The 57,671-nt window shown below is 65.8% G+C and carries 44 protein-coding genes and 4 pseudogenes (2 of these 48 running past the window's edge); 20 read left to right on the top strand and 28 right to left on the bottom strand.

Annotated features, from left to right (window positions below; all coding sequences use genetic code 11):
* The 3 genes in view from B3098_RS15985 to B3098_RS15975 are tightly spaced (at most 25 nt apart) and all read left to right on the top strand, a layout consistent with a single transcriptional unit that may run on beyond the window.
* Positions 1 to 1,228, top strand: partial view of a putative baseplate assembly protein gene (locus tag B3098_RS15985; RefSeq protein WP_286897679.1) — the 3' end only. 1,946 nt of this gene lie to the left of the window's left edge; only the last 1,228 of its 3,174 coding nucleotides appear in the window; its start codon lies off the left edge, out of view; its stop codon occupies positions 1,226 to 1,228.
* Positions 1,225 to 3,327, top strand: coding sequence for a phage tail protein (locus tag B3098_RS15980; protein ID WP_286897677.1), 2,103 nt, complete (start codon positions 1,225 to 1,227; stop codon positions 3,325 to 3,327). The genes B3098_RS15985 and B3098_RS15980 overlap by 4 nt, the downstream gene beginning before the upstream one ends.
* A gap of 25 nt (positions 3,328 to 3,352) precedes the next feature.
* The gene (locus B3098_RS15975; protein WP_286897675.1) at positions 3,353 to 6,478 is read left to right on the top strand and encodes a DUF6519 domain-containing protein; all 3,126 of its coding nucleotides are present in this window, start codon (positions 3,353 to 3,355) and stop codon (positions 6,476 to 6,478) included.
* 11 nt (positions 6,479 to 6,489) lie between these two features.
* Here B3098_RS15975 and B3098_RS29175 read toward each other — a convergent pair.
* The 3 pseudogenes from B3098_RS29175 to B3098_RS29165 form a co-directional block, all read right to left on the bottom strand.
* Positions 6,490 to 6,729 (bottom strand): annotated as a pseudogene (locus B3098_RS29175) (YadA C-terminal domain-containing protein); the annotation flags it as partial.
* Between the two features lie 210 nt (positions 6,730 to 6,939).
* Positions 6,940 to 7,524, bottom strand: a pseudogene (locus B3098_RS29170) (adhesin); the annotation flags it as partial.
* Positions 7,521 to 7,608, bottom strand: a pseudogene (locus B3098_RS29165) (hypothetical protein); the annotation flags it as partial. The pseudogenes B3098_RS29165 and B3098_RS29170, both read right to left, overlap by 4 nt.
* 739 nt (positions 7,609 to 8,347) lie before the next feature.
* On the opposite strand from B3098_RS29165, the gene B3098_RS15965 reads away from it, so the two are divergent.
* The 3 genes from B3098_RS15965 (at position 8,348) to B3098_RS15955 (ending at position 12,095) form a co-directional block, all read left to right on the top strand.
* The gene (locus B3098_RS15965) at positions 8,348 to 9,568 is read left to right on the top strand and encodes an MFS transporter (RefSeq protein WP_286897671.1); all 1,221 of its coding nucleotides are present in this window, start codon (positions 8,348 to 8,350) and stop codon (positions 9,566 to 9,568) included.
* Positions 9,569 to 9,765: 197 nt separating this feature from the next.
* Positions 9,766 to 11,847 (top strand): PIG-L family deacetylase, encoded by a 2,082-nt coding sequence (locus tag B3098_RS15960; RefSeq protein WP_175122701.1) that lies wholly within the window; start codon positions 9,766 to 9,768, stop codon positions 11,845 to 11,847.
* Positions 11,848 to 11,918: 71 nt separating this feature from the next.
* Positions 11,919 to 12,095, top strand: a complete 177-nt coding sequence (locus B3098_RS15955) for a DUF3606 domain-containing protein (RefSeq protein ID WP_286897668.1) — start codon at positions 11,919 to 11,921, stop codon at positions 12,093 to 12,095.
* A gap of 56 nt (positions 12,096 to 12,151) precedes the next feature.
* Here the strand turns inward: B3098_RS15955 and B3098_RS15950 are convergent, their stop codons facing one another.
* Entirely contained in the window at positions 12,152 to 12,484 is a 333-nt protein-coding gene (locus tag B3098_RS15950) for a four-helix bundle copper-binding protein (protein ID WP_286897665.1), read from the bottom strand.
* Between the two features lie 130 nt (positions 12,485 to 12,614).
* A complete protein-coding gene (locus B3098_RS15945) occupies positions 12,615 to 13,400 on the bottom strand; it encodes an enoyl-CoA hydratase (protein WP_286897663.1) in 786 nt (261 codons plus the stop codon).
* 143 nt (positions 13,401 to 13,543) lie between these two features.
* Here B3098_RS15945 and B3098_RS15940 point away from each other — a divergent pair, with 143 nt between their 5' ends.
* Positions 13,544 to 14,158: an ABC transporter ATP-binding protein gene (locus B3098_RS15940; RefSeq protein ID WP_286897661.1), complete on the top strand. Its 615-nt coding sequence runs from the start codon at positions 13,544 to 13,546 to the stop codon at positions 14,156 to 14,158.
* A gap of 21 nt (positions 14,159 to 14,179) precedes the next feature.
* Here B3098_RS15940 and B3098_RS15935 read toward each other — a convergent pair whose 3' ends face one another.
* Together B3098_RS15935 and B3098_RS15930 are read right to left on the bottom strand one after the other, a co-directional pair.
* The gene (locus tag B3098_RS15935) at positions 14,180 to 14,956 is read right to left on the bottom strand and encodes a hypothetical protein (RefSeq protein WP_286897660.1); all 777 of its coding nucleotides are present in this window, start codon (positions 14,954 to 14,956) and stop codon (positions 14,180 to 14,182) included.
* An 86-nt stretch (positions 14,957 to 15,042) separates the two neighbouring features.
* Positions 15,043 to 16,497, bottom strand: a complete 1,455-nt coding sequence (locus tag B3098_RS15930; RefSeq protein WP_286897658.1) for a DUF1254 domain-containing protein — start codon at positions 16,495 to 16,497, stop codon at positions 15,043 to 15,045.
* 546 nt (positions 16,498 to 17,043) lie between these two features.
* On the opposite strand from B3098_RS15930, the gene B3098_RS15925 reads away from it, so the two are divergent.
* Complete coding sequence (locus B3098_RS15925) at positions 17,044 to 17,289, top strand: hypothetical protein (protein ID WP_175184515.1); 246 nt, start codon at positions 17,044 to 17,046, stop codon at positions 17,287 to 17,289.
* A 17-nt stretch (positions 17,290 to 17,306) separates the two neighbouring features.
* On the opposite strand, the gene B3098_RS15920 is transcribed toward B3098_RS15925, so the two are convergent.
* The 4 genes and pseudogenes from B3098_RS15920 to B3098_RS15905 all read right to left on the bottom strand — a co-directional run bounded on the left by B3098_RS15920 (position 17,307) and on the right by B3098_RS15905 (position 21,664).
* The gene (locus tag B3098_RS15920; protein WP_286897655.1) at positions 17,307 to 17,543 is read right to left on the bottom strand and encodes a PepSY domain-containing protein; all 237 of its coding nucleotides are present in this window, start codon (positions 17,541 to 17,543) and stop codon (positions 17,307 to 17,309) included.
* A gap of 33 nt (positions 17,544 to 17,576) precedes the next feature.
* Positions 17,577 to 18,087: pseudogene (locus B3098_RS15915) on the bottom strand (PepSY-associated TM helix domain-containing protein); the annotation flags it as partial.
* Entirely contained in the window at positions 18,087 to 20,249 is a 2,163-nt protein-coding gene (locus B3098_RS15910; protein ID WP_286897653.1) for a TonB-dependent receptor, read from the bottom strand. The pseudogene B3098_RS15915 and the gene B3098_RS15910, both read right to left, overlap by 1 nt.
* Positions 20,250 to 20,614: 365 nt before the next feature.
* Positions 20,615 to 21,664 carry a hypothetical protein gene (locus B3098_RS15905; RefSeq protein ID WP_286897651.1) on the bottom strand — a complete coding sequence of 350 codons (1,050 nt, stop codon included), beginning with the start codon at positions 21,662 to 21,664 and terminating at the stop codon, positions 20,615 to 20,617.
* A gap of 330 nt (positions 21,665 to 21,994) precedes the next feature.
* Here B3098_RS15905 and B3098_RS15900 point away from each other — a divergent pair, with 330 nt between their 5' ends.
* Entirely contained in the window at positions 21,995 to 22,666 is a 672-nt protein-coding gene (locus B3098_RS15900; RefSeq protein WP_286897649.1) for a hypothetical protein, read from the top strand.
* Here the strand turns inward: B3098_RS15900 and B3098_RS15895 are convergent.
* From B3098_RS15895 to paoA, 5 genes are all read right to left on the bottom strand, one after another.
* Positions 22,663 to 23,709 carry a hypothetical protein gene (locus tag B3098_RS15895; protein WP_286897646.1) on the bottom strand — a complete coding sequence of 349 codons (1,047 nt, stop codon included), beginning with the start codon at positions 23,707 to 23,709 and terminating at the stop codon, positions 22,663 to 22,665. The genes B3098_RS15900 and B3098_RS15895 overlap by 4 nt on opposite strands.
* A 143-nt stretch (positions 23,710 to 23,852) precedes the next feature.
* On the bottom strand, positions 23,853 to 24,302 hold the full coding sequence (locus B3098_RS15890; protein WP_286897644.1) for a DUF6389 family protein: 450 nt from the start codon (positions 24,300 to 24,302) through the stop codon (positions 23,853 to 23,855).
* 30 nt (positions 24,303 to 24,332) lie between these two features.
* On the bottom strand, positions 24,333 to 26,534 hold the full coding sequence (paoC, locus tag B3098_RS15885) for an aldehyde oxidoreductase molybdenum-binding subunit PaoC (protein ID WP_286897642.1): 2,202 nt from the start codon (positions 26,532 to 26,534) through the stop codon (positions 24,333 to 24,335).
* A gap of 4 nt (positions 26,535 to 26,538) precedes the next feature.
* On the bottom strand, positions 26,539 to 27,489 hold the full coding sequence (locus B3098_RS15880; protein ID WP_286897641.1) for an FAD binding domain-containing protein: 951 nt from the start codon (positions 27,487 to 27,489) through the stop codon (positions 26,539 to 26,541).
* The gene (gene paoA / locus B3098_RS15875) at positions 27,486 to 28,142 is read right to left on the bottom strand and encodes an aldehyde dehydrogenase iron-sulfur subunit PaoA (protein WP_414631286.1); all 657 of its coding nucleotides are present in this window, start codon (positions 28,140 to 28,142) and stop codon (positions 27,486 to 27,488) included. Before paoA ends, B3098_RS15880 begins: the two co-directional genes overlap by 4 nt.
* 186 nt (positions 28,143 to 28,328) lie before the next feature.
* On the opposite strand from paoA, the gene B3098_RS15870 reads away from it, so the two are divergent.
* Positions 28,329 to 28,997 carry a nucleotidyltransferase family protein gene (locus B3098_RS15870; RefSeq protein WP_286897637.1) on the top strand — a complete coding sequence of 223 codons (669 nt, stop codon included), beginning with the start codon at positions 28,329 to 28,331 and terminating at the stop codon, positions 28,995 to 28,997.
* Here the strand turns inward: B3098_RS15870 and B3098_RS15865 are convergent.
* From B3098_RS15865 to B3098_RS15850, 4 genes are read right to left on the bottom strand one after another with little or no spacing between them, the layout of a single operon-like run.
* Positions 28,994 to 30,169, bottom strand: a complete 1,176-nt coding sequence (locus B3098_RS15865; protein WP_286897636.1) for a hybrid sensor histidine kinase/response regulator — start codon at positions 30,167 to 30,169, stop codon at positions 28,994 to 28,996. The two genes, B3098_RS15870 and B3098_RS15865, sit on opposite strands and share 4 nt — an antisense overlap.
* A 20-nt stretch (positions 30,170 to 30,189) precedes the next feature.
* A complete protein-coding gene (locus tag B3098_RS15860; RefSeq protein WP_286897634.1) occupies positions 30,190 to 30,777 on the bottom strand; it encodes a chemotaxis protein CheB in 588 nt (195 codons plus the stop codon).
* A 23-nt stretch (positions 30,778 to 30,800) separates the two neighbouring features.
* Positions 30,801 to 31,640 carry a CheR family methyltransferase gene (locus B3098_RS15855; protein ID WP_286897632.1) on the bottom strand — a complete coding sequence of 280 codons (840 nt, stop codon included), beginning with the start codon at positions 31,638 to 31,640 and terminating at the stop codon, positions 30,801 to 30,803.
* 33 nt (positions 31,641 to 31,673) lie between these two features.
* A complete protein-coding gene (locus tag B3098_RS15850; protein WP_286897631.1) occupies positions 31,674 to 35,105 on the bottom strand; it encodes a response regulator in 3,432 nt (1,143 codons plus the stop codon).
* 319 nt (positions 35,106 to 35,424) lie between these two features.
* On the opposite strand from B3098_RS15850, the gene B3098_RS15845 reads away from it, so the two are divergent.
* Complete coding sequence (locus B3098_RS15845) at positions 35,425 to 35,883, top strand: response regulator (protein ID WP_286897629.1); 459 nt, start codon at positions 35,425 to 35,427, stop codon at positions 35,881 to 35,883.
* Positions 35,884 to 35,943: 60 nt separating this feature from the next.
* Here B3098_RS15845 and B3098_RS15840 read toward each other — a convergent pair whose 3' ends face one another.
* Positions 35,944 to 36,468 (bottom strand): nucleotidyltransferase family protein, encoded by a 525-nt coding sequence (locus tag B3098_RS15840; RefSeq protein ID WP_286897628.1) that lies wholly within the window; start codon positions 36,466 to 36,468, stop codon positions 35,944 to 35,946.
* Positions 36,469 to 36,809: 341 nt separating this feature from the next.
* On the opposite strand from B3098_RS15840, the gene B3098_RS15835 reads away from it, so the two are divergent.
* Both B3098_RS15835 and B3098_RS15830 read left to right on the top strand, forming a co-directional pair.
* Positions 36,810 to 39,815, top strand: a complete 3,006-nt coding sequence (locus B3098_RS15835) for a T6SS effector BTH_I2691 family protein (RefSeq protein WP_286897626.1) — start codon at positions 36,810 to 36,812, stop codon at positions 39,813 to 39,815.
* A 9-nt stretch (positions 39,816 to 39,824) separates the two neighbouring features.
* Positions 39,825 to 40,700, top strand: coding sequence for a hypothetical protein (locus tag B3098_RS15830; protein ID WP_286897625.1), 876 nt, complete (start codon positions 39,825 to 39,827; stop codon positions 40,698 to 40,700).
* Positions 40,701 to 40,702: 2 nt separating this feature from the next.
* On the opposite strand, the gene B3098_RS15825 is transcribed toward B3098_RS15830, so the two are convergent.
* From B3098_RS15825 to B3098_RS15795, 7 genes are all read right to left on the bottom strand, one after another.
* Complete coding sequence (locus B3098_RS15825; RefSeq protein ID WP_286897623.1) at positions 40,703 to 41,482, bottom strand: 1,6-dihydroxycyclohexa-2,4-diene-1-carboxylate dehydrogenase; 780 nt, start codon at positions 41,480 to 41,482, stop codon at positions 40,703 to 40,705.
* Between the two features lie 12 nt (positions 41,483 to 41,494).
* Positions 41,495 to 42,751: an MFS transporter gene (locus tag B3098_RS15820; RefSeq protein WP_286897621.1), complete on the bottom strand. Its 1,257-nt coding sequence runs from the start codon at positions 42,749 to 42,751 to the stop codon at positions 41,495 to 41,497.
* A 135-nt stretch (positions 42,752 to 42,886) separates the two neighbouring features.
* Positions 42,887 to 43,822: a catechol 1,2-dioxygenase gene (gene catA / locus B3098_RS15815; protein WP_286897620.1), complete on the bottom strand. Its 936-nt coding sequence runs from the start codon at positions 43,820 to 43,822 to the stop codon at positions 42,887 to 42,889.
* A 75-nt stretch (positions 43,823 to 43,897) separates the two neighbouring features.
* The gene (locus B3098_RS15810; protein ID WP_286897619.1) at positions 43,898 to 45,043 is read right to left on the bottom strand and encodes a muconate/chloromuconate family cycloisomerase; all 1,146 of its coding nucleotides are present in this window, start codon (positions 45,041 to 45,043) and stop codon (positions 43,898 to 43,900) included.
* Positions 45,044 to 45,277: 234 nt separating this feature from the next.
* Complete coding sequence (locus B3098_RS15805) at positions 45,278 to 46,912, bottom strand: Na+/H+ antiporter (protein WP_414631285.1); 1,635 nt, start codon at positions 46,910 to 46,912, stop codon at positions 45,278 to 45,280.
* A 74-nt stretch (positions 46,913 to 46,986) separates the two neighbouring features.
* Positions 46,987 to 47,949 carry a Bug family tripartite tricarboxylate transporter substrate binding protein gene (locus B3098_RS15800; protein ID WP_175122674.1) on the bottom strand — a complete coding sequence of 321 codons (963 nt, stop codon included), beginning with the start codon at positions 47,947 to 47,949 and terminating at the stop codon, positions 46,987 to 46,989.
* Positions 47,950 to 48,031: 82 nt separating this feature from the next.
* Entirely contained in the window at positions 48,032 to 49,174 is a 1,143-nt protein-coding gene (locus B3098_RS15795; RefSeq protein WP_286897618.1) for an L-talarate/galactarate dehydratase, read from the bottom strand.
* A 209-nt stretch (positions 49,175 to 49,383) separates the two neighbouring features.
* Here B3098_RS15795 and B3098_RS15790 point away from each other — a divergent pair, with 209 nt between their 5' ends.
* From B3098_RS15790 to B3098_RS15760, 7 genes are all read left to right on the top strand, one after another.
* On the top strand, positions 49,384 to 50,385 hold the full coding sequence (locus tag B3098_RS15790; protein WP_286897617.1) for a LacI family DNA-binding transcriptional regulator: 1,002 nt from the start codon (positions 49,384 to 49,386) through the stop codon (positions 50,383 to 50,385).
* A gap of 132 nt (positions 50,386 to 50,517) precedes the next feature.
* A complete protein-coding gene (locus B3098_RS15785) occupies positions 50,518 to 51,432 on the top strand; it encodes a GAF domain-containing DNA-binding protein (protein ID WP_286897615.1) in 915 nt (304 codons plus the stop codon).
* A 151-nt stretch (positions 51,433 to 51,583) separates the two neighbouring features.
* Positions 51,584 to 52,729: a D-alanyl-D-alanine-carboxypeptidase/endopeptidase AmpH gene (ampH, locus tag B3098_RS15780; RefSeq protein WP_286897614.1), complete on the top strand. Its 1,146-nt coding sequence runs from the start codon at positions 51,584 to 51,586 to the stop codon at positions 52,727 to 52,729.
* Positions 52,726 to 53,898: a hypothetical protein gene (locus B3098_RS15775; RefSeq protein WP_254594927.1), complete on the top strand. Its 1,173-nt coding sequence runs from the start codon at positions 52,726 to 52,728 to the stop codon at positions 53,896 to 53,898. The genes ampH and B3098_RS15775 overlap by 4 nt, the downstream gene beginning before the upstream one ends.
* Positions 53,899 to 53,905: 7 nt before the next feature.
* Positions 53,906 to 55,483, top strand: coding sequence for a serine hydrolase (locus B3098_RS15770; RefSeq protein WP_286897611.1), 1,578 nt, complete (start codon positions 53,906 to 53,908; stop codon positions 55,481 to 55,483).
* 76 nt (positions 55,484 to 55,559) lie between these two features.
* On the top strand, positions 55,560 to 56,507 hold the full coding sequence (locus B3098_RS15765; RefSeq protein WP_286897609.1) for a sensor domain-containing diguanylate cyclase: 948 nt from the start codon (positions 55,560 to 55,562) through the stop codon (positions 56,505 to 56,507).
* Positions 56,508 to 56,689: 182 nt separating this feature from the next.
* On the top strand, positions 56,690 to 57,671 hold the 5' portion of the coding sequence (locus B3098_RS15760) for a methyl-accepting chemotaxis protein (protein ID WP_286897607.1). The gene runs 815 nt beyond the window's last position; only the first 982 of its 1,797 coding nucleotides appear in the window; the start codon lies at positions 56,690 to 56,692; its stop codon lies off the right edge, out of view.

The raw sequence follows: 57,671 nt of genomic DNA, 5'->3' as shown, positions 1-57,671 counted from the left end.
CGCTGGCGGCCGCACGTCGCTGCACTTGGACGCCGATCTGGCGCACGCCTATCTGCCCGCCACGGTGCGCATCAACGCCAACGTCGCGCCGGCCAGCCACGGCGACAGCCGGCAGATGCGCATCCAGCCCGAGGTGCTGGGCAGCGGCGCCGGCAACCGGGCGTTCCAGCGCTTCACGCTGCAGCAAAAGCCGCTGACCCTCGTGCCCGCGCCCACGGCGAGCGGCGCAGCGAGCAGTTTGGAAGTTCGCGTGGATGGCCTGCTGTGGACCGAAGCGCCGCGCATCACGGAACTGGCGCCGGACGATCGCGCCTATCTGCTGCGGCTGGACGACAGCGGCGGCGCCACGGTGCAGTTCGGCGACGGCCTGCACGGCGCGCGGCTGCCGTCGGGGTCGGGCAATGTGGAGGCGCGCTATCGCGTCGGCCTGGGCCGCGAAGGCAACGTCGCGCGCGGTCAACTGAATGTGCTGCTTACGCGCGCGCCCGGCGTCAAGGCGGTCGTCAATCCGGCAGCCGCCACCGGCGGCGTGGATCCCGAAGCCGGCGACGCTGCCCGCCGCAATGCGCCGCTGCGCGTGCGCACGCTGGACCGCATCGTCTCGCTGCGCGACTTCGAGGATTTTTCCGCCGCGTTCACCGGCATCGGCAAGTCGCAGGCGGTGTGGCTGTGGGATGGGGAACAACGGCTCGTGCATCTGACCGTCGCCGGCGAGGATGGCGCCGCACTGGATCCTGCCGGCGCGCTGTATCGCAATCTGCTCGCGGCCATCGATGGGGCGCGGCCGCCCTACCAGCCGCTGCGGGTGGCGCCGTGCCGCTATCTGGATTTCGGCGTGCGGGCCGGTCTGGGCATCGATCCCCGTTACGAGACGCCCAAGGTATTGCAGGCGGCCCGCGCCCGCGTGCTGGAGGCCTTTGGCTTTGCCGCGCGCGCATTCGGTCAGCCTGTGCACGGCGCGGAAGTCTTGGCCGTGCTGCAAGGCGTGCCGGGCGTGCAGTGGGTGGATCTGGATTCGCTGGTGCTGGATGGGGGGCTGAATATTGGGCTGAACCCGGGGCCGGGCACGGGACTGAGCGCGGGGTTGTCCAGCTTCACCGCGCGGCGCAGCAACGGGCCCGGCGCCACGCTGCCGGCGCGCACCGCGCGGTGGCAGCAAGGCAGCCTGCAACCGGCCGAACTGCTGCGCCCTGACCCGGCGAACATCTTGCTCACGGAGCGCACATGAACACCCGCCTGGATGCCGATGCGCTGATGGCCCTGCTACCGGCCTTCTACCGTGAACGCGACGCCGCGGCCGGCGGCCCGCTGCGCGCGCTGCTGGACGTGCTGGCGCGCCAGGGCGCGCTGGTGGACGCCGACGTGGACCGGCTCTACGACAACTGGTTCATCGAGACCTGCGACGACTGGGTGGTGCCGTACCTGGGCGATCTGCTCGGCGTGCGCGCGCTGTACCCTGTCGGCGCCGCCTTCTCGCCCCGCGCGCTGGTCGCCAACACGCTGCGGCTGCGCCGCCGCAAGGGCACCGCACTGGTGCTGGAAGAACTGGCCGCCGACGCCACGGGCTGGCGCAGCCGCGTGTCCGAGTGCTTTGAACGCGTCGCCACCACCCAGCACGTCAACCATCCGCGCCCGCACGCGCTGCGCACACCGGATCTGCGCGATTCCCGCGCAATGGAACGCGTTGACGGTCCTTTTGGCGCCGAGCTGCACACGGCCGATGTGCGCGCACTGCCGGCCGGGCGCTACAACCTGCCCAACGTCGCGCTGTTCCTGTGGCGGCTGCAGTCTTACACCGTCCAGCGCGGCGACGCCGCCCCCGCCACGACGCGCGATGGCTTCTACACCATCGATCCGCTGGGCCGCGACCAGCCGCTGTTCAACCGGCCCCGCACGGAGACCGACATCGACCACCTGGCCGAGCCGGTCAACGTGCCCGAACCGCTGTCCTGGCGCGATCTGCACGCCGAACTGCAAGCGCGCCGCCAGGCGCTGACCGACGGCGACGCGCCGCCGCAAGGGGGCTTTGCCGAGAGCGGCGGCGGCCCGGTCGTGCAGGTGTGGCTGGACGGACAGGCCGTGCCGCCCGAGCATCTGGTCATCTGCAACCTGGCGCCCATCCCCGGCGTTTCCCCCGAGGACTGGCGCCGGCCCGACGCGTCGCTGCTGGTCAAGGCGCGCAAGCCCGGGCGGCCGGACCGCAGCTTCCCTGTTGCGGGCGGCGTGCTGGTGGGCCTGGACCCGCACCGCGGACGCCTTGCGCTGCCGCCCGGCGTCACCGCGCAATCGGTGCAGGTGCGTTTTGCGTATGGCTTTCCCGGCGACATGGGCGCGGGTCCGTACGACCGCAGCGCCCCGGTTGGCGATGACGCGGACGCGGCGTCCGAAGACAACTTCGACATCGAACTGCGCGTGCCCTCGGCGGCCACGCCCACGCTGGCGGCGGCGCTGGCCGCGGTGCAGGCAGGCCAGCGGGTGCGCATCGTTCTGGACCACGACGGCACCGAAGCCATCGCGCCGGACCTCGTGCTGCCCGACACGCATCTGTCGATCGAGGCGGCCCCGCTGCGCCGGCCCGTGCTGCGGGGCGACTGGCGGCTGCGCGGCAACGCCAGCACGCGCGTGCGGCTAGACGGGCTGCTGGTGGATGGCCGCCTGCGGCTGGAAGGCGCATTGCGTGCCGTGGCGCTGCGGCACTGCACGCTGGCGCCCGCGCGTGGCGGCGTGCGCCACAGCGGCGCAGCGCCGGAACTTGAATTGAGCCTTACGCGCTGCATCAGCGGGCCGGTGCGCTGCGCGACGCCGCTTGCCGCCGTCGAGATCGAGGCGTGCCTGATCGATGCGCAAGGCAGCGCGGCTGCCGCGGTCGACGTGGACGACAGCGCCCTGCGCGTGCTGGCGAGCACGCTGTTCGGGCGCGTGGCGGCCGGGCGGCTCGACGCGTCCAACACGCTGTTCGGCGGCCCGCTCGCCATCAACCGCCGCCAGGAAGGCTGCGTGCGCTATTGCCACGTGCCCATGCCGTCAGTCACGCCCCGGCGCTACCGCTGCCAGCCGGACCTGGCCATGCAGGACCTGGGCGCCGCAGCCGCAAAGCGCGCGGCGGCGCGCGTGGCCCCCTCGTTTACCTCCACGCAGTTCGGATCGCCGTCCTACGGCCAACTGGCGCGCGGCTGCGCGCTCGAGATCCGCGAAGGCGCGGACAACGGCGCCGAAATGGGCGCCTGGAATTTCCTGCTGCAAGCCCAGCGCGAAGCCAACCTGCGGCAGGCGCTGGACGAGTATCTGCGCTTCGGACTCGAAGCGGGATTGATCCCCGTGAACTGAGCCCCCTGTCTTCGGGAACAACACCATGAAAGCCGATCTCAGCCGCCTCACCTTCGACCCCGCCCGGCGCTACCGGGCCGTCCGCATGCAGCAGGGCCGCGTGCAGATGGATTCGGACTGGAACGAGCAGCAGGACATCCTGAACCGCCGCATCGAAACCGAGACGGCGGACACGGTCGGCCGGGTGGGCGTGCCGCTGGCCGCGCCGGGCTTTGCGTTGGCGCCTGCCGGCAAAGACCTGTCGCTGTCGGCAGGCCGCCTGTATCTGGACGGCCTGTTGTGCGAAAACCCGCAGCCCGCCGCCGTGGCCAAGCAGCCCGACATGCCGCCGACGGCATCGCCCGTGCTGCCGGCTGGCGCGTCCGTCCTGCCGCTGCCGCCGCCCGCCCTCACGCCGGCCGACATCGACGGCGTGGTTGTCTTCGGATCGAGCGGGCAGACCGCGCCGCCGCCCGAGGGCATGTACCTGGCCTATCTGGAAGCGTGGCAGCGCCACCTGTGCACGCTCGACCTGCCTGCCGGCGACACCAGCATGCGCGAGGTCGCGCTGGGCGGCCCCGACACCGCCACCCGCGAAAAGACGGTGTGGCAGGTCAAGCTGATGCAGGTCGGCGCGCCCGACGCCGCCCTCACCTGCCTGTCGGCGCTGCCGGCATGGGATGCGCTGATCGCCCCGCCCGATGCGCGCATGGCCGCGCGCGCCGAAGCCAGCGTGCCGCCCAAGACGCCGTGCCAGTTGCCGCCCGACGCCGGCTATCGTCTGCTGGAAAACCATCTCTACCGCATCGAGATCCATCAGGACGGCGCGGGCGCGGGCAAGGCGCGCTACAAGTGGTCGCGCGAAAACGGCAGCATCCTGTCGCGTGTGGTGCGCTGGCTGGACGACCCCGTGGTCAACGAATTTGAAGTTGCCAGCATCGGCCGCGACGACGTGCTGGCCATCACCGCGGGCTGCTGGGTCGAATTTCTGGATGACACGCACGAACTGCTGGGACAGCCGGGGCCGCTGGCGCAGGTGGTGCGCACCGACGGCAACACGGTCACCATCGATCCGGCCAGCCTGATCGGCCATCCCCTGGATGCGGCGCGCTTTCCATCCAATCCGCGCGTGCGCCGTTGGGACGGCGTCGCGGAAATCACGCCCGCGCCCATCAACAGCGCCAACGCCGGCTGGGTGGAGCTGGAACAGGACGGCGTCGAGATCAAGTTTTCCCCAGGCCGCCTGCGCGTGGGCGACTACTGGCTGATTCCCGCGCGCACCGCCACCGCCTCCATCGAATGGCCGCAACTGCCCGACGGCAAGCCCGCCTTCAACGCGCCCGCCGGGATCCTGCGGGCGTTTGCGCGGCTGGCCTTGCTGCGCTGGCAGGGCGGCGCGTGGACCGCCATCAGCGATTGCCGCCCGCTCTTTCCCGCGTTGACGGAACTGACTCAGCTTTACTACGCGGGCGGCGACGGGCAGAGCGTCAAGCCCAATCCCGCCATGACGCCGGATGTCGTGCCGCTGCCTTCCGAGTTGCGCGCGGGTGTGGCCAACGGCAGCCTGCCGGTGGCGGGCGCCGTCGTGCGCTTTACGGTGGACGCCGGCCGCCTGCCCAATGGCACGGCCACGCAGGACGTGGCGACCGGCGCTGACGGCGTCGCGTCCATCGCCTGGTCCCTTGCCTGCGATGCCGCCCGCCCCGTGCAACGCGCCACGGCGCAACTGCTGCGCGCGGGCCAGCCCGCGCCCGACCGCTACCTGCCGCTGCGCTACACGGCGATGCTGGCGCTGGCATCCGAGGTGGCCTACGACCCGCGCAACTGCGCGGACCTGCTTGCGGAGCAGGCCTATTCGGTGCAGGAAGCCTTGGACGCCCTGTGCCGTCGCACCCACGGCGGCGGCTGCTGCCTTACCGTTGGCCCGGCGGGCGATTTCCCGACGCTGGACAACGCGCTGCGCACGCTCATCGGACAGGACCGCATGGACATCTGCCTGTGCCTGACGCCCGGCGAACACAAGCTGGACGATGACCTCATCCTCAAGGGGCCGCGCGTGCGCCTGATGCTGCATGGGTGCGGCCCGGCCAGCCGGCTGATGCTGGATGAACGCATGTTCAGCCTGGACGGCTTTGCCAGCGTTTCCATTGCCGACCTGGTGATCACGCGGCGCGGCCAGCCGGCGGCAATCGCTTTCAACCAGTGCGCCGACCTGCGGCTGTCGCGCGTCGATTGCGCGGGGCCGGCCGGACCCGGCAACAGCCTGGTGCGTGTCGACGGCAGCCGCCGCGTACACATCGAGACCTGCCGTCTTTATGCCGCCGGCCGCGGCAACGCCGAACGCCTCGACCAGCTCTTCACCCGCGCCCCGGCGCTGTCCGCGTTAAAGCGCGCGCTTTCTCCCGATGCGGTGCTGGACGATGACGACGATCGCGCCGCCTCGGCGCTGTCCCGCCAGCCCCTGGATGCGCGCAAGGCGATGACCACGGAGATCGCCGCGCTGCTGCGCGCGGGCGCCGCGGGCAACGCGTTGACCATGACGCCGCGCATCCAGTCGGCGCTGACGACGCTGGCCACGCAGCTTGGCCGCGAAACGCCAGCGGCCAAGCGCCTGCGCCCCGCCATCGCCGCGCTTGCCGCCGCGCTGCTGGCCGATCCGATGTCGTGCGCGCTGGCGCTGCTGGACAACGACGCCGACACCACTGTGCGCGACAACCGACTGCGCGGCGGCATCGCGCTCTTTGCGGAATCAGGAGATTTTCCGGAACTGACGACGGATCAGTTGAAGCTGTTGGGCGGCGGCATCCGCACGGGCAAGATGGTGCCCGAAGGCGACGGCACGCTGACGCTGCAAAGCAACCACCTTTCCAGCCTGCGGCTCGGCGCCGAAGCGGCGCGCGCCATGCTGACCATCATCCAGACGGGCGGCGGATTCGCCGCGTGGCGCTGCCTGCGCGCCGCCGACAACGCGCTGGAGGCCTACAGCCACTTCCCGGCATTCGACGCCGCCATGACCGGCAACAACCTGCTGACCAACGGCGACGCGGGCGCCCTCATCGCCACGCAGGCCAAGGTGATCGGCAACTTCGCGCACAACGATTTCCGGTTGTTTGTGTCGGGCGCGAATCCGGAAGTGCTGGCGAACGGCGGGTTGAATGTCGTGACGGTGTGATCCCGCGGCCATCACCACTGCATCGACGCGCCGATCCCGGCCGTGGGCCCGCCCGAGGCCATGCCCACGCCGGCCTTGAGCTTGACGCGGTCGTTCACACGTGCCGACGCGCCCACTGCAACGGCCTGGTAGCCGCGATACGTGGCCGCGCCGACGCCCAGCGCAAACCGCTTGCCCGGATCTACTTCCGGCACCATGGTCAGCGCCGTGGTAGCTGCAATGCCCGAATAGGCGTTGCGCGCAACGTCGTCGATGGCGCGGTTGGTCTGGTCGATGCGATTGTCCAGGCGCGCGAGTCCTTCACGGTTGCGTTGCACGCCGGTATCCAGCGAGCCAAGCGCATCGCCGACGTTGTAATACGTCTGGCCGTCGAGCTGATACGCCGGTCCGGTGACCGCGCCCGTAGCCGTATCGATATGCGCGCCGCCGCCCAGGCCGGCCACCACCGGGTTGAGTTGACCCACAGTTACGGCATCGGTGTTTTGCGTGCCCGCGGCCACGTTGATCACCTGGCGCTCGGCGCCTTGCGCACCCACCGAGACCGAATTGGCGCGGTCAGCCACGGAGCCCGCACCCAGCGCCACGCCGTTGGCCGCCGTCGCCGAGGCGTTGGCGCCGATGGCCACGCCGTTGGACGCGGTAACGGTGGCGTTGGCTCCGACCGCCGTGCCCATCGTGCCCGTGCCCGCCGCGGCGTTGTCGCTGCCGTCGCCCGCGCCGTCGACGCTAACGTAGGCGTTGGCGGCGTTCATCTGGCCGACCTGTTGCGAAAGGACGTAGAGCTGGCTGCCATTGACAGCGTCCGTGCTGGTTGCCGAGATGACGCCGCTGGCGACGCCCGTGACGGTGCGCGTACCGTCCGTGCCCGCCATGTCGATCACGTTGCCCCCCGAGGATGCCGCCACGGTGATGGCGCCGGTGATCGCATCCTGCCGGACCAGACCGACGGTACCGTTGTTGAGGTTGGTGGTCAGCGTGTTCAGGTTGGCCGTGTTCTGCGCGACAGTGGCGCCCAACGTCGTGATGGCCGTGCTGTTGGCCTGCACTTGCAGATTGGTCGCGTAAAGCTGCGATCCATTCACCGCGTCCAGGCTGATGGACGACAACACGCCCGCGCCCACCTGAGTGATCTGGTTTCCGTTCATGTAGAGGCTGTTCAGCATGTGGATGCCGTTTTCGCCCTTCAATTCCAGCGTGCCATCGTCATACCCGGTCACCCTGGCTGACGAGAGGGGCAATCCTGATGCCAGGCCGGTGCTCGCGGCGTTGTTCAGGGAAAAGGCCTCGCCGAGCGCAGAGCAGTTAAGGGTGGTGTTGGGTGAGGGATGGGCGTTGACGATGATCCCGTTTGCCGCGGTGGGGTCGCATAGCTGCAATTCCCCGTTGGCGCGGGCAGCGGGCGCCAATGCCAGGCTTCCGGCGCCGACCAAAAGAACGCCTGCGGCAGAAGCGGCGAGGCGCTTGCTGCTACAGGCGACGCGCCAGCGGGCGGCGCAGCGCGCGCCTCTTTGAAAGATTTTGGTTGCATTGCAGAAAGACGAAAGGACGTGGTTCATGGCATATCCACCGAGCGCGAAGGCGCAGACGTTATCGAAGAATTCATCTCAAAAAAATCCTTAACCATTTGATCGATAAGGATTTTTCTTTCAATCTACTGACCCCCGAATACCCGAACCATCAAAAATTTCTTATATTTGGACGTTCAAATACGACATAGATCAACAAGCGCCAAAGCCACCGCGTCGCATGAGAGAACGCCCTTGGCGCCGATCGGCAAGCGCGACAGCATCCGACACGCAAATGACAGGTTAGGGCCACTACAATGCGTCTGCTGCATCGCAGCATTCCGCAATTCTCTTCGTAGTTTCCATGTCCCATTCCGTTTCCTCGCAGCACCGGCCCGCCCTGGTGCTGCTGGCGCTTGCCGTTGGCAGCTTCGCGATCGGCACCACCGAATTCGCGACGATGAGCCTGCTTCCCTACTTCTCACAGTCGCTGGGCATCGATGCCCCCACCGCCGGCCATGTGATCAGCGCGTACGCGTTGGGCGTCGTGGTCGGCGCGCCCATCCTTGCCGTGCTGGGCGCCCGCATGCCGCGCCGCCGGCTGCTGATTGCGCTGATGGGGCTGTTCGCCATCGGCAACGGCCTGAGCGCGATCGCGCCCAATTACCACTGGATGCTGTTTTTCCGGTTCCTCAGCGGCCTGCCGCACGGCGCCTACTTCGGCATCGCGTCGCTCGTGGCCAGTTCGATGGTGCCGGCCAACCGGCGCACCGTGGCCGTGGGCCGCGTGTTCCTCGGCCTGACCGTCGCCACCATCGTCGGCGTGCCGCTGGCCAACTGGCTGGGCCAGGTCATCGGCTGGCGCTGGAGCTTCGGCCTGGTGTCGCTGCTGGCGGTGCTGACCATGCTGAGCGTGCGCGCCTATGCCCCGGACACGGCCGCCGATCCGCACGCCAGCCCGCTGCGCGAGCTGAGCGCACTGGGCCGCGGCCAAGTGTGGATCACACTGGCCATCGGCGCGGTCGGGTTCGGCGGGCTGTTCTCCATTTACACCTACCTGGCGGACACGCTGACCGCCGTCACGCAGGTCTCTCCCGCCACGGTGCCGCTGGTGCTGAGCGCCTTCGGCGTCGGCCTGACGGTGGGCAACATGGTCGTGCCGGTGTTTGCCGATCGAGCCGTCATGCGCACGGCGGGCCTGTTGCTGTTGTGGTCGGCCGTGGTGCTGGCCCTGTTTCCGTTCATGGCCCACAACGTGTGGCTGATCACGTTGAACGTTTTCCTCGTGGGCGTGGGCGGCGCGCTGGGCACGGTGCTGCAGACGCGCCTGATGGACGTGTCGGGGGACGCGCAGGGGCTGGCCGCGGCGCTCAACCATTCCGCGTTCAACACCGCCAACGCGCTCGGGCCGTTCCTGGGCGGACTCGCGATTGCCGCCGGGTTCGGGTGGACGTCGACCGGCTGGGTCGGCAGCCTGCTCGCCATCGCCAGCATGCCGTTGTGGCTGTGGGCGGTGATGCTGGAACGCCGGACGCGCTCGGCGCGGGCGGACAAGCTGGTGGTCAGCACCGAATCGGCCCGCTGAACCAATAGAGGACGCCTTCATGGCGTCCTCTATTCAGGGTCCGTTCGGACGTCCCCATTTATCGCATTGCAAAACGTCGGCCCGATGCCACACCGGACAAGCGCCTATTGCAGCCCGCGGCCGCGCCGCAGCTATACTTTCCGCACTCTTTACCACCCACAAGACGCGCTGCACCTCCAACATGCAGCGCTTTTTTTATGCCCGTTTTTACTGCCCTGCTGCGCCCGCTGTGCCAGGCGCTTTGCTGCCTGGCCGCAGCCCTCTTCTCCACCCACGCCTTGGCCGCGCCACCGACGCTGGCCGAATGCCACGGCATCAAGGATTTGGCCTTTGTTGCCCACCTGGATGACGATCTGCTCTTCATGAATCCGGACGTCGCCTCGAACATCGAGGCCGGCGGCTGCGTGCGCCTGGTCTACCTAACCGCCAGCGACGCCGGCGAAGGCGAAGGCTACATGCTGGGTCGCGAGCGGGGCGTGCGCGCCGCTTACGCCTACATGGCGCATCAGCCCGACGCATGGAAGGAAGACACCGGCATCGTCGCGGGCCGCCAGATTGCGCGCTTCACGCTGACCGGCAACCCGCGCGTGCAGCTGTGGCACATGCGCCTGAAGGATCCGTGGCTGGGCAAGGGCTGGGGCAGCCTGACGCCGCTGAGCCGCACGGAGTCCGAACCCAACCAGAGCGTGGACACGCTGGGCCCGCACGCCGAGGTCTACACGCGCGAGCAGCTTGTGGACACGCTGGCCGAAATGATCCGCCAGTACGGCCCCACCACCGTCCGGCACCTGGACGACACGATCAGCGTGCCATACACCCAGCTGTGCTGGCGCTGCGCCGGCCACGGCCACCCCGACCACATCGCCAGCGCCCGGCTGGCGCGCGAAGCCATGCTGCGGGCGCCCGGCAACTATGCCGAAACCGGCTATATCGATTACCCCAGCCAGGAACGCGCCACCAATCTGGCCGAGTCGGAAATCGCCAGCAAGTCGGTGATCTTCCAGCACTACGCCTGGAACGACTACCACTATTGCGCCGGCCCCAAGGGCTGCCAGGAACCCGCCGGGCCTGCAGCCGCGTGGGTGCAGCGCGCCTACTACGTATCCCGGCACGACGTTGCCCCGCAGGTTTACCCCGACGGACGCGGCGGACTCGTCGTGTTTGCCGCGGGCGAGACCAACGCCGCCGTGAACAGCTGGGATTCCGGCGAAAAGCGCTGGCACAGCCTGGGCGGCCGGACCACCGGCCCCGTGGTGTCGTTTGCCCACGCCGACGGCACGGCCGGCCTGATGGCGCGCGACCCGCTGGGCGGCGTCTGGGCCAACAAACAGCGCCATGACGGCACCTGGCAGGGGTGGCAGGCGCTGGGCGGCCTGCGCGTCACGCAGATCCCCGCCGTCGCGCCGCGCGGCGAGGCCGCCGCCGTCGCGCTGGGCTATGACGGCGTGCTGCACTGGATCACGCCGTCCGGCATCGACGGCAGCTGGAGCACCTGGCAGGCGCTGCCGCCGCTGGAAGGCGCCTCGGGCTCACCGGCCGCCGCGCGCGGTTCGGATGGACGTTACGTCGTGTTTGCGATCGCCGCCAAAGGCGAACTCTTCTATACCCGCCAGCTCCCGGCCGCCAAGGGCCAACGGTCGGAATGGCAAGGCTGGCGCCGCGTCGCCGCGCCGGAAGCGGCCGGCGGACTGGCCGCCATCCGCAACCACGAAGACCGCGTCGAGCTTTACTTCCGCCAGCGCGCCAACAACCACCTGACCAAGCTGGTCGAAGCCGGCGACACCACCGACCTGAACATGGACTGGAGCGCGCCGGCCGACTTGGGCGTGCCCTACATCGGCCGCCCCGCCATCCACGCCGACAACGCCGGCAACGTCGTGCTCGCGATCCTGGAGCGCGCGGGCGGACAGCTCTGGCTGCTTGAACACGGCAAGCTTGGCAAGCTGGACGCCGAAGCCGCATCGCCACCCGCCATCAGCCTGGTCGACGGCACGCTGTATCTGGTTGCACGCGCCGCCGGCGCACCGCAGCGCTATCAGGTGCTGTCGCGCCAACGTGGCGTCTGGGCTGCCAACCTGACGCTGGACGGCGTTCCGGCCAGCGGCGGCGGTCCGTTCACGGCCGTGGCCGCACGGCCTGCCGATCTGCCCAATCTGGGCGCCGCCAGCGCAAACAAGGCCGTCGTGGTCCGGCCATCCACGGCTGAACCGGCTGCGCTGACGGTCGAGCGCATGCCCGCCCAGACCTCGCGCGTCGCGACGCCGACTCGCGTGCAATGACAAGGCCGCCCGCCGACGGCGGGCATGCCGCTTGCTGACCTCCGGGGCGTCTCAACCCGGAGGAAAGAAACATGTCAGACGACCTGAGCAAACGCGGTCCCCAGGACCGTTCCCGGATCAACGTCAACGAAACGCATGAGCTGCGCTACTGGACCCAGGAGCTCGGCGTCAGCGAAACCCAACTGCGCGACGCCGTGAAGGCGGTCGGGCCGTCGGCTACAGCCGTGCGCGAACATCTCCGGAAGTGAACTCAGACAGGCCCCGCTTGCGGGGCTTGTCATTGCGTACGCCTCTTCCAAATCGCTCAAGACGCCATCCTGTCGCAGATCTCGGCGCAATCGCGGCAGACGCGCGCGCAGTCGGACATGCCTTCCATGCCCTCGCAGCTGGCCGCGCAGTCGTCGCAGATCGCAGCACAGGCGCCGCAGATGACCTTGTGGTTTTCCACGCCCACCAGCATTGCGTGCGCTGCGGTGCGGCAGATTTCGCTGCAGCCCATCATCAGCCGGAAGTGGTGCGGTTCGACATGCTCGCCCCCCGCCTCCAGGCAATGATTCATCGCGGTCTTTACGCACGTGCGATAGCAGGTCAGACAGCTATCGATACAGCGTTCCATCTCATTCGTTTCGGCAATCATGTCGGCTCCTTGTGCGGTGACAGTCCTTGCCGGTCAGCACATGGCGTTCCTGTCTGAATGCGCGAAGCCCTCTGGCGCAAGCTCCGCGGCGCGCCTCCTGCGTGCCCGTTGCACCGTCCCGTCCTCTTGCCTAGCGATGCCGCTTGCGCGCCAGGAACGGCGCCATGCACCGGCGCGGCTCGTCGGTGGTGAACGCCTCACCGAAGGCCTCGACGCTGAGGTCCAGCCCCGCCTGGATCGACGATTCCGCCCAGTAGCGCAGCAAGGCCTTCTGCGACCGCACGGCGCGCGGGCCGCTGTCGGCAATCGGCGCCACGGTCCGTTCGACCAGCGCGTCCAGCTCGCCCGGCTCGCATAGGAACTCCAGAAAGCCCCAATCCCGCGCCTGCGCCGCATCCACCGTTTCGCCGGTAAGCAGCAGCCAGTTCGTCCGGCCCTGGCCGATCAGCGCAGGCAACAGCAGCGCATGGATCACCGAGGGAATCCCGACGCGCACCTCTGGCATGCCAAAAACGCCATCCGCCGACCCCAGCCGGATGTCGCAGGCGGCCGCCAGTTCCATGCCGGCGCCCAGGCAAAAGCCCGGCAGTCGGGCAATCGTCGGCACGGGAATGTCCGCCACCGCATCGCAGAGGTCGCGCAGCCGCGTGATGAAGGCGCGTGCGCCGGGCGGGTCCAGTTCGGCCATTTCGTGAATATTGGCCCCGCCCACGAAGGCCTTCTCGCCCGTCCCGCGGATCACCACGGCGCGAGCGTCATCCTGCGCCGCGATCCAGCGCGCCGCCTCGGTCAGGCTCAGTGTGACGGCCGACGCCAGGATGTTCAGGCTCTTGGCATCGTGGATCTGCAGGGTATAGACGCCGCGTGCGTCGCGCGTCACGACGGCATGGGTGAATTCAGGAATGGGCGCAGTCATGAAGTCTCCGGGTTTTTTTGGCGGGTAGCCGCCGATGCTAACGGCCGGGTCCGGACACGACAACCCATGGCCTGCTCGAACCGATCGAATACGGCCTCGCCTTCCAGTGGCCGCGAAACGCGTTCCTCTCGTACACTTGCCGCATGCTACGCATCGACAATCTCAGCAAGCGCTACGGCGACTACATCGTGTTCCAGGGACTGACGCATACCTTTGCGCCAGGCTGCGTGGCGCTGTGCGAAGAAGACAGCACCGGCAAGTCCAGCCTGCTGAACATCATCGCCGGCGCCCTCGCGCCGGACAGCGGCGACGTGCACATCGACGGCCACTCGCTGCGCGACGCGCCGCAAGTTGCGCAGTCCCGCCTGGCCTGGGTGCCGGACAATTGCATGGCGTTTCCCGAGCAAACGGGACGCGGCCTGCTGGAACAGGCAGCCCAAGCCAAAGGCGTGACGCTGGACGACTCGATATGGGAACTGGCCCGCCAGCTTGGTCTTGAGCCGCATCTGGACAAGCGTTTCGAGCAGATGTCCACCGGTACGCGGCGCAAGGTCTACCTGACCGCCGCGGCGCTGGGCAATCCGGCGGTCGTCGTGGCCGACGGCCCCAGCAATGGGCTGGACGCGCAGGCGCGCGGCGTGCTGGCAGACGTGTTCAAGCGCTGGGCGCAAGACCGCGTCGTGCTGTTTGCCAGCCACGACCCTGAGCTGGTGCAGGCCTGCGGCGCCACCACCGTCAACGTGGCCGACCTGAGCTGACCCCACTGCGGGGCACGTCGTTCAAAACCGGATCGTCAGCCCCGCGATCGGCCCCTGCAACACCACGTCGTACTTGAAGCCGTTGCGTTCGTAGTCCACGCCCATCGCGCGGTATCCCACTGTGGCCGACACCGACTTGTTGAAGTTGTAGCCCACACCAAGCCCCAGGTCCCAGTCGGCCTGCGCGCCCCCTGCCCCGATCATGCCCCAGCCCGTCAGATAGGCCTTGGAATGAAAGTTGTAGGTGCCGCGAACGCCCACCATGGCGTCTACCCACGTCGCGCTGTCGCTGTGCTTTGTGCCCCGTGTCAGCGGGCCATTGAACCTGATGCTGTTGTCCACCGACCAGACCCGCAGGCCGCCCACCACGTCCAGGCTGTGCTCTGACCGGTCCAGCACGGAATAGCCCGCGCCGATCATGCCCGTGAACGACTCGTTCTTCACGTCCGCGCTGTCGGCCAGAATTCCCCGCGGCGTGTCGCCTTGCGCGCCGACCTTCACGTACAGCAGGTCGCCAAAGATGCTGTACCGGCCTTTGCGCGCATCGCCCATCAGCATGGCCGCGAAATCCAGGTTGTCGAGGATTTTGTCGAAGCTCGCATCGACATCGACGGGCGGCAGCCGCCGATGCGTGATCTTCCCGGACAGCGCCGGCGCCCATAAATACGGCGACACCGAAAACTTCCATTCGTCGGAAACTGCTGCGTCGACGGCGGGTGCCGTCTGCGGCTCGGCCGCGATTGCGGTTCCGACATGCAGCGCCGCGCAAGCCGCACAGGCAAAGACGTGCATTTCCATCGCGTATCCTCCGGCCCGAAGGCATATGCAGACAGGCGGGCCGCACCCCGGAAGGATCCGGGGCGCGCCCTGCCGCCATGACCGCGTCAGCTCACGCGCCGCACCGGCGGCACCGTCCACGAGCCATTGATGATGGAAGGATCGCTTTCGTTCGGCCAATACAGACGCATCATCAGAATGAACCGGCCCTTGGGGGCCGGCAGCCAGTTCGACTCCATCTCCGGACCCGGCGATTCGTTCTGGATCAGCAGATCAATCGATCCATCGGGCTTGCGCTTGAGCGGCTGGCGCTCGCTGATGGAATAGCGGTTCAGCGGGTTATCGACGAAGAAGTAGTTCTGGTCATACATGGTCAGCGACCAAAACCCCGACACCGGCGGCGTCAGCCCCTTGCGGAAGGTCAGCACGTACTTTTCCGAGCCGTTGTATTCGCGAAGGATCGCCCCATTGGAGGACCGCAACGAGGTCGGATAGACGGCGTCCTGCGGACGGTTCGCGCCCAACCCGATCGCGGTGACCAAGGCGCGCTGCAGATAGTTCGTGCCGTAGATCCCCGTCTTGGTCGTGAAGCCCCAGCCGTCGATGTGCTGGATGTCGCCATCGGTCGATCGGAAGTGCGCCATGATGCGCGCGAACCCGGTCTCGGGCACCCGCTTGGCAAAATCGGCGGGCAGTTTCGACTTGTCGAAATCCTGGCCCGGCACGATGCCGATCGTCGCCAGTTTCTCGACCATGGGCGCGTCGGCCACCGTCGGCGGATTGCGCTTGAGCAGTTGCGCGAACAGCGAAAAATACTCGGTCGCATCCATGTTGTTGACCTGGTCGCGCACCGGCGTCTTCATGTCGATCGCTGAATCGACCTTGCCCTGCGGCGCCTTCCAGTCCTTGCCCCAGCCACTCAGCGGCGCAAGCTTCACCTGGTCCTGCAGCTTGTGCACCTCGGCGTAGTCTTCGGGCGTGCCCGTGCAATAGATGCGGCCCAGCAGCCAGACAATGCTTGTCGGCGACTTGTACTGCTTCATGCCCTGCGGCACCGTTCCTTCCCAGCCCGGCCCCGTCACGATGAAGGTCTGCGCGCCCGTGCCCGTCGTGCGCTTGCCGGGCACGTCGAACACGGTCGTCCAGCCGTCCAGCAGCGGAAACAGCGCGTAGCGGCCGTTCAGGTCGGGCAGGCTGACGACCCAGGGTTCGTCGCCCACATCAAAAAACGCCGTGGTGTACAGCGTGTCGGCGTTTGGCGCCGTCACGTCGCGGAACTTGGCGTCCGGGTACTGGCGCAACTTGATGAGCTGGCCCATCGGCGCGCGTGTGCCCTTGGGTTCGGCGACGTTGGTGATCACCCGGCGGGTCATCTCCATGGTCACCAGCGGGTAGGCGTAGATGTAGGCGTCGGTGGCCAGGACGAAACGGTCATCGGCTTCAGGCAGATTGGCGACCAGCCCTTCCGAGGCGGCGGCCGAGGCCCGGAAGGCCGGCCCGAGCGATCCTGCAGCCAGCAGGGCCAATCCCCCTGCGTTCAGTTTGCGGCGAGTTAGCTTCATTGTTGTCGCTCCTAATGGATGTGTTTGGCGAAGTTCACTGAGGGGACTTCTAACATGCACGACGTTCTTTTCCGAGCTAAAGCGCATTCGGTTTTGATGTGGCGGGGCACGCTCCGTTTATCGAGTTCGGAAAGACTGCGGGAAACTGCGGCAACGCGCCGTTAGCCCGGTCAGCAAGCTGCCCGGTACGGCACGAATTGGGAATGAGGGGATGCGCGCGGGTGCGCTAAAGGAAGGGACTGGACGGCGGACTTCCATGCATAAGCTCCGTGACTGAGACAGAGGAAACGCACCACTGAAAGACTTCGGCTACCGACCATCCATTCGGCCTTTCCGCACGGCGGTTTGGCCTTGTTCAATCTATTCGCAGTCATTCGACCGCTCAAGTAGCCGGAAAGATTACGCCCATAGGACATTGGTAGCAATCATGCATTCGCACTGATGCGTTCATCACTATTTCGACGCTTTTATTCGGGGCCAAATGGTCATCCGGCCGCAAGCAGGTTAGGTTTACTCCTGAATCACCCGGTTCAAAGGAGCGATGCCATGCACACGCACTACAAGAAGCGATCGACCGAACTGGTCGCGATCGGGTCAGACGGCACCACGTACATCATCGAGCGCCGCAGCAAGGCACTCCCCTGCGACGACGGGGAACAAGCCTTCTTCTATTGCTGCGTGCAGGATGGCCGGCCGGTATCGTGGTTGGGCGAAAGCCGCTATGCGCTTCCCGACGGCACGGAGCTTCGCGCCATCGCGTGCCGGCTCGCGGACGCGCCGCCCACGCAGTAGGCAACGGTTCGGGCGGGTTACCCGCGGCGATCCTCCCTCGGCTCGCACTCCGCGCGGCGCCGCGACACAACGCGCGACCGCCGCTTCTTCCACCAGATCACCACACCGGTCACGCTCAGCATCGCGACCACCAGCCCCAGCCCGGCCACGGCGACGCGGCCGGCAAGGCCGCCGATCTGGCCGCTGTGCAGCGGAAACTGCATTTGCGTGAAGACGTCGGCCGCGGTGCCGCGGCCGGGTTGCGTGACACCCACCAGCGCGCGGCAACGTCAGGTAAACGCCCACAAAGCTGTCCACCAGCCAGATCAGCGCGATGCCGCCCATGAACCACCATCCCCACAAGCCCGGCACATACAGGCTGTGATGGATCTGCAGCATGAAGGGCACGAAGCTTTCGGCCTGCAAGCAACAGGCGCGGCGCGCGCGCCTGCCCTGGATCTCGCCGGTGCCGGGATCGACGTACACCTCGTCATAGCCCAGCGGCGGACGTCCCGCCCGCGCCGACACGAACGCCAGCGCCGTGCGGCCTGGCGTGCCATCGTGCGTCACGTAGTCGACACGCAGCGCGGGATCCGATGCCTCGATGCGCGCCGCCAGCGCATCAAAGCCCAGCGGCGGCGCAGTGGAACGCGCCTGGTGAAAACCGGGATTGAGCCACGCGTCGATGTCGTGGCCAAACGCCAGGATGCTGCCGGTCAGCCCCGCCACCGTCAGGAACAGCGCGGTCAGCAACCCGGCGTAGCGGTGCAGCCGGACCCAGGTCTGGCGCTCGCCCAGCCAATGCCGGCCTGCGGCCATCAGAAGTCGACGCTGGCCGACAACATGTACGTGCGCGGCGCGGCGGACGTGACCATCTGGTACGCGGGCGACGAATCCCAGTAGCGGCGGTTGAACACGTTCTCCACAGCCGCCCGGAACACCACGTTGCGGTCCGCGATGCGGGTCGCGTAGCGGGCGCCCACGTCGAAACGCGTCCAGGCCGGCACGGTAGCGTTGTTATCGGCGTCCCAGGGAATCGAAGACGTGTAGATCATGCGCGCCGTCGCGGTCAGGCCGGGCACCTGCGCGATGTCGTATTCCGCGCCCAGCTTGACCGACCACGTCGGCACGCCAGACGCCTTGGCGCCGTTGAATTCACCGCCCGGGGTTTCGGTCAGGATGGCACGCGTCCACGCCAAGCCGCCCAGCAGCCGCAGGCCGCGCGCGGCCTCGCCGGCCACCGACAGCTCCAGCCCGCGATTGCGCTGCTCGCCCGCCAGGCGATACACGTTGTCCGCGCCCAGGAACCCGCTGGGCCGCTTGATCTGGAAGGCGCTCAGGGACGTGAAGAACGTGCCCCAGTCCATCTTGGCGCCCACTTCAAACTGCTTGGATACGAACGGTTCGAACACCTCTCCCGCGTTCACCGCGGTGGCCGGCGCCACGGCGCCCTGCGCCAGCGCCTCGACGTAGTTGGTGTAGAGGGAAAGCCTGTCGGTCGGCTTGACGACGAGGCCCACTGCCGGCGTGTTGGCGCTGCGGGTGTAGTTGGACTGCCACGCGCCGGTATTCCAGACATAGGAATTCACGTCGATCTTCTGATGGCGCACGCCCAGCGTCAGCAGCACGCGCTCGTCCAGCATCGACAACGTGTCGGTGATGGCATAGCTGCGCAACGTCATGTCGTTCTGCGGCACCATCGTGCCGTCCAGGCTGAAGTTGTCGGGCTCGGACAGGCTGGTCGGATGATAGATGTTGCTGAACTCGTTCCACGACGACTGCGGCTGATAGCCGCTGACCTTCGAGTCATAGTCGGTCACCGCCAGCACAGCGCTGTGCTTGATGGGGCCGGTGTCGAACTGGATGCGCGTGTTCAGCTCGCCGCTGCGCGTCTTGTTGCGTTCCTTCAGCCCGAACGCCGTGAAATCCAGGTCGCCGGCGTCGTTGATGATGACGCCCCACGGCGAGTTGGCCTTGCGCGTCGTCTCGGCCAGACCGAACGCGCCGCCGATGCTCCAGTTGCGGGTCAGGTCGTACTCGGCGCGCACCATGGCGAACGCATAATCCTTGTCCTGGTACGACCATGACGGATACGGATTGATGTCGCCGCGCGGCGCCGACGGCGGAAACGCGGTCGTGACGAAATAATTGTTCCGCGCGCCGCTGACCTTCTGGTTGCTGGCGCCCAGATCCGCGCTGGCGCGCAGCCGGTCACCACGGTAGTCCAGCCCCAGCGTCACGTTCGAGGCGCGCGGCTTCTCGTTGTCGACCGACCCTTCTCCGTCGCGATAGGCCGCGTTCAGCCGCACGCCAAATTTGTTGTCCTGGCCGAAGCGCCGGCCGATGTCCACGTTGGCGCCCAGGTTGGCGTCGCCCACATAGCTGGTCGTAAAACGCGTCAGCGGCGTGTCGTCCGCCCGCTTGGGCACCAGGTTGATCGCGCCGCCCGCCGTGCCGCGCGGCGCGCTGCCGTTGAGCAGCGTGCTCGGCCCCTTGAGGACTTCGATGCGCTCCAAGCCTTCAAGCTGCACGCCTTCGGAATTGGCGATGCCGTACAGGCCGTTGAAACCGATCTCCGCGCGGTTGACGACAAAGCCGCGGATATTGAAATTGTCGAAAAACCACGGCCCCGCACTGACGACGCCGGGATCGTTCGCCATCACGTCCGCCAGGCTGCGCGCCTGCTGGTTCAACACCAGTTCCGACGTGTACGCCGTCACGTTGAATGGCGTGCTCATCATGTCCACATTGCCCAGCATGCCCAACCGCGCGCCGCGCGCGATCTGGCCGCCCGCGTAGACCGGCGGCATTTCATCCGGCTTGTTCTCGCTGGCGCCCGTCACGGTGACGGCGGGCAATTGGGGCACCGGCGGATTGGCGCCGGACGACTGCGCGAAGGCGGAGGAGCCGAAAGCGGTGGGCGCGCCCAGGGCGGCGGACAAGGCGATCGCGAGCTTGCGGCGACGGGCGGGGACAGGCATGCAGTGCTCCAGGTTCTGTACGAAGGACGGCGGGCGCGGCGGACGTTCGACGGGTCGACCTGTCGATGCGTCGTCGCTCGAGGAATGCGCTTGGGTGATGCTGTCAACGCTGGTTTTTATTGTCGTTATGCGCCGGCCCGCCGGCGTACCGAAACGTTCCGCCGAAGCCGAAACGCCCGCTGCATTGGTACGTAGACCGGAGATCCGCACGAACGGCGTGACCGCCCGCACAGATGTGTCCGAGTATAACTAAGAATCAAACTCATTCAATATGAAATTTTCGCGATTCGCTTATGCGCGAAAACGGATGCCCTGCGGTGCCACGGCACTTGGCCAGCGGCCCGCAGCTTGTGGACCGATCCGGCCTACTTCCGGTTGCCCAGCGACAGCGGCACGCCCCACACCGGATCCTGCATGCCCTGCTTGCCCAACGGCGTGATCTGCATCGGCTTGAGCTTGGCCAGCAGCTCCCGCTGCGCGTCGGTCAGGTTCGTGCGCTGCGCGAAGTACTTCTGCGCGAAGTCCATCGGCGCCGGCCACGTGTGCACCGTGAAGTCCTCCAGCGGGCATTCGATCATCTTCGGATCGACTGCGCGGCACGCGGACTGCTTGAATTTGTAGCTGGGCGTCCTCATGTGCATGCGCTGGCTCAGCACCAGGTCGCCGCCCTTGAGCGTGAAGCTGGCCAGCGCCAGCTTGGGCACCACGCGCGACTGCACCTTGATGGCGGGGATGTCGCGCGACGTGGTGTCTTCGTAATAACCGGCACGCGATCCGGGCGTGGTCTCGGTGACCTGCTGCTCGCCCCAGGCCACGCAGGCGCCCGATGCGCGGTGCACGGCCGTGCAGACCTTTTCGGTTCGAGTCTGGCTGCCCGTCGTGCCTTCGTGCCAGTTGGTCTCTTTGTAGAACTCGCGATACAGCTCCGGCGACAGATAGGTGGTGCCGTTGGCGCCACGGCCCGAGCCCACCGCGCCGGCGCGCGCGCCGATGTCGTCCAGCTTGGCATTGAGTTTGTAGTCGTCCCCGCCCGTCAGCAGGTACTTGCCGGGCGGCAGGATGTGGACCTCGAAGGCCTTGAACAGGTACGTCGTGTCCTTGTCGCGTTGCAGCGAGTTGTTCTGGAACTTGCGCCCGAACGTGATGCGCGGATCGGGCTCGAACATCCAGACGGTATTGCCGGTCCACGTCGTCATCTTCATGGCGTCCTTCAACGTGGCGTGCGGCATCAGGTCCGCGACCAGCACCACCGCCATGCCGTCCTTCATCGCCTCGCCGATCAGATCGACCAATTGCCCATAACGCTTGTCGTCCGCGGTGCCCGCGCCGTTCGAATCCGGGATCGTGACGCAGCCCGACAGGGTCAGGGCGAGCATCAGGGCAGAAAGAGCAAGTCGCGGGCGCGGCAGGGACATGGGATCGATCCTCGGTGGAAATGGGCTGGAACAATGTGCGCGCATCCTACCGGGTTGCATACGGATCGCAACATCTGGATTGGCAGCTGAAACACATGGTCGCAGGCCAGACGATGCATCTTGGCGAGACTACGGGGCGTGCGTGCCCCGCCCGTCGTAAAACGTTGTTGCGAATGTTTCGCCTCCCTGGGCGGGGACTGGATACCCCACCGGCTTGTCCGCCATCAATGCGTACTGCGGCGAAAGCCGCGCCACCGTGGCCCGGTTCGTTACACTCGCGCTCTTTGCAGCCGAGCGGCGCCCGCCCGGGCGCCGGCCACAGAAGTCCCGATGACAAACACAAGAAAGCGGCTGACGGCAATTGCGTGCCTGTTCACCGCATTGCTGGGCGCCTGCACCGGCAAAGGCCCGATACGCGACGTCGAACGCACGATCACGGACCACTACGGCGCCGACCTGCACATCGTCAGCATGCGTCCGCTGCGACCGTCCGCGCCGCAGGCCCGCTGGAACGGCGTATACGGCATCTACCTGCAGGACCGCATCGACACCGAGCAATTCATGGTGCGGCTGGGACCGGACGAGGGGCTGGCCACGCTGACCGGCCGCATCGACGCCGCGCGCCAGGAAAAAGACCGGCACGTGGCGCGGCAAAAGGCGGCGTTGGCCCAATTGCAGGCGCTGGGTCTGCAGGGCGACGCGTTCTCGTTGCAGGCGACGTCCATCTACGGCAGCGCACGCTGGAGGGTGGCGGTCTTTGCGGATATGGATGCGTTGCGCCAGGACGGCGCCATGCTGGACGACGCGGCGTGGCGGGCGCTGGGCCGCATTGCGCACGCCGGTCTTGCCCCGGAACCGACGATCAGCCTGCTCCCCGCAGCGCAACGCGCCGAGTATCGGGCAGTGCTCGACAAGGGCTATCACGGGCGGCGTACGAATTCGCCTTCGCCACCGGCAAGCTGCAGCTACGCCGCCTGCCGGGGTGATGGCGACAGGCTTTAATTGTCAGCGCGCACGAATAGCGCAAGACGATTCCAGTAATCGACCCCGAGCAGCAAGCGGTCACCCAGCGGCTTGAGGACGAAGTCCCCGCCCTGGTTGTGCTGCATCTTGATCAGGCCGCCTTCGCGGCGCGCCTTCATGGTCAGCGATCCGTCGTCCTTGACCACGCCATCCGCCCCGAAGACCAGCTTGCGCAACGTGCCGATCGGACGCTTGAAGGTGCCCTGCGGCAGTTGTGCCGGCGCGGCCTGCGCCAACGCCTCGGCGGTCAGCGGCGCCAGGCTGTCGGCCAGCGTGCACGCATCAGGACTGGCGATCGGCGCCGCGCACGCATGTTGCAGCATCGGCCGGGCATCCAGATATCGGCCCGCGGTCCAGGCTTCTTCGGCCGCCAGCGTGCACGTGCTGGCGGAGATGCCCTTCAGGCACGCGGCCTGCAGCGTCTTATGCGCCGCCTCGCCCAGCGGCGCGGGCTGGCCGCCTTCGCCGGGTTCCTGCCCGCCGGCTTCGCGCCAGGCGTCCGGCAGTTTCTTGCACACGAACGGCAGGCCGCTCGCGCACATGCTTTCCAGCTCCTTGACGGACGTCTCGTTGTACGCGTCCAGACATTCCATCAAACCGGCCTTCCAGCACAGCGGCCAGACCTTGGTCTGCGGCAGTTCCGTGGGCGCGGCGCACGGGGCGGGCGTCTTCAGCACGTAGACCTGTTCAAAGCCCACGTCGATCGACTTGCCGTCCGGGGCAAGCTTGTATTCATCGTCCAGGCCGAGGTCCAGGTTATAGAAGCCCAGCTTGCCGTTTTCGATTTTGTAGTAAAGCAGCTCGGGACCGTTCAGCGCACTCTTGCGGATGAGGTTGGAACTCAGCACCCGCATCTGGCCCCTTCCGCCGTCGTACTCGTAAAGTCCGCACTGAAGCGGCGCGGAAGACTGCGCGTGCGCGGCCGGCGCAAGCAGCGTCGCCAGCAGAAGAACAGGCAACAGCGCGCAAAGACGATGGAGCGATTGCGCGATGCGGCTGCGCAAGCGGGAATGACGGTACATGAGTGATCAAGCCTTTTAATGATTCGAGACGCGCGGCATGGCCGCGCACCGGGCGGTCTGCGCCCGCCGGCATTCTAAATAGGCTTGATGTCACGCCGGCGAAAAACGGCCGGACTGTTTGATCTGTGTTGAACGAAACCCGCTTATGTCCCCGGCAATGCGCGCGGCAGGTCGGTTCCGTAATCGTCTTGGGCATACACCATCGCCGGCACGCGCGATACGAGGCGGCCGCCCTGCTCCCACAACGATTCAACCCAATCGGCCGCCACGTCGGCGATCGCGTCCTGCACGCAGAACGCCGGCTCGCTGGAGAACATGGGCACCGGCGGCTCCAACCCCGTTTCGCCGTGCACGACGTCAAAGAGATCGCGGTACCCTTCGATGGCCTTGTTCAGCACATACAGATCCGGCCCTTCCAGGCCGATCACCACCGAAAAAGTCCCCTCGCCGCCCTGGTCGGGAAAGATGCCGAACTGGATTTCGCGCGCCTTCTCGGGCAATCGCGCGAACATGCCGGCCAGCGTGCGCAAAGCGGCCGCCGTGTGCGCGTCCAGGATGCGGCGCAGCGCGTCTTGATAGTCGTGTTTTGTCATCGCGCCAGCATAGCGCACGGCGGCATCGCATCACGCGTCGGACGGCATCTGCGCCAACAGCTTGTCCAGTGTCACGGGATAATCCCGCACGCGCACGCCGGTCGCGTTGTACACCGCATTGGCAATCGCCGCCGCCACGCCGCACAGCCCCAGTTCTCCGACGCCCTTGGCTTTCATGGGCGATGACACCGGATCGTCTTCGGCCAGAAAGATGACCTCCTGGCGCGGAATGTCGGCATGGACGGGGACCTCGTAGCTTGCCAGGTCGTGATTCACGAAGAATCCCGCGCGATGGTCAACCGCCAGCTCCTCCATCAATGCCGCGCCCACACCCATGGTCATCGCGCCAATGACCTGGCTGCGCGCCGTTTTGGGATTGAGGATGCGGCCTGCGGCGCAGACCGCCAGCATGCGGCGCACGCGGGTCTCGCCGGTGGCGGCGTCCACGGCCACTTCCACGAAGTGCGCGCCGAACGTGGACTGCTGGAATTTCTTGTCCAGGTCGCCGAACTCGATGGCGTCTTCACCAATGAGCTCGCCGCCCGACACCGCGCGCGTCAGGGGCGCGCTGCGCCCGCTGGCATCCGTGACCGCGCCGTTGGCGAATACCGCGCCCTGCGCGTCGAATCCCAATCGCTCCACGATCAGCGTCCGCAGTTTTTCGCAGGCGGCATACACGCCCGCCGTGGAACTGTTCGCGCCCCACTGCCCGCCCGAGCCTGCGGATACGGGAAAGGCCGAATCGCCTAGCCGCACCACCACGCGGGACAGCGGCACGCCCAGCATCTCGGCGGCGGTCTGCGCAATGATGGTGTAGCTGCCCGTTCCGATGTCGGTCATGTCGGTCTCGACGATGACGCGCCCCGCCGCATCCAGCCGCACGCGCGCGGCCGACTTGGTCACCAGGTTGTTGCGAAAGGCGCTGGCCACGCCCAGCCCGATGAGCCAACGCCCTTCGCGCCGCGCGCCGGGCTTGGGATCGCGTTTATCCCAGCCGAAATGCCGGGCGCCCGTCTGCAGGCATTCGACGAAACGCCGCTGGGAGAACGGCCGCGACGGATCGGTGGGATCCACCTGCGTGTCGTTGAGCACGCGAAATTGCACGGGGTCCATGTCCAGCGCCTGCGCCATCTCGTCGATGGCAATTTCCAGCGCCATCATGCCGGGCGCCTCGCCGGGTGCGCGCATCGCATTGCCCTCGGGCAGATCCAGCGTCATCAGGTTCAGCGCGGTGCGCTGGTTGGCGCCGGCGTACAGCAGTTTGGTCTGCTGCACGGCCTCTTCGGGCTGGCCGTCCGGCAGGTCGCCGGACCAGCTCTCGTGCGAGATCGCCGTCAGCTTGCCGTCGCGCCCCGCGCCCAACCGGATGCGCTGGATCGTGGCGGGTCGGTGCGTCGTGTTGTTGATGATCAGCGGACGCGGCAACGCCACCTTGACCGGCCTGCCGGCCGCTCGGGCGCCCAGCGCCGCCAGCAACGCGTCCGCCCGCACGAACAGCTTGCCGCCGAAGCCGCCGCCGATGTAAGGCGAGATCAGGCGCACATTCTCCTTGGGAATGCCCAGCGTCCGGGCCACATCGGACCGCCCCCAGGCGATCATCTGGTTGGACGTCCATATCGTGAGCTTGTCGCCTTTCCAGACTGCAAGCGAGGCGTGCGGCTCCATCATCGCGTGGGATTGGTCGGGCGTGGTGTAGGTGTGATCCACCGTGACCGGCGCCGCGGCGAACGCAGCGTCGAAGTCGCCCGCGTCCGTCTTCGGGATGTGCTTTCCGGCGTCGCCGTGGTCCCGCTTCTGCGCAGCCAGGTCGAAGGCGCCCTCGCGCCGAACGTACTGTACGCGAATCAGTTTGGCGGCCGCGCGGGCCTGCTCGAACGTATTGGCCACCACCAACGCAATCGCCTGGTGATAGTGCTGGATGTCCGGACCGCCCAGCAGCGTGGCCGTATTCATCTTGCCCTTGCCCAGCTTGCCGGCATTCTGCGCAGTCACGATGGCCAGTACACCCGGCGCCCGGCTCGCAAGCTCGGTATCGATGGCCGTGATGGCGCCCTTGGCAATCCCCGCGCCCACCACGTAGCCGACCGCGGGATTCGGCGCGATGTCGTGGTGCTCGTACGCGTAAGGGGCCTGGCCGCTGGTCTTGAGCGGTCCATCGATGCGATCGACGGGCTGGCCCACGACCTTGAGCTGATCGATCGGGTTCTGTGTCGCGGGAGTATCGAATTTCATGAGTTCACGCCCTCGCTTCCATCAAGACCGAACCGAGCGCGCGGCGCGCCAGCGTCAGCTTGAAACCGTTATCCGGCGTCGGCTTGGCGCCGGACAGCAGCGCATCGGTCACGCGCGCCGCGCCGTCCGGCAAATACGCTTCCGCCGCTTCGCTGCGCCAGGGCTGCGGCGCCACGCCGCCCAGCGCCACCCTGCCGGTGCCATCGTCTTGCACGACGGCGGCCACCGCCACCAGCGCGAAGGCGAACGACGCGCGGTCGCGCACCTTGCGGTAGAGGTGTTTGCCGCCCAACGGTTTGGGCAGCACCACCGCGGTGATCAGTTCGCCGGCCGCCAGATGGGTCTCGATGTGCGGCGTGCCTTCCGGCAGGCGATAGAAATCGGCAATGGGAATCACACGCCGCGTGGCGTCGGGCCGAACCGTCTCGATCTTCGCGTCCAGCAGGCGCATGGCCACAGCCATGTCGCTGGGATGCGTGGCGATGCAGGCGTCGCTGGCGCCGATCACCGCCAACTGGCGCGACACGCCGCCGATTGCGGAACAGCCGCTGCCGGGCACGCGCTTGTTGCAGGGTTGGTTGGTGTCGTAGAAATACGGGCAGCGCGTGCGTTGCAGCAGATTGCCGGCGGTCGTGGCGCGGTTGCGGATCTGTCCCGACGCGCCAGCCAGCAGCGCGCGCGCCAGCACCGCATAATCACGCCGCACCACGTCGTGGGCGGCAAGGTCCGCATTGCGCACCACGGCGCCGATGCGCAGCCCGCCATCGTCCGTGGGTTCGATGCGGTCCAGACCCAGGCCGTTGACGTCGACCAGGTGGACGGGCGTTTCGACTTCAATCTTCATCAGGTCCAGCAGATTGGTGCCGCCTGCAATGAACCGCGTGCGCGGCTCGCGTGCCGCGCTGGCAGCAGCTTCGGCATCGGTGCCGGGACGCTCGTACGTGAACGATCTCATGCCTTGCCCTCCGCGACGTCTTCGATGGCGTCCAGGATGTTGGAATACGCCCCGCAACGGCAGATGTTGCCGCTCATGCGTTCGCGGATCTCCTCGGGCGTCAGCAACGGGCGCTCGGTCAACGAGCCGGTGACATGGCTGGGCATCCCGCTTGCGGCCTCGTCCAGCATGCCGACCGCAGAGCAGATCTGCCCCGGCGTGCAGTAACCGCACTGGTATCCGTCATGCTTGACGAACGCGGCCTGCAGCGGATGCAGCGCGCCCGGCGTGCCCAACCCCTCGATGGTCGTGATCTGCTGGCCGTCGTGCATGACGGCCAGCGTCAGACAGGCATTGATCCGCCTGCCATCCAGCAGCACCGTACAGGCGCCGCATTGGCCATGATCGCAGCCCTTCTTGGTGCCGGTCATGTGCAGGTGCTCGCGCAGCGCGTCCAGCAGGCTGGTGCGCACATCCAGCGCCAATTCATGCGTGCGGCCGTTCACGTGCAGCGTGACCGTGGTGGTCAGGTTGTGCGCCGGCGCGGCGCTTTGGGCTGCGGACATGGTTGTTGTCCCGAGTGCGGTGGCTGAAGCGGCGCCCGCCTTGAGCAGATTGCGCCGCGAAATCTTGATATCGATGGAATTTTCCAAGGCTGGAACTCCTTTGAGCATTCGGCGGGCCGCAGCTCGCCATCAGCGCGCGCTATCAGCAAACCGTGTTCCTGGCGGCGCCGCCCACGGCACGCCGGGGGCCGCGCTGCGTCTCGCGTGAAAACGGGGCGGATTTCCCGATAAGATCGTCGTCAATCGATGATAGCGACGGGAACCGCCCGGCCGCCACGCCCGTTTGACAAGAAAATGTTCGATCTCGAAACCAATCCGGACAGCGCCGCGCGCATTCGCTGCGTGGGCATCCTGCTAGCTGCCGGACACGGGCGGCGCTTTGCCAGCGCGGCCGCGGGGCAGGACAAGCTGCTGGCGCGCCTTGCAGACGGCACACCTGTAGTCATGGCGGCCGCGTCGTCCCTGCTGGCCGCGGCGGCCGGCGTCGTGGCGGTCGTCCGCGCGGACAACGACTGCGTCGCGGCACTCCTGGCGCAAGCCGGATGCGAGGTGGTCACGATAGGCCCTTACGCCGATGGCACGAACGGTGGCATGGGCGACAGTCTTGCAGCGGCCGCACGGCACGTCATGCGCACCGCAAGCCCGGACGTGCAATCCTGCCTTGTCGCGCTTGGCGACATGCCCTGGATCCGCGCGGATACCTTCCTGCGCGTTGCAGAAGCGGCAAAGGAGCATCCCATCGTCGCGCCGACATGGCAGGGCCAGCGCGGCCACCCGGTCGCGTTTCAGCGATCGATCTGGCCGGCGCTTGCGGCGCTGGCGGGAGATGTGGGCGCACGTTCCGTATTGGCCCGTCATGGTGTGACCGAGCTGGCGGTCGATGATGCGGGCGTATGCGCCGATGTGGATACACCGGATGATCTGTCCACCGCTGGATGCGGTGGACAGTCTGCGCCGCCCTAGGCGGGCGTCGCGTCGCCGCGCGGCCGCGCGATCACCGCCGCGCCTGCCGACGCCGCCCGCCGCGGCAGGGCCACGCGGAAACTCGTCACGTCGTCGCGCGAGTCCGCGCTGATGCAGCCGCCATGCGACACCACGATCTGCTGCGCAATGAAAAGGCCCAAGCCCAGTCCGTGGTGACCGCCGGGCCGCCGCGCGCCGCTGCGGAATGGGTTGAACAGATGGGGCAGCAGCTCCGGAGGAATGGTGCCGCCATTGGATACGGTGACGACAACCTCGTTGGCGTCCTCGCCATTGACCTCGACGCGCACCGGGGCGGTCTTGCTGCCATGGTGCAAGGCGTTGCCCACCAGGTTGGCGATCACCTGCGAAATGCGCTGGCCGTCCCATGCGCCGGCCGCGTCGCCACGGCAGTGCGACGCCACCTGGCGATCGGGAAAGCCCGTGCGCACCTCGTCCAGCGTGCGCTCGACCAGCGCTCCCATGTTCAGTTCCGAGGGCGCCAGCGTCAGCCCGCCCGCCTGGCGAATACGCGTCACATCCAGCAGGTCTTCGATCAGGCACGACATGCGCTCACTGCTTTGCAGCATGCGCCGCGCCAGGCTTGACACACGTTCGTCGTCGCCCTGGCGCTGCAGCACGGTGGCGCCCATGATGATGGCCTGCAAGGGCGTGCGCAGATCGTGGCTCAGCACGGCCATGAACATTTCGTTGACCCGCAGCGCTTCGGTGCGCTCTTCGAGTTGCTGCGCCAGTGCACGCTTGCGCTCGTGCAATTCGAAGAACACGTTGGCCTTCGTGCGCAGCATGTACGGGTCGACGGGCTTGTACAGAAAGTCCACCGCGCCGCTCTCGTAGCCGCGAAACTGCCAGTTCTGTTCGCGCGAGCCCGCGGTGATGAAGATCAGCGGAATGTGGCGTGTGCGCTCGCTGCCGCGGATCAGCTCGGCCAGTTCGAAGCCGTTCATGTCGGGCATCTGCACGTCCAGCAGCGCCAGCGCGACGTCGCCGTGGCGCAGCAGCAGTTCCAGCGCCTGCGGGCCAGACTGGGCCTTCAGCACCTCGACACGGTCGCTGGCCAGCAGCGCCTCGAGCGCAATCAGATTCTCCGGAACGTCGTCGACCAGCAGGCACTTGATGCGGTCGTCGCGGGATGGGGCTGATGTCAGGATCATGGTGTCAATGCGTTTGGGTTTCAGGGCAGCCGCCTTGTGGGCAACTGCGCGAACACGGCGGCAATCTCGTCGGGCGTCAGCGCCCTTGCCGCCGGAACCAGCGTCAGGGCGGCGTCGGGCATCGTGGGTACCGCTGCCGACGCCGGCGCCTGCACCAGCGCGTGGCCGCCGGCGCCATGGATGGCGGCCAGGCCTTCGGCCCCATCCTCATTCGCGCCGGACAGCAGCACGCCAAGCAGCCGCTCGCCATAGCAATCGGCGGCGGACTGGAACAGCACGTCGATGGACGGCCGTGAAAAATGCACCGGCGGGTCGATCGACAGCGCCAGGCGCGGCCCCCGGTCCACCAGCAGGTGGTAGCCGGGCGGCCCGAAATACACGTGCCCAGGCTGGATCGGTTGCTGGTCCTGCGCTTCCTGCACGGGCAAGGCGCAGCGATAGCTGAAGATGTCGCTCAGCAGGCTACGGCGGTCGGACGGCAGGTGCAGGACCACGATCACGCTCGCCTGACGGCCTGCGGGTAGCGCCGGTAGCAGAACGCTCAGGGCGTCGATAGCGCCCGACGAGCCGCCGATGACGATTGCGTCCCAGGCGTCCGAAGCGTCCACGGACAGATCCGGCCCGCGCGTGGTCACAGGTCGGCCCTTTTACGGTAGATGCGGTCGGCCATCACGAATTCGTCAAAGCCGTCGGCCTGCGCCGTGAATCGCACCGACTCCTTGGACCCCAGGCCCAGGAATCCGCGGTGGACCAGCGCATCGTGAAAGAGGCCCAGCGCCCGGTCCTGCAGGTCGCGCTCGAAGTAGATGAGCACGTTGCGGCACGACACCAGATGCACCTCGGCAAACACGCTGTCGGTCGACAGGCTGTGATCGGAGAACACCATGTGCTCGCGCAGCGTCTTGTCGAACACCACCCGGCCATACCGCGCCGTGTAATAGTGCGACAACGAATTGCGCCCGCCGGCCTGCGCATGGTTGGCCGTGAACGCCGCTGCGCGCTCCAGGTCGAAAACGCCCTGCTCGGCCGCGCGCAGTGCGTGCGGATTGATGTCGGTGGCGTAGATCAGCGCGCGGTCCAGCAGCCCTTCCTCGTGCAGCAGAATAGCCAGCGAATAGACTTCCTCGCCCGTGCTGCACCCGGCCACCCACACCTTGATCGAGGGATAGGTGCGCAGGATCGGCACCACCTCGTTACGCAGCGCCAGGAAATAGCTGGGGTCACGGAACATGTCGCTGACCTGCACCGTCAGGTATTGCAGCAGGCCCGTGAACACGGCGGGCTCGTGCAACACGCGGTCCTGAAGCTGCGACAGCGTCTTGCAGTCGAACTCGCTCAGCGCGGTGCGCAGGCGGCGTTTCAGCGAAGCCTGCGCATACTCCCGGAAGTCGTAGTGGTAGCGGTGATAGATCGCATCGAGCAGCAATCGCTGCTCGATGTCTTCGATGTTCGCCTTGTTTTGATTAGGCATGGGCGTGATCGCTGTGTCGTGGCCGGGTCGGGCTTACTTGCGCATCCAGACGCGCACCAGCGACAGCAGGCGCTCGACGTCTAGCGGCTTGGCGATGTAGTCGTTGGCGCCGGCGGCCAGGCATTTTTCCTGGTCGTCCTTCATGGCCTTGGCCGTCAGGGCAATGATGGGCAGACGGCGCCACTCGGGCCGCGCGCGGATCTCGCGCATGGCCGTATAGCCGTCCATCTCCGGCATCATGATGTCCATCAGCACCAGGTCCACCGCTCGGTGGCCGTTGACGCCGGCGCGGCCCAGCGCATCCAGCGCCTCGCGACCGTTGCGCGCGATCTCGACGTGCAGGCCAGTGGGTTCCAGGATGCTGGACAGCGCAAACACGTTGCGCACGTCGTCTTCCACCACCAGCACCGTGCGGCCTTCCAGCGTCGTGTCGCGGCTGCGCGCCAGCTCCAGCATCTGGCGCTGCTGCGGCGGCAACTCGGCTTCCACCTGGTGCAGGAACAGCGTCACTTCGTCCAGCAGGCGCTCGGGCGAACGCGCGTCCTTGATGATGATCGACTTGGAGAAGCGGCGCAGCTGCTGCTCTTCGTCGCGCGACAGCGCGCGGCCGGTGTACACGATCACGGGCGGGAACGACACGCTTTCCTGATCGGCCATCTCGCGCAGGAGTTCGTAGCCGCTCATGTCGGGCAGGTTCAGGTCCATCACCACGCAGTCATAGGTGGTGTCGCGCAGCAGCGCCAGCGCGTCGCCGGCATTGGCGGCCAGCACGATCTCGACGTCGTCGCGCGCCAGCAGTTCGCGCACGCTGTCGCGCTGGCGGTCGTCGTCCTCGACGACCAGCACGCGGCGCACGTTCTGCGTGAACTTCGCTTCCAGGCGGTGTAGCGCGTGAACCAGTTCCTCGCGCTTGACCGGCTTGAGCGCATAGCCCACCGCGCCTCGCACCAGCGCCTCTTGTGCGTAATCGGCCACCGACACGATGTGCACCGGGATGTGCCGGGTGTTCGGGTTGCGCTTGAGCTGATCCAGCACGCCCAGACCGGAAAAGTCAGGCAGGTTGACGTCCAGCACGATGGCATCGGGACGCCGCTGCGACGCCAGCGCCAGGCCTTCCGTCGCGGTGTGCGCGGCCAGGCAGCCAAAGCCCATCTCGTGCGCCAGATCGGCCAGGATGCCCGCAAAGCGTTCGTCGTCCTCGATGACGAGGATGGTTCGGGCAAAGGTCTCGCCCGGCTCCTGCTCAATTGGCTCGGCTGACTGGGCCAGCGCCGCCGGTTCGGCAGGCTCGGTGCGCGCGGCGGGCGGGGCGGCGACTGCGCCAGCCGGGCCTGCCAGCGTGGTAGGCGCCTCGGCGCCCTCGCGCGGCGCTGGGGCGGTCGACACGACCAGCATGTTCATCGGCAGCAGCAGCGTGAACACGCTGCCCTGCCCCGGCGTGCTGACCAGCGACAGCGAACCGCCCAGCAGCTTGGCCAGATCCCGCGAAATCGACAGACCCAGCCCGGTGCCGCCATGCTTGCGGTGCGTGCTGCCGTCGGCCTGGCGGAAGGCCTCGAAAATCAGTTCGTGCTGGTCGGGAGCCACGCCAATCCCGGTGTCGTGCACCGCAAACGACAGCATGCGGCCCGGCGCCCGCGTCACGCGCAGCGCGACGAACCCCTGCTCGGTGAACTTGATGGCGTTGGACAGCAGGTTCTTGAGCACCTGGCCCAGCCGCTGCGGATCGGTCCGCAGGGTGTCCGGCACGTCGCGCGCAATGTCCAGCTCCAGCGCCAGGCCCTTTTCCTGGGCCAGCGGCCGCAGCGGTTCCAGCAGCCGCTGCAGCGCCGGGGTGACGGCCAGGTCTTCGATCTCAACCGTCGCCTGGCCCGCCTCGATCTTGGCCAGGTCCAGGATGTCGTTGATCAGCGCCAGCAGATCGCGCCCCGCCGCGTTGATGGTCTGCGCGTACTTCACCTGTTCGGCCGTCAGGTTGCCCGTCTTGTTGTCGGACAGCAGCTTGGCCAGGATCAGCGTGGAATTGAGCGGCGTGCGCAGCTCGTGGCTCATGTTGGCCAGGAATTCGCTCTTGTATTGGCTGGCCTGCGTCAGCAGGCGGGCCTTGTCGGTCAGCGCGCTCTGCACCCGCAGCAACTGCTCGGTCTGCGATTCCAGATTGAGGTTGGTCTGCTCCAGCTCGGTCTGCTGCAGTTCCATGCGCGCCTGCGATTCCTGCAGGATGCGGCTCTGCTGCTCCAGTTCTTCATTGCTGACACGCAGCTCTTCCTGCTGGGTCTGCAGCTCTTCGGACTGGCGCTGCGTTTCCGCCAGCAGCGATTCCAGCCGCGACCGGTCCATGCCGGCACGGATGGCGGACGCCAGCATTTCGGACGCTCCTTCCAGCAAGCTGCGTTCGCCCTCGCTGACCGGATGGTTGAAGCCCAGCTCGATCACGGCGTACACGCGCTCGTATTGCATGGCGGGTGCGATCACCAGTTCGACCGGATTCGAGCGGCCCGTGGCGGACGAGACTTCGAGGTGGCCGGCGGGCACGTTGCGCACGTGCAGCAGCTTGCGCGATACGGCCGCCTGGCCGACCAGGCCCTGCGCCGTGGAAATCTTCTGGGGCAGCCTTTCCGGCGGCACCGCGTAGCCGCCGAACAGCTCGAGGTCGTCACCGTTGACCACATAACCCGCGCCGACGCTGGCGTTCAGGTATTCGGCCAGATAGTCCAGGGCGCGCCTGCCGATCTCGTCCAGGCGCTGGTCGCCCCGCAGCCGCATGCTCAGGCCCGACAGGCCCGTCGTCACCCAGGCCTGGCGCGCCTTGACGCGATACTCGCGGATGGTCATGAGCGCCGAGGCAAAGATCAAGACCAGGAGCACCAGGGCGCCGCCCCAGGAATAGTAGGTGGAGGTCGTGGCCGCATCGCTCCAGGCGTCGCGCTCCTGCTCGACGCGGCGCATCTGTGACGTATAGAGGTCGCCGACGAGATCGCGCAGCCGGTCCATCGCCTCCTTGCCCGAATCGGTCCGCACCACCGCCAGGGCGCCTTCGACGTCGCCCGCTCGGCGCATCTCGATGGTGTTGTTCAACTCGGTAAGCTTTTGCTTCGTAATGCCCGCGATGTCATTGGCAATCCGGCGCTGCGTGGCGTCCTGTTGCGAGAACTCCTGCACGACGGCCAGGCGCTGCTCGATGAGCGGCACCGAGCGCACATACGGTTCAAGATAGGCCGGGTCGCCCGTCAGCAGGTAACCCCTTTGGCCGATCTCGGCGTCTTTCAGGGCCGAATTGAACAGGCTGAGCTGACGCAGCGACTCGGTCGCGCGGTCCATGGACTGGACGGCACGCGCTCGGGTGTCCGCCGAGCGTACGTTGACGAAGGCGATGACCAGCGTGGCTACTGCGGCCAGGATGAATCCGGCCATCAAAGTGCGGGGAAAGGCCAGACGACTGGCCGGCTGCGGCGATTTCAGCATGAGATCGATTTACCAATTCAGGGAAAGCGCGCGGATTGCGCTAGGCAAGATTGCGAGGAATTATAGGGACGGAGAAGCCTCCGGACCATCCTGCGCACTGGCGAACTATACAGGTATGTGCGCAGCTGGGTTGCGTATGGATACAACTACTACACCAACGCGGCCCTGCCATGCCCTAGGATTCGGCTTCCCGATCTGCCGGCCGCCTTTCCGTGCGCCTGCCGCCTTTGCTGGCACGCCCTCGACCCACCCCGCCTGAACCCGGGGACAGCCGGCCGCGCAGACAACCGAATTCCTGCCCACCGTGGCACCGAAAAAAATGACGAAGATTCTTTTGGTGGACGACCAACCCACGTTGGTCGCCCTGATGAGCGAGTTCCTGAGCAGCGAAGGCTATGACGTCACGACGCATACCGACGGCCTGACCGCGCTGCAGCAGATGATCGCCCTACGCCCCGACCTGGTCATCACCGATCTGTCCATGCCCGGCATGGACGGCGCCGCCCTCCTGACCGCCATGCGGGATAACGCCTATCTGCATGAAACGCCGGTGCTGGTGCTGAGCGGCCGTCCGGAACACGAGATCCTGGAAGCGTGCGCGGGCCGCGCCGTGTTGATGCGCAAACCGGCCAGCCCGGAGGAAGTACTGAAGGCCGTTCGCCGCCTGACCCAGAAATCCCAGCCGCAGCCGCGCCATCGTTCGAACACTGGCGCAATGCCGGCGTCGCTCAGCCGCTTGGGCGGCGCGGGCCAGGAATGCCTGGCTCACGCAGCGTAGCGTTCTCCGAAGCGGCGTGTCGAACAATCCAGCCTCACGCCACGGCCGATTTGTGCATCCTTACGCGTAGCGCAGGAAAGGCCACCGCAGATGCCATTGCTTCGCTTGCCAACGCTCGTCCAGTATTGACCGCTTTTCAGTCTTGAAGCGCGGCGTCATCCGAATCACTCCCGCAAACAGATCATCCAGGCCGTATGGCGCCAGGACCTGGATACGCCCGTCGCGCTCAAGGCGAACTGCCACGGCCGTTGCAGTTTCCGGCCACTGCGTCAGCGCGTCGATTGTCGAAAGGTAGGGACGGTCGTGATTGCGGCGGTGCATATGCGCCTGGTTCTTTACGGACCACGGATAACCCGGCGCAATACTTCCCAGTCGCCTTTCAAGCTGAATATCATCAGCGTAGCTTTCGGCACCGCCGCCAAACCATACGACGTCAATGTCGTTTAGCGGTGTCGGCGACGCAAACCCGGCCAACGAATCCCACACCAGATTGCGCACGAACCCGGCGCCGATCCAGCAATCGGTCAAATCAAGATCGCGCACTGCCTCCAGCGCACACATGCGCGCAGCGTCTGCCATCACCATCGACTCTAGAACTCGTCGCTTTGTCATGCGCGTGGATGTTACTCCGGGGTGACAGACTGAATGCCACGCAGAAAGCGGGCAAAGACCGGGTTGCATCCATACATCGAACGGGCCAAAGCCGGCATTATTCCGCGTCCGATCGGACAAGTGCCATCGATGGCAGCCCCCAAACCTCTGAACAATCAGATCGTTCACCCCGAAGAATAGTTTTTGTCTGATATCCAGCGGCAGGGACGTGTGGAGTAATGGAGGCGCATTTCATGCGCGTCCGTCGCTATTCCTGTTCGCGATGGACGCGTTCCTATTGGCGGCCTTGAATCAGCGCGCAGAGGAATCCATCCATGTCAAAGTCAACGGCCGGCGGCGCGACGTCGGCGCCGGCCTGCTGCCCACGCATCCCAATCCTTCCGATCCGATATGCGATTGTTCCGAATGCGGATGGGGCACCGCTATATCGGTATGCCGAGTCCGGCTTCAAGCTGGAGGCAACCTTCCAGCGGCTGCAGCTTTCCTCCTATACCTTGCGCGCGCTTCGCCCGGGATACGTCTACGTGTTCATGAAAGGCCCCAAGGGCGAATCGCTCGTCATCCATGAACACGATGGTGAGGGCCATTATCAGAAGTTGACATACACGGGGCTGGAGGACTACGACAAGAAGAACAAGTACAAAACAGGTGCGCGCATGGGATGGGTGTGGGCAGACACCAGCCCCGACACCGCCAAGGAGGTATGGATCGGCTACAGCACACATCTGTGGACCAATGCCATGACGGCCCGGATTACCAAGGATCCTGAAGCGCGCCAGCTTCACATGCGCGCTTTGGACATGGTGGAACTGACCTCCGGCGTCAAATCACCCTCTGGCCAGGCCCACTTACTTCCGGCCAACACCCTGACTGAATGGGTGGAAGACTTCAAGCCCCGAGAGCAGCGCCTGCCGCTGAAATGGAGTTGTCATGCGAGCGAAAATGAACTGTCGGTCGCCACATTTATCGCCCAAGGCAGCCATTACCGTTTCACGCAGCCGCGCGTGCCTGCGGTGGTCGCACTCAATGACGCCGAGGGGATCAGCCTCGATTTGGGTTTGATCGCCGCTGCGTACCAGCATCAGATTACGGATTTGAAACGCAGGCCTGATCAGCGTGCTGAAGGTGCAAGTCCCCATCACTTGCCCGACTGTCTAAGCTTGGACGTCGACCAAATCCACTTGGCAAGTTCAGAGTTTCATCACAAGAATCTGACCGCATTCTTGCTGACCGAGTCGCTGAAGTCCATGTTCCGCGCTTCTGGACAAGACGCCGCGAAGATCGCATCAGCAAGACACGAGTGGCATCGCAATCAGCGAACCAATCGACCCATACCGTCGCTAGAACAACTCGAATACGAAGTTCTGACGGACGAGAGAATTTCCCCGTCCGGTGCGCGGCTGGCCAAAACAATCGACACCGCGTTGTACTTCGACTTCCTGAGGCAACGAAAAGAGGCTGATGCGCAGCTAAAGGTGATGATGCATGAATTGAACAAGGCGTGTGCGGATCATGACTGTTGGCTATCGACGGCGGAATCCATAAATATGTCGGACCCTAGGAGTTTGGCCGCCGCCTTTAGCGCCTTCGATCGGGACAACCGTCAATCTGCGGCAGCGTTAGAACTGTCCATTACGTTGATGATGCGGAGCATGACGCAATCGCTCTCTTTCAGCGACGATGGAGACGCCAGGTACGAACGGCTAGAAAAATGGTGTGATGACCCAGGAAGCCCCCTCTATGTATCTCTGGCCGCATACAACCCTTTTAAAGAAAAGGCAGATGCAGTTGGAACCATACTTGGAGCCGCAGACTCCATCATCTCCGAACTTGCCCTTAAATTTCCAGCGATCAAGGGCGTTACCGATCTGACAGCCCAAACGGTTACCACGGTCGTGCTTAAGCGGCTCAAGGGGAAAACCCGTTGGGATGCGAGCCGCAACCTTCGCGAGCAAGTTCACGCGGCAGCGCGGGAGGCCAATATGGAAAAGATTTTGGGACTATTGGCTGGTCGCTACGATACAACTAAAACAACAACCGCAGGAAGTCTCGTTTCCCAGGACGTAGATGATTTCCTGAAAAAGGGGATGGAGGAAGTCAACCGTACAAGCCGTATCAAAGTTGAGGGTAACAGGACCGTAGTGATTGAGCGCACTCAGACGGTCACGGCAAAGCCCACGCTTAGATCTTTAAGCGCCACAGCCACGGGAGCTGGCTTTAACATTGGCATGGTCTACTTCAATATTATCAATCTTGGGTATGCACTAAAGACGTTGGAAAGAGAGTACTCACATGGGAACGCCACCAATTTTGCGTCAGCAATATTAGGGGTGATAGGTTCGCTGAGTGTAGCAGTGCTGGGAACTCGAACCACATACATCGCATTAATGGCACGAATGGGCTACCGGATTCCCGGACTTGGGTTTTCCATCGCACTAAATAGTTTCATATCGTCGAAGTTGTACGGCAGGCTTATCGTGGGTCCGGGCATATTTCTGGGTTTAATCACCGACATACAGAAAGGCCACCAGCTTAAAAAAGGAGGCAACCAGATAGCCGCAAACTACACCTACGCCGGAGGAATATCCGTAGCGATGGGCACCGGTGCGATCGCGAAAAGTAGTGCGATTGCCTCTGCGATCTATGCTGCGACTTCAACCGCGGGAGCATCTGCGCCGGTTCCAGTTCTTGGCTGGATTGCAGCGGCAGTCATTCTCACGGGCACAGCCCTCATCGTCGGCGGCATGTGGCTCCATTCTCGAGCCGCCGCACAAGCCTTCTCTCCGATGGAGCTTTGGGCTGCACGGTGCCAGTTTGGAAACCTAAAAAATGATGGTAAAGAGCGATCGGGGATTCCGCTTGATGGAGACCGCAGGCTCCCAAGATATAAAGAATTGATATCGGAAACTAAGGATTGGTATCAAGCATCGTTCGCTCCAATCCTGCTTGACTCCGATCAAGCCGAGTCGATCGGTTTGGAAGGCATGGAAAGCGAGTGGCGTGATAGGTGGTTTGCTGAAGATGAGGTCGAGTTCGTTGTGCTTCTACCCGGCTTTATCCAGGGACAGAGCACGTGGAAAGGTGCGCTTGTGAGTAACACTCATGGCGAAATAAATGGGCCGACGTCAAGTATTGGAAGACCTAAGATTACGGTACACAGCCAAAAGCCAGAGTGCATCGAGACTGCTGCCGGTTTGGTATTGCGTCACCATGTAAAAGGTGAAAAGTTCGACGGCATGTTCATGACCGTCGATTACAAACCCAACCAGGGGCTGGATGAAACGGCGGTCGTCGGCGCCTCGTTCAGTTTGAGCGATTGAGCACTAATTATGGCAACAGATTGGATTTGGACGTGCAAGGATGGTGCTGGCGTTCAGCCAGCAATTGGCGACCAGCTTGTCAGTATCGATAACGCCTATCTACGTATACGAAACCCATGGACTGTGGAATCTGCATCGTCGGGAAAGCAGTATGCTGCGGGATTAGTCGCGACACTTATTGGGCTCACAACCTATTTAACTGCCGCCCTCACTGGGCAAGCAATGTTCGATTATGTGTTAATTCTGTGTATTTTCCTGATTGCGCTTTTCTTCTTTTTGATGCTCAAGCTCAGCGTTAGCTTTATTAAAAAAAGATCGGACATAATATTTTCCAGGCTCGATAAGCGCGTCAGCTACAGCGATCGTGGGAGGGTGATATCCGGCGCATGGACCTCTGCCATTGGAGGCATGGTGTCGAAATCAGAATTCACGGGAGCAGGAGTGATCGTGACGCATTCGCTAATAATTAAAATGCCGATCAAATCAATTAAGCCCGAGATGAAAGGGAAAAGACTGGAATCACTATTTGTATCCACCGAAAGTAACCAACCGATCGACCCGCGCGTGTTGTATGTCGCTCAAGTATGGGAGTTCATCCGATTATTCATGGATGAAGGTCCCAACAAATTACCCAAACCCGCAGAATCCAACTGGTGGCTTGCTCCCGACCACCGTATTTATCTGACACCCGCCGAAGCCTGGCGCCGTTACGTTCCTTGGCGCAATGGCCAACCGAATGAAGCGCAAGGAAAAAACAACTGGCTATTGCCTCTGTGGCTGTTGCTCTTCCCTTACAACATGTTCTGCGCGCTGTGCTGGTATGTGGCTTGTCGGGTACTGAAGGTCCAAGCCGCACAACCGCCCATACCGACGGCGAGGGCATGACCTCACCCCACATGCCCCCCCGCCACATACATCACCTGCCCCGTGATGTACGACGCCTCCGGCGCCGCCATGAAGCAGATCGCTGACGCGACCTCTTCCATGCTGCCCATGCGATGCATGGGCGTGCCGGCCAGGCAGTCCGTGTACATCTCGCCTTGCCAGATGCGGTCCTGATCCGAGGGGGCTTCGGTGTTGCGCGGAATGGCGCGCACGCCGTTGTCCAGGGCGCCCGGCGCCACGCAATTGACGCGCACGCCGGATTCGGCCAGTTCGAGCGCCATGCAGACGGTGGCCGCGTGGACGCCGCCCTTGGATGCCGAATACGGCACGCGGTAGATGCCGCGCGTGGCGTTTGAGCCGACGTTGACGATGACGCCCCGGCCTTGCTTTTTCATTACCGGGATCACCTCGCGGCACGACCACAGCGTCGGCCAGAGCGAACGGGTGACCTCCCGCTGCATCTCGTCCGGCGTGTACTCCCAGAACGGTTTCATCCAGATCGTGCCGCCCACGTTGTGGACCGACACGTCGATACGGCCGTGCGTGTCCAGCGTGTACTGCACCATCCGCTGTGCACCGGCGTGGGTTTCGAGGTCGGCGTCGATGAACGACGCCTGTCCGTCCTCCTCGCGGATCTCGCGGGCCACGGCCTCGCCCAGTTCGGCGGCGCGGTCGACCAGCACGACCGCAGCGCCTTCGGATGCCAGGCGTTTGGCGGTGGCGCGTCCGACGCCCTGAGCCGCGCCGGTGACCAGCGCGATCTGATTTTCAAAGCGATTCATGCAAGCTCCCGGTCAATGTGCGAGCGACAGCTCGCCCGGCACGGGTCGCGACGACTTGTTGTCCACAGCCAGCACGGCGAGCAGCGCCCCCGCCAGCGGAACAGCCAACACCATGAAGAAGCCCGACGGGCCGAACCAGCCGAGGAAGCTGCCGCCGATGGCCGAGCCGATGATGGCGCCGGCGCGGCCCACGCCGATGGACCAGCCCGTCGCCGTGGCGCGCAGTGCGGTCGGATACGCACCGATGACCAGGTAGTTCAGCGCCAGCTGCTGGCCGCCGATGCCCAGGCCCGCCGCGCCGATCAGGATGAACACGAGCGTCCAGTCCGTTCCCGCGTAGCCCAGCCCCAGCGACACCGCGATGCCCAGCGCGAACATGGCGATCAGCAGCGTGCGGGTCGACACGCGCGGCATCAGGTACGACAGCGGGAAGGCGCACACGATGAACACGAGATTCACGGTGAACGTGCCCATCGGCGCCTGGTCGGCCGGCAGACCCGCGGCCTTCAGCACCGTAGGCAGCCACGACAGCAGCATGAACCACGCCACCCAGTTCAGCAGATACACGGACCAGATCGCCAGCGTCTTGCGGGCATAACCGTCGGTGAACAGCGCCTTGACGCTGGCGCGGATGGTCGCGTCTTCCGGCACCGTGAACCGCACGCCGGCCGGTAGCGGCTGGCGCGAGATCTTCGCGAGGATGCGGGCGACATATCCCTGGCCCGCCGTGTCACCGCGCATCGCCTTGAATTGCAGGGACTCGGGCAGCAGCACCATCAGCGCCGCCAACAGCAACAGCGGCGCGACGCCGCCCACGATGAAGATGCCTTGCCATCCGATCACGGGCAGCATGCGCGCGGCCAACAGGCCGCCCAGCATGGCGCCCGCGGGCAGACCCAGCAACACGCCGGTGATCACCACGCCACGATGGCGTGCCGGCGCGTATTCCGCCGCCAGCGCCAGCACGATGGGCGTGCAACCGCCCATGCCCAGCCCGGCGATGAACCGGAGCGCCAGAATCTGCCACGTCTCCGTGGCGGCGGCCGTCAACAGCGTCGCCAGCCCGAAGACGGCCACACCGATCAGCGCGGCGGGACGGCGGCCGATACGGTCGCCCACCAGGCCCAACGTCATGGCGCCCACCGTCATGCCGACGATGCCGGCGGTCAGGGTCGCGGGCCCGGTGAACGCCATTGCCTGCGTGTCGAAGCCATCAAACAAAGCGATCAGAAAGCACAGGATCAGGACGCGCCATTGAAAGGCGCCCATCCGTTCCTGATCGATCAGGCTCGGAATGGAGATTGTTTAGGCCATGAGAGTCTCCCCGGGCTCGTGCGGAGCCCGTTATCGGTATGGGTATGAGTGTCGGATGGCGGCATCGCGCGGTGGCGATGCCTGCCGGGTTCAGGCCCGGGCGGAGGCGCGCAGGCGATTGACGATCTGGTTGTCCTTGCCTTGCAGCAGGCCCGTCAGCACGACGTCGAATTCGATTTCCTTGTACGCGTCGGCTTTCAGGCCCAGTTCGGCGCCGCCCGTCTTGTCGGTCACCGGCGGGATCAGCGCTTCGCGGGTGGCGTAAGCGAAATCGTCCCAGATGAGGGGATCGCCCTCGATGTTGAATTGCGTCGTCAGCTTGCGGTGCTGGTCGGCGCTGATAAAAAGGTGCACGTGCGCCGGGCGGTTGCCGTGGCGGCCCAGCGCGTCCAGCAGCTGCTGGGTGGCGCCTTGCGGCGGACAGCCGTAGCCGACGGGCATCAGCGTGCGGAACTCATATTTGCCATCCGAGTCGGTACGGACCGCGCCGCGCAGGTTGAAGTCGGTCTGCGCGCCCGTCGGGTCGAAGTGCGAATAGAAACCCTTGGAGTTCGCGTGCCAGCACTCCACCACCGCATTGGCCAGCGGCGCGCCGTTGGTATCGCGCACGACGCCGCGGATCACCAGGGGGCCGGCGTCCGCATCCGGATCGAGATCGATGCGGGCAACGCCGTCCTGCACGGGCGTGCCAGCGACATACAGCGGGCCTTCGATGGTGCGCGGCGTGCCGCCGTCCAGGCCGGCCAGCTTGTCCTCGTGGTCCATGCGCACGTCCAGGAATTTCTCAAGGCCCAGCCCGGCGGCCAGCAGCGCGGCCTCGCCGTCGCGGCCCAGCTGATTCAGGTAGTTGACGCCGGCCCACACCTCGTCGGGCGTGATGTCCAGGTCGTCGATGGCCTTGAAAAGATCGCTCAACAGGCGGTTCAGGATCTGCTTGAAGCGCGGGTTGCCCTCGCTGCCTGCAATGTTGGTCGCGGCCTTCAGCAGGTCTTGCACTTCCGGGGTGTTGAATACGTCGAGGCTCATGTCTGTCTCCAGGGTTTGTCTATTGGTATGGGTCGGGAAATGCGGCGTTGCATGCCGCCGCATCGCCAGGTTTTCTCAATGGCTTTTGTTCGTGACCTTGACCAGCCCGTCGCGCGTGAAGCGCTTGACGCGGGCGTCGTCCAGCTCGATGCCGAGCCCCGGTCCGGCAGGCACGGTCAATTCGAAGTTGCTGTAGTCCAGCGGCTGCGTAAGGATTTCCTCGGTGATCAGCAAGGGGCCGAACAGCTCCGTGCCCCATTGCAGATGCGCGAAGCTGGCAAACAGGTGGGCCGACGCGACCGTGCTGACCGCAGCTTCCAGCATCGTGCCGCCGTAGAGTTCGATGCCCGCCGCGTCCGCGATCGCCGCCACGCGCTGCGCCGCAAAAAGGCCGCCGTTCTGCTCGATCTTGATGGCGAAGACATCCGCACCGTGCTGGCGCGCGATCTCGAACGCGGTGTCCGGGCCTTGCAAGACCTCGTCGGCCATCAACGCCACCGGGAACCGGCGCATCAACCGCGCCAGCGCCGCAGCGCTGGCCACGGGCTGCTCCACCAGCTCGCAACCGGCCTCTGCCAATGCGGGAATCGCCCACGCCGCCTGCGTTTCACTCCACGCCATGTTCACGTCGACGCGCACCGCGCCGCGGTCGCCCACCGCGCGCTTGATGGCGGCCACGTGGGCGATATCGACCTTCGGATCACGGGCGCCGATTTTCAGCTTGAAGATGCGGTGGCGGCGCTCTTGCAGCATCTGCTCGGCCTCGGCAATGTCCCGATCCGTGTCGCCCGACGCCAGCGTCCACGCCACGGGCACGCGATCCCGGCGCCGGCCGCCCAGCAGTTCGCTGACCGGCACGCCCAGGCGCTTGCCGTGCGCATCCAGCAGCGCGGTTTCCAGCGCGCTCTTGGCAAAGTGGTTCACTTTGACCAGCTTGCCCACGTGCGCCATCAGTGCCTGCACGCGGGTAGCGTCCTGGCCGATCATGGCGGGCGCGAAATACGTGTCGATCGACAGCTTCATGGCCTCGGGGCTTTCCGGACCGTAAGCCATGCCGGCGATGGTGGTGCCCTCGCCAATGCCCACCACGCCGTCGCTGCAATACACCTTCACCAGCATCAGCGTCTGGCCATACATCGTGGCCACCGACAGCTTGTGCGGACGGATGGTGGGTAGGTCGACGAGACAGGTTTCGATGCGTTCGATGGTGGCTGCAGACATGGACGGCGTTGGATAAGGGATGGTCACGAGGCGTTTATAGAACCCGGCGACTTTTCGCGTCCAATACTTTGGGAATCCGAATTGATACCTTTAAAGCATAAATAATCTACGAATGCACTGGGGGTCGCCAGGAATTCTCAATACTTTAGGGGTCTGACCGATTTGAAGCGGGTCGACATATCGACACGCGGATCATGTGCGACCAATCCGTACCCCGTGGGCGCGCACACGCCGCTACCGCAGATGCGCTTCGTGCAGATCCAGCAGCCGCCCCTGCTCCCGCGCCAGCGAATCTGAGATGCGGTGCGTACGAGCCAGATGAAAAACCGCCTCGCGGGAAGCGGCAATGGCTTCCAGCCTCAGTTCGCGCTCGATGGCGATCTGCCTGCCCAGGCGTTCGGTATCGGCCACGTCCGCCGCCTCGCCGGACTGCCGCCGCAACGCGCCGCTCAGGTTCTCCGCCACCTCCAGACACAGCGCGGCGTTTTCCGGATTCTCCACGCCCCGGCGCCTTGCGCCGGCCGCAACGCTGTCGAGCGCCGCACGCAGCATGGCGTCCTGCGCCAGCGATGCCTCGCGCTCGGTGCGGCTGTTCGGCGCAAAGTGCAATCCGCGCATCAAGGGGGGCAGGGCCACGCTGGCCAGCAATAACGAAAACACGATGACCATGGCCGCCAGCGACACCGCCAGATCGCGCGCCGGAAACGGCGCGCCGCTGTCCAGCGCAAAGGGAAGCGTCATCACCCCGGCCAGCGTCACCGCGCCGCGCACGCCCGCCACGGAGACGGCCAGGATCACGCGCGCGCCGACCTCGGGCGGCTCGGCGCCACGGCGGCGGGCCGCCATCGCGCTCAGCTTCAGCGACACGGTCACCCACAGCAGCCGGCACAGCACCAGGCCCAGGCAGACGGCCAGTCCATAGACGGGCAACCACCATAGGGATTGGCCGCCTGCCTCTTTCGCGGCGCTTGCCAGGCCGGCGAAGATCGTGGGGAACTGCTCGCCCAGCAACACGAAGATCATGCCGTTCAGCGTGAACTGCACCGTGTTCCACACGGCCCTGCGCTCCATGCGAGTCGCCGCGAGTGCGCGGCCCGACAGTTCGGAATAGCTCATCATGACGCCGGCCGATACCGCGGCCAGGATGCCCGAAGCGTTGACGTGCTCGGCCACGAAGTAGACGAAGAAAGGCGTCAGCAGGCTGAGCAGCACCTCGGACCCCGGCTCTTCGCCCACCCGGCGCGTGTAGATGGTCCGCAATTGCATGATCAGCCACGTCAGCCCGGCGCCGATCGACAGGCCGGCAATGGCAACCCAGAAGAACGACATTGTGGCCTGCGCCAGCGAGAACGTGCCGGTCGCCGCCGCCGCAACGGCAAAGCGAAACGCCACCAAGCCACTGGCGTCATTGAACAGCGCCTCGCCTTCCAGGATGGCCATCATGCGGCGCGGGATATGGACGCGCCGGGAAATCGCTTCGACCGCCACCGGGTCCGTCGGCGACACGATGGCCGCGATGGCGAACGCCACGGGCAACGGGACGTCGGGAATCATCCAGTGGATCAGGTATCCCACGCCGATCACCGTCAGGATCACCAAGCCGAACGCGAGCTGGATGATGGAGGAGGACTCGCGCAGGACCGCCAGCTTCGATATGCGCCATCCGTCCAGGAAAAGCAGAGGCGGCAGGAACAACAGGAAGAAGATCTCGGGTTCGATCAGCACGCCACGCTGGAACACGGCCGCGATCACGAAACCCAGACCGATCTGCACGAAAGGTAGCGGAACGGCCAACGGCAACATCCGGACCAGCACGCCGCTGAACAGGACGGCGACCAGCATCGCCATGACTACGGTGAAAGTCCCCAATGCAAACCCCTGAACGTCGATCCGCGGGCGAATGCCCGCGGTGCGACGTTACCTTGGCTCCTGGGGGCGTGCAATCAATTCGCCGTGATCTTGCCCACTTCGATCACCTTCTTCCAGCGGGCAAATTCCTCGGCCTGGAACTTGGTGAATTCGGCCGGCGTGTTGCCGACGACTTCAAAGCCCAGCTCCAGCAGGCGCGGTTTGACCGACGGGTCGTTCAGCGCGTCGACAATGCCGGCGCGCAGCTTGTCACGGATGTCGGCGGGCATGCCCTTGGGACCTGCGAACGCCTGCCACGACGTCACCGTCACGCCCTTCAGGCCCAGCTCTTCCATCGTGGGCACGTCGGGCAGCAGCGGCGATCGCTTCGCGCTCGTCACCGCGATGGCGCGCAGTTTCCCGGACTGGATATGCGTGAGGCAGGTGTTGATGTTGCTGAAGCTGGCGTCGACCTGCCCGCCCAGCAGATCCACGATGGCCGGCGCGCCGCCCTTGTACGGCACGTGCGTGGCCTGCGTGCCGGTCTCCTGCCAGAACAGTTCGGCGGTCAGGTGGTCCGAGGTGCCGTTGCCGGCCGACGCGAACGTCATGCGGCCCGGGTTGGACTTCAGGTAATCCAGCACGCCCTTCATGTCGCGAAGCTGCGAATTCGCGTTGACCACCAGCACGTTCGGCGCCTGCACGGCCACCGTGATGTATTCAAAATCCTTGAGTGCGTTGTAGCCCGGCTCCTTGACCAGATGCGGGCCGATCACGAAGGGACCCAGCGACGACACCAGCACCGTGTAGCCGTCGGGCGCGGCGCGCTTGGCCTGGCCCGCGCCCAGCGTGCCGCCCGCACCCGGCTTGTTCTCGATCACGAAGGTGCCGCCGAACTTGTCCTGCAGCTTGGGAGCCACCGTCCGGGCGATCAGGTCGGTTGAACCGCCCGGCGGAAACGGCACGAGCATCGTGACGGGTTTGGCGGGCCAGTTCTGCGCCTGGGCCGACGCCGAGACGGCCAGGCCAAGCGCGAGCGTGGTGAACCATTTTTTCATGCGAGTCTCCTCTGGGTTGGCGTCTGTCGCGCCGTTGGTCGTGCATGACGTCCCGCCGCAAGACGGTGGGACCGGAAAGGGTTCAGGCCCGCTTGCCGACTTCGACCGTGTCGCGCGTCCACGCGCGCGCCTGATCGCTGAGCGAGATGCCCAGGCCCGGCCGGGTCGGCACCAGCATGCGGCCGTCGCGGATCTCGAGCCGCTCGTTGAACAGCGGTTCCAGCCAGTCGAAATGCTCGACCCACGGTTCGGTCGGATACGCGGCGGCCAGGTGCACGTGCAGTTCCATCGCGAAGTGCGGCGCCAGCATCGCGCCGGCCTGTTCCGCCTGCGACAGGATCTTCAGGAACGGCGTGATGCCGCCCACGCGCGGGGCGTCGGGCTGCACGTAATCGGCGGCGCGGTGGCGGATCAGCTCGCTGTGTTCGGCCGCGCTGGTCAGCATCTCGCCGGTGGCGATCGGCGTGTCGAACTGCGCGGCAAGCGCGGCGTGGCCTTCATGGTCGTAGGCGTCCAGCGGCTCTTCGATCCACACCAGGTTGAACTGTTCAAAGATGCGGCACATGCGCTGCGCGGTCGGGCGGTCCCACTGCTGATTGGCGTCGACCATCAGCGGCACGTCGTCGCCCAGATGCTTGCGCACGGCCTCGACACGCCGGATGTCCAGTTGCCGGTCGGGCTGGCCGACCTTCAACTTGATGCCGCCAATGCCGCGTTCGCGCGACGCGCTGGCGTTGACCAGCAGTTGTTCCAGCGGCGTGTGCAGGAACCCGCCCGACGTGTTGTAGCAAGCAACCGAATCGCGATAGGCGCCCAGCAGCTTGGCGAGCGGCAGGTTGGCGCGCCGGGCCTTCAGGTCGTACAGCGCCACGTCGAAGGCGGCGATGGCCTGGGTCGACAGGCCGCTGCGGCCCACGGACGCGCCGGCCCAGCACAGCTTGGTCCAGAGCCGGCCGATGTCGCTGGGGTCTTCGCCGATCAGGACGGGCGCGATTTCCTTGGCGTGGGCGAACTGCCCTGGGCCGCCGGCGCGCTTGGAGTAGCTCAGGCCAATGCCCTCGTCGCCGTTTTCGGTCTGCACTTCGACAAACAGCATGGCGACTTCGGTCATGGGCTTCTGGCGGCCGGTCAGCACCTTGGCGTCGCTGATCGGGGTGGCCAGCGGCAGGTAGCACGACGAGATGCGCAACCAGTCGATACGGTCGGCGTTGGAAGTGTCGGTCATGAGAATTCTCCGGGTGTCTGGAACGGGTCCTGCGAGGAAGACGGTGGCGCATGGACAACGTTGTCATTTGCGGCCAAATAAAAAGCGCCGATGTGCGGAGCCTGGCTGGCGGCAGGATTGAAACGTTGCAGCTGACGTTCATGATAACGTTGTCCAAAATTCGCGGCAAGCCAGCGCGCGATCCGTACAAACCCGTGCTTCCCGGTGCCATGAAACCCAAATCCATCACCCTGCATGACGTCGCCCGCGCGGCCGGCGTGTCGCTCATCACCGCCTCGCGCGCGCTCGGCAATCCGGGCCGCGTGTCGGAGGCCACGATCGCGCGCGTGCAGCAGGCCGTCGCGGAGACGGGATACATCCCCAATTTGCTGGCGGGCGGCCTGAAGTCCCGGCGCAGCCGCACCGTAGCGGCCTTGGTGCCGATCATCTCGGTCCCGCAGTTCCTGCCCACCATCGAAGCCCTGACCGCCGAACTTGATCGCGAAGGCTACCAGCTCATCCTCGGGCAAATGGGCTATGACCGCGGCCGCGAAGAAGCGTTGCTCAACGCCATGGCGGGCCGGCGCGTCGACGGCGTGGTCGTTGCCGGCCTGTTGAGCGACATCCCCGCCGCGCACCGCCTGCGGGAGATCGGCATCCCGGTGGTCGAAACTTGGGACCTGACCGAACGCCCGCTCGACATGCTGGTCGGCTTTTCACATCGGCAGGTGGGCAAAGCCGTTGCCGAGTTCTTTCTATCTAAGGGATGGCGCAACGTAGGGCTGGCCACCGGAGACGACCAGCGCGCCGCCGTGCGCCGCGCGGGCTTTCTGGAAACCCTGGGCCATGATGTGCCCACGGCGGTGGTTCCGGCGCCCAGCAACGTGGCGTCGGGCCGGCGTGCCGCGGCCGAACTCTTCGACAAATCGCCCGGCCTGCAGGCGATCTTCTGTAGCGCCGACGCGCTGGCCGAAGGCGTGCTGACCGAGGCGCGCGTGCGTGGCCTGAGCGTGCCGCAGGATTTGGCGGTCTGTGGTTTCGGCGGGGCCGACTTCGCCGCGCACCTGGCGCCGTCGCTGACCACCGTGCAGATCGACGGCGCGGACATCGGCGCCCAGGCCGCGCGCGTGCTGATGGCGCGATGCCGGGGCGAGACCCCGCCGGAGCCTGTCATTGATGTGGGATTCCGGATCGTCGAGCGCGAATCGACGGGCGCCTGTGCGGCAACTTAGCCAGACACCTGGCTGAACGCTGGCCGCCACGGGCGGTTGTCAGACCGCGCCGCCGGTAGGAAAATCCCGCCGAGCCGCGTGCGTCCGACAGCGCGCCCCCGAAGCGCCCTGCCGCCTCAGAAGGAACCGCCCGTGAAGGATGATGTTGGCCAATACCAGACTCACCCCGTCACCCTCCTCCAACCCGACCCGTCGTCGGACTGGCTCTATCACTGCGCCATGAGCCTGCTCAGGCTGCCCGCGGACGATGCGATCTCGGAGCAGCTTGCCTACATGGGCGAAACCTCGGACATCGACCGCGCCTGGATGATCGAGTACCGCCCCGACATGCTGCGGCTGCGCAATACCCACGAATGGTGCCGCGGCCAGACCGAGCCCTTCGTCGCCCAACTGCAGGACGTGCCGACCACGCTGATCGCCTGGCTGCACCGGTTCATGGTCAAGGGGCAGGCGGTCGCCATCCACGACGTCAACGACCTGCCCCGCACCGCGCGCGCCATCCAGGCCGAATTCCAGCGCCAGGGCAACAAGAGCGTGCTCAGCGTGCCGGTGTCCCTTGACGGCAAGCTGCAAGGCATCATCGGTTTCGACACCACCGTCCGGCATCGCCACTGGACCGCCGGCGAGGTCGGCGCGCTGTACCAATGCGCCAACCTGATCGGCCAGGCCAAGTACGGCAGCGGCCGCCCGCGGGCGCCGCTGGGCAATCCCGCCGCATCGGTCGTCTACCTGAGCATGCGCGGCGTCGTCCGGGGCGTTCAGCCGGAAGCCATCGTCGGCGTGCGCTCGGCCGGCAACTACAGCGAGATCTGGCTGGACGACGGCTCGATGGTGCTGGACTCGCGCGCGCTCGGCGTCTGGTCGACCCTCCTGCCCGAGAAGACGTTCTTTCGCGTGCACCGCACAGCGATTGCAAACGCGTTGCATGTCATGGACGTGGACCGCAGAAGCGTTGACCGATGGCAGATCCGGATGCGCGCCGTGGACGACACGTGGCCAGTGTCCCGCTCGTACCGCAAGCCGCTGCGCGAACGCATGGGGATCTGAGCCGGGGCTGCCCGGGCCAAGCCGGCCAATATGCCATTCATCACGCCGGGATGTTGTTTCGTCCTGACGCTGGCGGCTGCGCACCGGGATTTTGGGATCATCGCGGCATGCGCAGGGACACCCGTTCCTCGCCCCCTTCAGTGAGATCCGCATGCTGACGCCCCGCCTTCTCCCGCGCATCCCCGTACTTGCCTTGAGCGCCGCCTGCGCGCTGGGCGCAGGCCACGCCCAGGCCGCCGACCTGGCCTTGCAGGATGCCGTGTCCATGGCCGGCATGCAGATGTATCTGAACGGCGGCGCGCCGGGCCTGATCATCGCGGCGGTCCGCGGCAATGACGTGGTGGTCCAGGGCTATGGCGAAACCGCGCCGGGCAGCGGCGTCGAACCCGACGGCAAATCGATCTTCCGAATCGCGTCGGTGTCCAAGGTGTTTGCGGGCGACGTGCTGGCGTCGCTGGCCGCCAAGGGCAAGCTCACGCTGACCGATCCCCTGTCGAAGTACGCGCCCGACAATGCCAAGGTCGATGCCAACGGCCGTCCGATCACATTGCTGGACCTGGCGACGCATTCCGCCGGCCTGCCGCGCGAACTGCCCGACCCGGACGCCAAGCCCTCCGACAATCCGTTCGCCGTCTTCGACCGGGACTATTACTGGAAGTGGATGGGCAGCCACAAGCCCGCCTACGTGCCCGGCACCACCACGCTGTATTCCAACCTGGGCTATGGCCTGCTGGGCGACGCGCTGGCCAAGGCCGGCGGCGCGGACTATTCGACCGTGCTTGCCAACGAGGTCTTCAAGCCCGCCGGCATGACCGACGCCACCAACGTGCTGAACGACGCACAGAAAAAGCGCCTGATGACGGGCCTGGATCCCTTCGACAAGCCCGACCCCAATGCGGTGGCGCCCGACATCATGTATGCCAGCGCCGGCGTCTACGCCACGGCCGACGACATGGTGCGCTGGATGCGCTGGCATCTTGATGGCGCTAAGCAGGCCCGCGAGAACGCCCTGCTGGCGCACACGATGTGGCTGCCCTACGACGGGCTCAAATCCGTCGTGGGCACGGAGGTCACGGACGCCGACGGCATGGGACTGGGCTGGGTGGTGACGCTACCGCGCAACGGCTCGCCGTTCCTGCTGGGCAAGAGCGGCGGCATTGGCGGCTTCATGTCGTACGTGGTGCTGTCGCCCAACCGCGACCTGGGCGTGTTCGTCGTCGCCAGCCGCGTGAATTTCGGGATGTTCAACAACATCCATGCGCAGGTGCGCGAACTGGCGGCTGAGCTGGCGCGGTGAAGCGACTGCATCGTGCGTTGCGCCAGACCGCGGCGGCGGCGCTGCTTGCCGTGGCCGCGCACGGCGCGTCGGCGCAAGAGGCAAGAGACATTTTCAAGACCGAGATCTTTCTCACGCCCTACAGCGACCTGGCCGATGGCGACGAATCGTATCCGCGCCTGAACGGCAGGTTCCTCCTGATGACCGGCTACACCGGCTTTTTTGGCGTGCACGACGACAACGGCCAGCTTCCGCGCTCGCACTGGAGCAGTGTGCAGCCAACCGCCGAGGCCGCGCTGGTGCTGCAACTGACGCGCGAATTTTCGATCCGCACCAAGGCCACGTTCAACTCGTCCACCAACGACACCAAGGACAATGCGTTTTCCGACCTGGGCGTGAACCTGGACAACCTGTTCGCCGCCTACACCGCCGACAACTACGCGCTGTACGGCGGCAAGATGGACCTGGGCTTTGGCGACGCCTGGCACGTCGTGGACGGCCTGTATTCGGGCTTCAACGAGAACTCGGAATTCCGCGGCTCGATCGGCGTGGGCGGACGCTACACGCTGGATACGTCGGGCCGCGGCACGCACTCCGTGGCCGCCCTGCTGTTCAAGCGCGACAACACCGCCATGAACCGCAGGTTCAGCCTGGACGGCGGCCTGCTCGGCCCCGACGAGCCGCCGCTGTTCAGCGACCAGCTCAAGTCTTTCATCCTTTCGTACGACTTCCGCGATCTACCCGGACTGGCGGGCATATCGGGCGGCGTGGACGCGGGCCGGCTGCACCTGGATCCGAACCAGGGCGAAAGTGCCAACACGGTATCGGCCCGGCTGAGCTACGACACGCCGCTGGATGACGGATGGCACCTGAACTGGTTCAACGAGGCTACCTATTCCAGCGCCTTTCGCGGTGCGCCGGTTTCCAACGGCAATGGCGTAACCTCGGTGTCGTTGTCTCGAGACCGCTGGCAGGTCACCGCGACGGCCGCCGTGCGCAAGCTGACCGGCGGCGGCCAGACGCTGGCCCGGCATGGCCTGCTGGACAGTACGGATTGGGGAGTATCGGGCGCAGTCACCTACGTCACGCCCGTGGGGTTGATCGTGCAGGCCGGGATCACGCATCAGCGCGACCAGGCCCTGCGCCTCAACCAGGGCGTCTTTCGCATCGCTTACCAAGCAGGATTCTGAGGCCAACATGCACAGCACAACCACGCGCATCACCGCAACGATCGTTCTTGCCCTGGGCGGCGTCACGTCAGCCTGGTCGCAACCCGTGCCGATCACCCCCGCCGACTACCCGCCGGCGGACGCCGTCACGATTCCTGCCGGCAGCCGCGAACGCGCCGTGCAGGGCCTGCCCGGCATCATCAAGGACATCATGCAACGCAGCCAGGTGCCGGGCCTGGCCGTCGCGGTCGTCATCGACGGCAAGACCGTGCTGACGCAAGGCTTCGGCACACGCGAGGTCGGCAAGGACGCGCCGGTGGATGCCAATACCGTGTTCCAGATCGCGTCCATCTCCAAATCGCTGTCGGCGACCGTGACCGCCATCGAGATCACGCAGCGCAAGGCCACGTGGGACGACCCCGTGTCGCGTCATCTTCCGGGCTTTGCGCTCAGCAACGCCTATGTGTCCGAGCACGCCACCATCGGCGATTTCTTTGCGCACCGCACCGGGCTGCCGCCCACGGCGGGCGACGATCTGGAAGACCTGGGCTTTTCCCGCAACGAGGTCATCTCCCGCCTGCGCCTGTTGCCGCTCACCCCCTTCCGCACGTCGTATCACTACGCCAACTTCAGCACGACGATCGGCGCAGAGGCCATCGCCAAGGTCGCGGGGCGCCCGTGGGAGCAACTGGCCGACGAACAGCTTTTCAAGCCGCTGGGCATGGCATCGACCAGTTACCGCTACGCCGACTTCGAGTCGCACGGCAACCGCGCCTTGCTGCACGCCTACCAGAATGGCCGCTTCGTGCAGGTAGGCAAGCGCAACGCCGATGCGCAGGCGCCCGCGGGCGGCGTGTCCTCCACGGTGGTGGATCTGGCCCAGTGGCTGAAACTGCTGCTGGCGGATGGCCAACACCAGGGCAAGCCACTGGCCGCTCCCGGCGCGCTGCTGCCCGCCCTGTCGCCGCAGGCCTTCAGCGCCCCCGCGCCAGATCTGAATACGCGGTCCGGCTTCTATGGCTTTGGTTTCAACGTCAACACGGAAACCGGCGGACGCCCTGCCATGGGGCATTCCGGCGCCTTCCTGGTGGGCACGGGCACCACCTTCCGCATCGTGCCCTCCGCCGGCATCGGCATCGTCGTGCTGACCAATGGCGCGCCGGTCGGCGCGGCGGAAGCCGTGGTGGCCACGTTCACCGACACGGCGCTGTACGGCAAGTCCACACGCGACTGGTATGCGGCATACAACGGCGCCATGAAGAAGTTGTTCGAACCGCAGGCGGACCTGACCGGCAAGCCCGATCCCGCCAAGCCCGCCGCACCCAAGGCGTTGTCGCAGTACACCGGCACGTTCGACAACCCCTACTACGGCCCCGCGCGGATCGAGGAAGCCTACGGCGCGCTGACGCTGGTGCTGGGACCGAAGGACATGCGCTTTCCCGTGCGCCATTGGGACGGCGACACGTTCGCGTTTTCTCCGGCCGGCGAAGCCGAGATGCTGGCCTCGCGGGCGTCCATCGTCTTCAAGATGGCAAACGGGCAGGCCCAGGGCTTTGACATCAAGTACTACGACGACAGCGGGTTGGGGCACTGGAACCGCAAATAGCGGCCGCCAGCAGATTCCCATCAGTCCCCGGTTCGGGCTACAGTGCTCGTTCCTCGGAATCCCGGAAGAATTGAGCATGGCCGACGACAGCACGCTTCTCAACGACAACGCGGTGTACAGGACTTTGCTGGAATCGACCAAGGCGATTCCCTGGAAGATCGACTGGGCCACGATGAAATTCGCCTACATCGGCCCCCAGATCGAAGCGCTGCTGGGCTGGCGCACCGATAGCTGGGTCACCGTCGAGGACTGGGCCATGCGCATGCATCCCGAAGATCGCGAGTACGTGGTGAATTTCTGCGTCTCGCAATCCCAGGCCGGCGTCGACCACGAGGCCGACTACCGCGCGCTGACCAAGGACAACGGTTACGTGTGGATCCGCGACGTGGTGCACGTGGTGCGCACGGAAAGCGGCGAGCCCGAGGCCCTGATCGGCTTCATGTTCGACATTACCGAGCGCAAGAAGACCGAAGAAAAGCTGCTCAGCCTGCAGAAAGAACTTGAGGTGCTGTCTTTCAAGGACGGCCTGACCAACATCGCCAACCGGCGGCGCTTCGACAGCAGTTTCGAACTGGAATGGGAGCGCGCCCGCAGCGAACGCCAGCCCTTGTCGGTATTGCTCTTCGACGTCGACTTCTTCAAGCAATACAACGACCTGTATGGCCACACCCAGGGCGACAAATGCCTGATCGAAATCGCCGAGACGCTGAGCCTGGCGCTGGATGGTCCGCGCGATCTGGTTGCGCGCTACGGCGGTGAAGAATTCGTTGTGCTGCTGCCCGAAGCCGATGCAGAGGTGGCGCGGAAGGTGGCGGAACGTTGCCAGCGCCAGTTGCAGAAGAAAGCCATCGTGCACGCGCTGTCGCCGCATGGCAGACGCGTCACGGTGAGCGTCGGTGCGGGCACCGTGATTCCCGAAGGGCCCGTCACGCGCGCGGATTTCATCAAGGCCGTGGACCAGCAGTTGTATCTGGCCAAGGCCAACGGGCGCAACCGCATCGAACATGTGCAGGTGGCCCCATAGCGCACGCGGAGAAGGCGGCCCGCTGAGCCGCCAGCCTGGAAAATCCCGCATATCGGAACTGCCGGCGGCGCAACCGCGCCGATCCGGCTTTTTCACCCGTAATTCCCCGTATTGCACCGCAACATGATGTGCTGTAGTGCCCGGGTGGAGGGCGCATTCCGCGCCCCCGTCGCGTGCCCATCATGTCCAAACTCAGAAATCTCTCTCTCCGGAGCAGCCTGACCGCACTGGTGCTGTTCTTCATCGTGATGCTGGTGGCCGTTGGCGCCATCGCCATGCAGCAGCTCTGGAGCATCAGCCAGAAGCAGCGCGCCATGTACACGGAAACCGTCATGCCGCTGCGCGTCGTCGTCGACGCCGCCCGCCAAGGCGCCACGCATTTCCGGCGCATGTATGTCTATATCTGGAACACCGATCCGCAAGGCCGCCAGAACGAACTTCGTCTGAACGAAGAATCCGAAAAATCCGTATTGCAGGCGCGTGACCGTCTGCAGCAGGAGCAGGACCCTGCCCTGCGAGACCTCGGCGGCAAGCTGGCCGACACCTGGACCCGCTACAAGGCGGCCGTCAACGACGTGAAGGGCCTTGCCGACCGCAACGATCCGACCGCGATGACCGTCCTGCACAAGGACTCGGCCGCGCTGCATGTCGCCGCGCGCAACATCCTGATGGAAGCCGCCAAGCGCCAGGAAGAACTGGCCCGCCTTGACACCGAAGACGCCGCCGCCGCAGTCGAACGCACGTTCTGGACGCTGACCGCGCTGATCGTGCTGTGCGCGTTGATCGGCAGCATCCTGGGTCTGAGCCTGGTGCGCTCCGTCATGCGCCGTCTGGGCGGCGAGCCCGCCTACGCCGCGCAGATCGCCCAGGAAGTCGCCAAGGGCAATCTGGCCGTGCGCGTGCAACGCCGCGAAGGCGACCAGACCAGCGTGCTGGCCAACATGGACGCCATGCGCGCCAACCTGGCGCAACTGGTGAGCCAGGTGCGCCAGTCCAGCGAATCCATCGCCACAGGCGCCACGCAGATCTCGTCCGGCAATGCCGACCTCAGCCAGCGCACCGAAGAACAGGCCGCCAACGTCGAAGAGACCGCGGCCTCGATGGAAGAGATGAATGCCGCGGTGAAGCAGAACCTGGAATCCGTGCAAATGGCCGGCAGCCTGG

The organism is Achromobacter sp. UBA2119 (assembly GCF_002331005.1).
Lineage (GTDB): Bacteria > Pseudomonadota > Gammaproteobacteria > Burkholderiales > Burkholderiaceae_B > Achromobacter > Achromobacter animicus.
Note: the sequence above shows the minus strand (reverse complement) of the source record. Positions and strands in the feature narration are given on the sequence as shown.

What these genes read in the sequence shown, in the direction of transcription:
- B3098_RS15830 (WP_286897625.1), top strand. Translation starts at nt 39,825, where the DNA reads ATGGCAACAGATTGGATTTGGACGTGCAAGGATGGTGCTGGCGTTCAG.
- B3098_RS15895 (WP_286897646.1), bottom strand. Translation starts at nt 23,709, where the DNA reads ATGTACCGTCATTCCCGCTTGCGCAGCCGCATCGCGCAATCGCTCCAT.
- B3098_RS15965 (WP_286897671.1), top strand. Translation starts at nt 8,348, where the DNA reads ATGTCCCATTCCGTTTCCTCGCAGCACCGGCCCGCCCTGGTGCTGCTG.
- B3098_RS15870 (WP_286897637.1), top strand. Translation starts at nt 28,329, where the DNA reads ATGTTCGATCTCGAAACCAATCCGGACAGCGCCGCGCGCATTCGCTGC.
- B3098_RS15855 (WP_286897632.1), bottom strand. Translation starts at nt 31,640, where the DNA reads ATGCCTAATCAAAACAAGGCGAACATCGAAGACATCGAGCAGCGATTG.
- B3098_RS15800 (WP_175122674.1), bottom strand. Translation starts at nt 47,949, where the DNA reads ATGAAAAAATGGTTCACCACGCTCGCGCTTGGCCTGGCCGTCTCGGCG.
- B3098_RS15955 (WP_286897668.1), top strand. Translation starts at nt 11,919, where the DNA reads ATGTCAGACGACCTGAGCAAACGCGGTCCCCAGGACCGTTCCCGGATC.
- B3098_RS15835 (WP_286897626.1), top strand. Translation starts at nt 36,810, where the DNA reads ATGTCAAAGTCAACGGCCGGCGGCGCGACGTCGGCGCCGGCCTGCTGC.
- B3098_RS15930 (WP_286897658.1), bottom strand. Translation starts at nt 16,497, where the DNA reads ATGAAGCTAACTCGCCGCAAACTGAACGCAGGGGGATTGGCCCTGCTG.
- B3098_RS15940 (WP_286897661.1), top strand. Translation starts at nt 13,544, where the DNA reads ATGCTACGCATCGACAATCTCAGCAAGCGCTACGGCGACTACATCGTG.
- B3098_RS15865 (WP_286897636.1), bottom strand. Translation starts at nt 30,169, where the DNA reads ATGATCCTGACATCAGCCCCATCCCGCGACGACCGCATCAAGTGCCTG.
- B3098_RS15845 (WP_286897629.1), top strand. Translation starts at nt 35,425, where the DNA reads ATGACGAAGATTCTTTTGGTGGACGACCAACCCACGTTGGTCGCCCTG.
- paoA (WP_414631286.1), bottom strand. Translation starts at nt 28,142, where the DNA reads ATGCTCAAAGGAGTTCCAGCCTTGGAAAATTCCATCGATATCAAGATT.
- B3098_RS15935 (WP_286897660.1), bottom strand. Translation starts at nt 14,956, where the DNA reads ATGGAAATGCACGTCTTTGCCTGTGCGGCTTGCGCGGCGCTGCATGTC.
- B3098_RS15910 (WP_286897653.1), bottom strand. Translation starts at nt 20,249, where the DNA reads ATGCCTGTCCCCGCCCGTCGCCGCAAGCTCGCGATCGCCTTGTCCGCC.
- B3098_RS15890 (WP_286897644.1), bottom strand. Translation starts at nt 24,302, where the DNA reads ATGACAAAACACGACTATCAAGACGCGCTGCGCCGCATCCTGGACGCG.
- B3098_RS15795 (WP_286897618.1), bottom strand. Translation starts at nt 49,174, where the DNA reads ATGACCGACACTTCCAACGCCGACCGTATCGACTGGTTGCGCATCTCG.
- B3098_RS15790 (WP_286897617.1), top strand. Translation starts at nt 49,384, where the DNA reads ATGAAACCCAAATCCATCACCCTGCATGACGTCGCCCGCGCGGCCGGC.
- B3098_RS15945 (WP_286897663.1), bottom strand. Translation starts at nt 13,400, where the DNA reads ATGACTGCGCCCATTCCTGAATTCACCCATGCCGTCGTGACGCGCGAC.
- B3098_RS15950 (WP_286897665.1), bottom strand. Translation starts at nt 12,484, where the DNA reads ATGATTGCCGAAACGAATGAGATGGAACGCTGTATCGATAGCTGTCTG.
- B3098_RS15765 (WP_286897609.1), top strand. Translation starts at nt 55,560, where the DNA reads ATGGCCGACGACAGCACGCTTCTCAACGACAACGCGGTGTACAGGACT.
- B3098_RS15960 (WP_175122701.1), top strand. Translation starts at nt 9,766, where the DNA reads ATGCCCGTTTTTACTGCCCTGCTGCGCCCGCTGTGCCAGGCGCTTTGC.
- B3098_RS15770 (WP_286897611.1), top strand. Translation starts at nt 53,906, where the DNA reads ATGCACAGCACAACCACGCGCATCACCGCAACGATCGTTCTTGCCCTG.
- B3098_RS15880 (WP_286897641.1), bottom strand. Translation starts at nt 27,489, where the DNA reads ATGAGATCGTTCACGTACGAGCGTCCCGGCACCGATGCCGAAGCTGCT.
- B3098_RS15850 (WP_286897631.1), bottom strand. Translation starts at nt 35,105, where the DNA reads ATGCTGAAATCGCCGCAGCCGGCCAGTCGTCTGGCCTTTCCCCGCACT.
- B3098_RS15840 (WP_286897628.1), bottom strand. Translation starts at nt 36,468, where the DNA reads ATGGTGATGGCAGACGCTGCGCGCATGTGTGCGCTGGAGGCAGTGCGC.
- B3098_RS15820 (WP_286897621.1), bottom strand. Translation starts at nt 42,751, where the DNA reads ATGGGCGCCTTTCAATGGCGCGTCCTGATCCTGTGCTTTCTGATCGCT.
- B3098_RS15825 (WP_286897623.1), bottom strand. Translation starts at nt 41,482, where the DNA reads ATGAATCGCTTTGAAAATCAGATCGCGCTGGTCACCGGCGCGGCTCAG.
- B3098_RS15900 (WP_286897649.1), top strand. Translation starts at nt 21,995, where the DNA reads ATGACAAACACAAGAAAGCGGCTGACGGCAATTGCGTGCCTGTTCACC.
- B3098_RS15980 (WP_286897677.1), top strand. Translation starts at nt 1,225, where the DNA reads ATGAACACCCGCCTGGATGCCGATGCGCTGATGGCCCTGCTACCGGCC.
- B3098_RS15925 (WP_175184515.1), top strand. Translation starts at nt 17,044, where the DNA reads ATGCACACGCACTACAAGAAGCGATCGACCGAACTGGTCGCGATCGGG.
- B3098_RS15975 (WP_286897675.1), top strand. Translation starts at nt 3,353, where the DNA reads ATGAAAGCCGATCTCAGCCGCCTCACCTTCGACCCCGCCCGGCGCTAC.
- catA (WP_286897620.1), bottom strand. Translation starts at nt 43,822, where the DNA reads ATGAGCCTCGACGTATTCAACACCCCGGAAGTGCAAGACCTGCTGAAG.
- B3098_RS15905 (WP_286897651.1), bottom strand. Translation starts at nt 21,664, where the DNA reads ATGTCCCTGCCGCGCCCGCGACTTGCTCTTTCTGCCCTGATGCTCGCC.
- paoC (WP_286897642.1), bottom strand. Translation starts at nt 26,534, where the DNA reads ATGAAATTCGATACTCCCGCGACACAGAACCCGATCGATCAGCTCAAG.
- ampH (WP_286897614.1), top strand. Translation starts at nt 51,584, where the DNA reads ATGCTGACGCCCCGCCTTCTCCCGCGCATCCCCGTACTTGCCTTGAGC.
- B3098_RS15810 (WP_286897619.1), bottom strand. Translation starts at nt 45,043, where the DNA reads ATGTCTGCAGCCACCATCGAACGCATCGAAACCTGTCTCGTCGACCTA.